Genomic DNA, 56,637 nt, shown 5'->3' with positions numbered 1-56,637 from the left:
CAAGGTGGCCGTCTACGGCATCGGGGCGCTCGGCACGGCCGACTACCTCGGGCAGACCACCTGGTACCAGTTCGCCGCCTCGTCGGACTGGACCATGCGCGAGCCGGCGGCCTGGCCCACGTCCTTCGCCTTCGACGACCCGGCGTTCACCGAGACCATGGACTACCTGCGCGGCCTGTCCGACCGGGGCCTCGCCCCGGAGTTCGGCCAGTTCACCGTCGGTGACACCGAGCAGCTCGGCTCGGGCTCGGTCGCGATGATCTCCGGCGGCTCGTGGTCGGCCACGACGTTCGCCAAGCTGCCCGACATGTCGGTCGGCATCGCGCCCAACGTGCTCGGCCCGGACGGCGAGACCCGCGTGGTGATGAGCAACTCCAACGGCAACATGCTCTGGTCGGGCAGCAAGGTCAAGCAGGCGGCCTGGGACTGGATGTCGTTCATGGGCACGGCCGAGTGCCAGGAGAGCGCCGCGCTGACGTCGGGCTCGTTCTTCCCGTCCATCCCGTCGGCCATGGACGCGCTCGCCGCGGACCAGCTCGACAAGGGCATCGACCTGAGCGTCTTCGTGGACTACGCGAAGAACGAGGAGCTCGAGCCGTCGCTGGCCTACCGCAACGGCGCCGAGCTCAAGTCGGAGCTGCAGCCGCTGTTCGAGGCGTACTACAGCCACCAGCGTGACGACGACGTGTGGCAGGAGGCCGCGGACAAGGCCCAGGAGATTCTTTCCAAGTAGTGCCGGCCGGCCTGGGCGCGGCGCCTCGCGCGCCGCGCCCAGGCCGAGGACGAGGTTTCCCATGAGTGCCACGCCGCCCCCGACGCCGCCCCGCCGCCCCAAGCTGCGCACGCCGACGTCGGCGGAGATCTTCACGCGCATCATCACGCACGGCCCGGTGAGCAGGATCGAGATCGGCCGGCTGACCGGTCTGTCCCAGGCGAAGGTGACCAAGACGGTCAGCCCGCTGATCCGCGACGGGTTCGTGACGGTCGGCGAGCACGCCGAGAGCTCGTCCCCCGGCCGCCCCGTCTACCCGCTGAGCGTGGTGCCCCGCTCCATGCTGGCCATCGGCGTCAAGGTCAACGCCGACGAGATCGTGGCCGTCGCGGTGAGCATCGGCAACGAGCTGCTGACCTCCACCCGACGCGCGCTCGACCAGCACGACCCCGGGACGGTGACGCGCGAGATCGTCCGCTGCGCGCGGCGGCTGATCGACAAGCTCGGCGACAGCGCCGACCGGCTCGTCGGCCTCGGCGTCTCGGTGTCGGGCGACATCGACACCGGCTCCGGCGTCGTCCGCCACTCCCCGCTGCTCGGATGGGCCAACGTGCCCCTGGGCGAGCAGGTCGCGCGGCAGGTCGACCTGCCGGTGATCGTCGACAACGACGTGCGCGCGCTCGCCCGCTCCGAGCAGTGGTTCGGGCTCGGCGCGGAGGCGGAGAGCTTCGCCATCGTCACGATCGGCGCGGGCATCGGCTGCGGCATCTACGTCAACAGCGACGTCGTGGTCGGGGCCCACGGCGTGGTCGGCGAGATCGGCCACCTGCCCCTGGCCCCGCCCGACGCCGTGTGCGTGTGCGGCCGCCGGGGCTGCGTGGAGGCGGTGGCCTCCTCGGGCGCCATCCGCGACGCCGTGCGGGCGGGCCACGACGACCCCACGCTCACGCTCGCGGACGCCGTGGCCCTCGCGCACGCGGGCGACCGCACCGCCGTCGACGCGTTCGACCGCGCGGGCACCGCCATCGGCGCGGCCCTCGCCGTCACCGCGAACCTGGTGGACCCGGAGGTGGTGGTCATCGCGGGCGAGGGTGTCATGGAGTACGACCTGTACGAGCGTCGGATCCGCGAGGAGTTCGCGGCGCACGCCTTCGGCGCCGCGGCCAGCTGCCGCCTGGTGGTGCGGCGGCACACGTTCATCGACTGGGCGTGCGGCGCGGCGGTCGCGGCGTTCCGGGACGCGCTGCTGCCCACGAGTGCCTGAGCGTGCGCTACTCGGGGAAGACGCAGAACTCGTTGCCCTCGGGATCGGCCAGGACCACCCAGTCCTCGTGCCGGCCGACCTCGGACGCGCCCGCCGCGACCAGGCGCGCCACCTCGGCGTCCCGGTCGGGGGCGCGGACGTCGAGGTGCACGCGGTTCTTCACGGTCTTGGGCTCGGGCACCCGGTTGAAGAACAGCCGCGGCGCCCCGGCGGGTCCCTCGACCAGCACGGACGGGTCGTCCTCCGGGTCGTGGACGCCGAGGGTGCGCAGTCGCGCCAGCTCCTCGTCGTCGTAGGGGGCCACCGCGTAGCCGTCGAGGACGACGGCCCAGTAGCGGGCAAGGGACGCGGGATGCCGGCAGTCGAACACGACGTCGTGAATTCTCGCCATGCGCCCCACCGTAGGCGCCCCGGCCCGCCCTGCCCAGGACGGGCGGGGAGATCCGGGGCGTTGGCCGCCGAAGGTTTCCCATGACGAGCGGTCGATTCTGCTGTCAGCAGATGGGGGTCGGTTCGGCGAGCGGTGCGAACGGGTGTGTCATATGTTGATGGCATGACGCGAACGGGTGGAGTGCCAGGACGGGCGGGCGAGCAGCCTGCTCGGTCGGTGCTGCCCGGGAACGGGTCGTCTGGTGCGCCCGGGGTTGTTGACGTGGTGGGTGTGCGGGCGGTGCGGGAGCTGCTGGCGGGCATGATCCTGCCCGGTGCCACTGACACGCCCGCACCGGTGCCAGGACAGGTGCAGGCCGAATGGGTCGACCTGCTCGGTGAGCTGGAGGCCGTGAAGAACGCGATCACCGCGACCCAGGCCCGGCTCACGGTCGCCCTGGACGAGGCCACCCGTGCCGATGAGGCGCGGCAGAGCATCCGGGCCGAGCGGCGCGGACGCGGTGTCCCGAACCAGGTCGGTGCGGCGCTGCGGGTCAGCCCGCACGCCGGTGCGGGGTTCGTGTCCACGTCCCGGGTCTGGGTCACGCAGATGCCGCACACCTTCGCCGCCCTGCAGGCCGGGGTGCTGTCCTCGTGGCGGGCCACCCTCCTGGTCCGTGAGACGTCCCACCTGTCCGTGGAGCATCGTGGCCTGATCGACGAGGAGATCTGCGGCCCGGCACACCTGGCCGGGATGGGCACCCGCCGGCTGATCGCCCGGATCAAGGAACTGGCTGCCCGGCTGGACGTGCACGCGTGCGTGAACCGCAACGCCCGTGCCGTGTCCGAGCGGCGGGTCTCGATCCGTCCGGCACCCGACCTGATGGTCTACCTGACCGCGCTGGTGCCCATGGCACAGGGTGTGCAGGCCTACGCCCAGCTCAAGACCCACGCCGAGACCACCAAAGCCGGCGGGGACGGGCGTGGGGTAGGGCAGATCATGGCCGACACCCTGATCGAACGCGCCACCGGACGCGATCCCGGCCGAGCGAAGGATGTGCCGGTCACGATCAACCTGCTGGTCGCCGACGACACCCTTCTCGCCGGTGGCAACCAACCCGCCGTCGTGGTCGAGGGTGCCCCGGCAGGTGCGGGCGTGATCCCGGCGCCGGTCGCCCGCAACCTTGCCGCGCACGCGATCGAGACCGACACCGCGTGGCTGCGCTCGATCTACGTGAACCCGCATGGCCGGCTGCTGGCCACGTCGTCGACATCAAGGTTCCATCCGGCGGGTCTGGCTGCTCTGTTGCGTGCCCGGGAGCAGGGCATCTGCGCCAGCCCGTGGTGCGACGCCCCGATCCGGCACACCGACCACGTCACCCCGTATGCGGAGGGCGGCCCGACCAGCCTGGACAACGGGCAGGGCCTGTGCGCCCGCTGCAACCACGCCAAGCAGGCACCAGGCTGGCGACAGAAAACCACCCAGCTGAACGGGCGGCACACCGTCGAGACGACCACCCCGACCGGGCACACCTACGCCTCCGTCGCGCCCACACCACCGGCACCGGTCAGGGCAGGCGTCACGGCACTGGTTCGCGTTGTCGACTCCAACGGAGCGGCACCCGACGACTCGCTGGTCACCGGGGCCCACGACCGCGCCACGACACCGGCCTGGACTCCCGCGGTCGGCATGACCGGCCCCGCACCCGGCCGCATCCCACGAAGCCGCTACTCGATCGGCTGCCACACCACCCCCGCCCACGGCGCGATCGCCTACCGACCGAGCCCACCACCTCAGCAGCCACGCCCGGCGCACGCGCCACCTGGTCGAGCCCGCGCCCGGTCACGCCGACCTGACCTCTCCTGGACCCACCCCACCTGACGCAACCGCTAGGACGCGCGAGCCGTCCCCGCCGGCGGAGTGACGGCGCGGGCAAAGCAGGCCGAGACCGCGACCAGCACCATGACCAGCAGGATCGCGAGCCGCAGGGTCAGGTGCTCGCCGATGAACCCGAGCAGGGGCGGCCCCACCAGGAACGCCGTGTACCCGGCGGTGGCGACGGCGCTGACCCGGCGCGCGGCGTTCAGCGGGTCGTCGCCGGCCGCCGACAGCGCCACCGGGAAGCCGAGCGAGGCGCCGATCCCCCAGAACAGCACGCCCGCCGCGCCCAGCGCCGCCGACGGCGCGAACGCCACCAGGGCGATACCGGCGATCGCGAGCAGCGCGCTGACCACCATGACGGGCGCCCGTCCGAACCGGTCCAGGAAGAAGCCGCCGCCGAACCGCCCGATCGCCATGGACAGGCCGAAGAACGCGTAGACCAGCGACGCCGTGGCGGCGGACAGGTCGAAACCGTCGACCATGATCAGCGGCAGCCAGTCGTTCGCCGACCCCTCGGCCAGTGCCATGCCCAGCACGATCACCCCGATGGCCAGGGTGCGCCGCTCGCGCCACACCGCGAGGAAGGCGCCGACGGTCTCGCCGAGCGGGCGACGGCGCTGGCCCACGGCGGCGTCCTCGCGGCCGATCGCGGGCGCCAGATTGGCCACCAGCGCCACCGAGGCGACGGCCGTCAGCGCGGCCACCGCCACCAGGTGCCCGAGCACCGGGACGCCCGCGGCGCTCGCGCCCAGGCCGACGAGCCCGCCCACGCAGACGCCGAGGCTGTAGCTGCCGTGCAGGCTCGGCACCACGGTGCGCCGCAACGCCCGCTCGACGTCGACCCCCTCGACGTTCTGGCCGATCTCGCCCGAGCCCATGCCGTACCCGAACGACGCGAGGCCCACGGCCACGAGCCAGCCCTGCGCCGTCGCGGTGCCGACCGCCACCACGGCGACGCCGGTCACGATCGCGACCATGCCCCACAGCACGACGAACCGGGCGCCGCGCCGGGCCACCAGCGTGCCGGCCACGGCGATGCCCACCATGGAGCCCGCGGACAGCCCCGCGATAATGAGTCCCATCTCGGCCGTGGTCGAGCCGGTCGCGTCGCGGATGGCGGGCGTGCGCGAGACCCAGGTGGCCATGGAGACGCCGGTCATGAAGAAGGACACGAACAGCGCGGCCCGCCGGCGCTGCGCCGACGGCACGAGGTGCGCGCTCACAGCACCCGGGCCAGCGCGTCGAGCGCCACCAGCGGGTCGGGGCCGGCGGGGATGAACACGCTGGAGGTCACACCGGCGCGCCCGAGCTCGTCGATCCGCGCCCGCACCTGGGCGGGCGTGCCGGCCAGCGCGAGGCGGGCGACCCACTCGTCCGGCAGACGCTCGACGAACTCCGCCCGCGACGCCGAGCCCGCCCGCAGCGCCGCGAACTGGTCGGCGAACGGGAGCGGCGCGACATGCGGCGCCCAGTCGGGCTCGCCGATCCACTCCAGGCCGGGGCGGGCGGTCCGCAGGGCGGCGGCCGGGTCGTCGTCGACGGCGCCGATGTTGTAGGCCACCAGCCGGTGCCCGCCGCGCGGGGCGATCGCGTCCAGCGCCGCGGCCGCGTACTGCGGCGCGACGGGCTCCGCGAGCACGGTGCCGTCGGCCACCCTGCCGGACGCCGCCAGGGACCGCGGCCCGCGCACGCCGAGCAGCAGGGGCGGCACGGCGTCGGGCACCGCTGAGGGGTCGAGCCGCAGGTCGCCGGCCTCCCCGCCGCCCAGCAGGGTCCGGAGCGTGGTCACGTACTCCGCGAGGAAGGTGAGGGGCCGCTCGGGCCAGACGCCCGCCTGCCGCATCCAGCCCGGCATCCCGTGCCCGACGCCGACGTCGGTGCGGCCGGGGTGGAGCTGCTCCAGCGTGGCGATCTCCATCGCCGCGAAGGCCGGGTTGCGCACCGCCGCGGGAAGGATCCCGATGCCGACGCGGATGCGCTCGGTCGCGCCCAGCACGGCGGCGGCCTGCACCAGCCCGCCGCGGAAGCCCAGGTCCTCCACGACCCAGAGCTCGTCGAAGCCGAGGCGCTCGGCGGTGCGCGCGTACGGGAGCACCTGGGCGGCGGGCAGGTCACGCGGGAGCACGACACCGATCCGGGGAGAGGTCATGGCGCACGTTCTATCAGATCGATTCGAGGCGTGCCGAACCGCCCACGCCGGACGGCGTCGGTAGGCCTCAGGTCGCCGGAGCGGGCAGCGCGACGTCGAGCCGGAAACCCTGCGGCACGTGCGCGGCCCGCACGTCCCCGCCGTGCGCCTCGACGATGCCGCGGACGATCGCCAGCCCGAGCCCCGCGCCGGGCGACCCGGCGGCGGGCGACCCCGCGTCGGGCGTCCGGGCAGCGCTGGCCCGCCAGCCGATCTCGAACATCCGCGTGAGGTCCTCGCTGTCCACGCCGCTGCCCTGGTCGAGCACGGAGAGCACGAGCCGGTCGCCGCGCTGGTCGGCGGAGACCAGGACCTCGGATGCGGGCGGGGCGTGGCGGATGCTGTTGGTCAGCAGGTTCACCACCACCCGCGTCAGCTCGTGCGGGTCGGCACGCACCGTCCGGCCCTCGACCCCCGCGTGCTCGATGCGGATCCGCTTCGCGACGGCGAGCTGGTGCACGTCGGCCACGGCGTCGGACACGACGTCCAGGAGCGCGACGTCCTCCCGGCGGAGCCGCAGCGCGCCGCTCTGGATCTGCGACAGCTCGAACAGGTCGTCGACCAGCCGGTTCATCGTGGCGACCTGCACCCGGATGCGCCGGACGTAGTCGGCCGGGTCCGCGACGGCGCCGTCGTCCAGCGCCTCCGCGAGGGCGCTGACCCCGGTCAGCGGGGTCCGCAGGTCGTGCGATATCCAGGCGAAGAACTGGCGGCGCGCGGCGTCGAGCTGCTCGATCTCGGCGCGCGCCGCGGCGAGCCGCTCCGAGGCCACGGCGAGCTGCGCGGACAGGTCGGCGAGCTCCCTGCCCGCGTAGGCCTCCGGCCCGACGACGGCGCCGTGGCCCACGCGCTCGACCGCCTCCCCCAGGTGGGCGAACGACCGGCTGACGGCGCGGGCGGTGAGCAGGGTCGCGGTGAGGCTCAGGACCGCGGACAGGCCGACCACCCACAGGAGCACCTGCAGGTCGTGCAGCGAGAGGTACATCAGGGCCGCGATCGCGAGGGTCGAGCAGACGATGGACGCGATCGCCGCGACCACGAGGACCACGAACGGGGCGGTGACCGAGCGCTGCCGACGGCGGCGCAGGACCAGGAGCGCGAGCAGCGTGATCGCCGCCGTGCACACCGCGGCGGTGGCGAGGATGAGCAGCAGGTCGACCAGGGTGAGCATCATGCGGCGGCCCCGACGGTGAAGCGGTAGCCGCGACCCCACTCGGTGAGCAGGTAGCGCGGGAACCGCGGCTCGGGCTCGATCTTCTCGCGCAGGCGCCGCACGTGCACGGTCACGGTGGACACCTCGCCGAAGCTCCACCCCCACACCTCGCGCAGCAGGTCGTCCCGCGTGAGGGTGCGGTCAGGGTTCTGCAGCAGGAAGAGGAACAGCTCGTACTCCCGGGAGGTGAGCGTCATCTCGGCGTCGGCCGCCCAGATGCGGCGGTGCGCGGGGTCGACGCGGAACGGCCCCAGCGTGAACGGTGACGGCGCGACGTGCAGCCCGCGGCTGCGCCGGACCAAGGCGTCGATCCGGAGCTGGAGCTCCCGCAGCGCGAACGGCTTGACCACGTAGTCGTCGGCGCCGTGCTCCAGCCCGTCGATCCGCTGCTCGACGGCGTCCAGGGCGGTGAGCATGATGATCGGCGTGCGCGGCGCGGCCGCGCGGACCTGGCGGCACAGCTCGTCGCCGCTGACGCCGGGCAGCATCCGGTCCAGGACCAGCACGTCGGGCCGCGCCGCGCGCAGCGCGTCCCGGGCCACGAGCCCGTCGCTCAGGCCCGTGACGGTGTACCCGCGGCCGCCCAGGTAGTCGGAGACCACGGCCAGGACGGTCTCGTCGTCCTCGACGACCATCACCTCGACGCGTGCTCCCATGTGCGGCAGCGTAACCGCGCGCGGACCGGTCGAGTTGTTACGCCTCTGCAAGACTCCCGCGTCCGCAGGCCCGCCCTGCCTAGGTTCGACGACGTCGGCGGCACCCGCCGCCGGCGGCTCCGACGAACCCGACAGAGAGGCACTTCTCATGCGCAAGACAGCACTCGCCGGCGCGGCGATCCTGACCGCCACCCTGATGCTCACGGCCTGCGGCACCTCCGGCGACGGGTCGGACGACGCGATGTCCGACCAGACGATGTCGTCCCAGGAGCAGTCCGAGGACATGGCGGACGAGATGTCCGAGGAGCCGACCGACGACATGAGCGAGGACATGTCGGACGACATGGCGGCCGCCCGCACCGGGACCTTCGAGGGGCTCAACGACAAGACCGTCGCCGGCATGGTCGAGGTGAGCGACACCGAGCTGGTCCTGTCGGGCTACTCCTCCGACGAGGGCCCCGACCTGCACGTGTACCTCACCAACGGCACGGACGAGGCCGCGGTCGCCGCGGGCACCGAGATCGACGTCGTCGCGTTCGACGAGGCGTCCCAGACCTTCGCCCTGGACGGCGTGGAGGTGGCGGACTACGACACCGTCGTCATCCACTGCGACAAGGCCAAGGCGGTCTTCGGCGCGGCGCCCCTGGCATGAGCCCGGATGCCACCCGGCGCACGGACGCCGTGCCCCGCGCCGCCGTCGCGCTGACGACGGCGGCGCGGGTCGCCCTCGGCGTGCTCTGGCTCAACGAGGGCCTGATCAAGTACCGGGCGGGCTTCGGGGCCGCCGACATCCGGCTCGTCGTCGACGGCGCCGCCGCGAACAGCCGGGTGCCCGGCTACTTCCAGGTCTTCGCGGAGCACGTGCTGGGCGCGGCTCCGGGGCTGTTCGGCGTGCTGATGCCGCTGCTGGAGACCGGCCTCGGCGTCGCCCTGATCGCCGGCGTGCTCACGCTGCCGGTCGCGTTCGCGAGCGTCGGGACCCTGCTGAGCTACTGGTCGGCCGACCAGCTCACGGAGTCCTACCCGGTCATGGTCGCCCTCGCCGTGGTGCTGGTCGCGTGGCCGCTGCTCGCCTCGCGCGTGTCGGCGACGGCGCTCGTGCGACGCGTCCGGCTCAGCCCAGCGAGCGCAGCGCCTCGATCACCGAGCTGATGTGCCGGTGCATCGCGGCCTCCGCGGCGGCCGGGTCGCGCGCGACGACCGCCTCGATGACGGCCTCGTGCTGAGCCAGCGAGACCGCCGACCGGCCGGGCACGCGCGAGAGCGCGAACTGGTGGCGCACCATCTGGCCGTGGAGCTGCGCCACGATCCGGTTGGCGGTCTCGTGCCGCGCGATCTCGCGCAGCGTGGCGTGCAGCTCGGCGTTGAGGTCGCTGTAGACCGCGGACTCCCCGGCGTCGACGGCCTCGCGCATGCGCCGTCCGATCCCCGAGAGCCGGGTCCCGTCCGCCGCGGTGAGCCGCTCGGCGGCCCGGGCGGCGACCAGACCCTCGACGACGCGGCGGATCTCACTGATCTCGATGGCCTCGTCCAGGCTGATCTCGCGGATCCGCGCGCCCCGGTTCGGCTGGCGCTCGACCAGCCCCTCCGCCACGAGGTCCTGCAGGGCCGCCCGCACCGCGAAGCGCCGCGCCCCGAACTGCTCGCACAGGTCGGCCTCGACCAGCCGCTGACGTGGCGAGAAGTCACCCCGCAGGATCGCCGCTCGCAGCTCGTCCCGCACCTGGGCGTCGTCCACCATCACGTCCCTCTCACGTCGTCGTCCGCCACCCCCGGGCGCGAAGCGATTGTCAACAATATGAGCAGCGTACCCGCCGCACGCCGTGGTCCGCGGCACCCGAGGGGTGCCGCGGACCGTCAGGACCTGCGACGTCGCGTCAGCGCGCGCCGGCGGCGCCCACCTCCGCCGCGGCCTGCGCGGCCAGCCGGGCCTTGCGCGTCGCCGGTCCGAAGACCGCCAGCGCCAGCGCACCCACCGCCCAGGTGCCCGCGATGAAGTAGAAGACGGTCTGGTAGCCGTGCCCGCTGTACAGGCCGGCGATGATCAGCGGCCCGACGGCGTTCGACAGGCGGCCGAGCCCGTACGAGATCGACGTGCCGAGCGAACGGCCCTTGGTGTCGTACAGCTCGGGCGAGTACGCGTAGGCCAGGGCGGTGTAGCCGCGCTCGAACAGGTTGACCAGGAACCCGAACACGACGATCAGCACGGGCGTGAACGTGAGCCCGTACAACAGCCCCGACCCGGCGATGACCAGGGCGAACACGACCAGGCACCACTTGCGCTCGAACCGGTCGGTGACCTGCGCGGCGAGGAACGAGCCCAGCGGCGCGCCCACGGTGGTCAGGGCGACGAAGAAGATGGAGTCCTCGACGCTGATCCCCTCGGCGGCCAGGAGCGTGGGCGCCCAGGAGGAGAAGCCGAAGAACCCGATGGTCTGGGTGATCCACAGGACCGACAGGAGCAGGGTCGGGTAGAGGAACTTCTTGTCCTTGAGCATGGCCAGCCCGGCCCGGGTGGCGGGACCGGTCTCGACGGGCGCCGCGACGTCGGGCAGCGCGCCGTGCTGGGCGATCGCCTGCGCCTCCAGGTCGCGCAGCACCGCGTCCGCCTCGTCGTGCCGGCCGCGGGACTCCAGCCACTGCGGCGACTCGGCGAGCTTGCGCACGAAGAACAGGAAGAGGACCCCGAGCGAGCCCCACAGGTAGACCAGCCGCCAGGACCAGTCGTTGATCGGCACCACGAAGGACGCGATCAGGTTGGTCGCCGGCGTGCCGCAGATGCCGATCATGATCACGTACGCCTGGTACTTGCCCCGCTTCGCGCGGGGGAACAGCTCGTTGATGTACACCACGGCCACGACCGTCATCGCGGACAGGCCCGCGCTGGTCATGACGCGGAACAGCCCCATCGAGAAGATGTCCCAGGCGAAGATCGTGGCGAACGACCACACGCTGAACCACACGGTGGTCGCCACCAGCGTGCGCTTGCGACCGAGGCGGTCGGCGAGCCCGCCGGCCACGATCGAGCCGATGAACATGCCGACGAACGACAGGGACGTCACGTATGCCACGTGGTTGACGCTCGCCCCCCACTGCTCGCGGATGACGGGGGCCGTGATCGCGAACGTGTTGATGTCCGCGAACTCGAAGAAGTAGGTGAAGGCTAGGGCAACCATCGTGGTCTTGTGGAACTTCGAGATCGGCAACCGGTCGATCCGGTTGGCCGCGTTGGTCTGGGTCGTCACTGCGGGAAACTCCTCTGTTTCCGCGGGCGTCGTCGCCCGGGGGTCTCAGGCCTCCGTCGGCCAGTACAGGCGGCGGGGATTGTCCACGAGCAGGGCCTGCTGCAGCTCGGGGGTGGGTGCGATGTGCGGGATGTGGTCCACCAGCAGCCCGTCGTCGGGCATGTGGTGCTTGAGGTTGGGGTGGGGCCAGTCGGTGCCCCACAGCACGCGGTCCGGGAACCGTTCGACGACCGCGCGGGCGAACGGGACCACGTCCGTGTAGGCGTTGCGTTCGCCGTCCAGGGCGGCCGGGCCGGTGACGGTGAGGCGTTCCGGGCAGGAGACCTTGACCCACACGTCGTTCGCGGCCACGAAGTCGAGGAACTCCGCGAACTCCGGCCCGGCGGGGTCCTTGGTCACGTCGGGCCGGCCCATGTGGTCCACCACCAGGGGCACCGGGAGCGCGGCGAAGAAGTCCTTCAGCCCCGGCAGGTCGGCGGCCTCGAAGTAGACGACGGCGTGCCAGCCCAGCGGCGCGATCTTCGCCGCGATGGTCTCCAGCGCGGCGGTGGGCACCGCGTCCACGAGCCGCCTGACGAAGTTGAACCGCACCCCGCGCACCCCGGCGTCGTGCAGGCGGCGCAGCTCGGAGTCGGTGACGTCCGCGCGAACGGTCGCCACGCCGCGGGCCCGGCCGCCGGAGCGTTCCAGGGCGTCGACCAGGGCGCTGTTGTCCGCGCCGTGGCAGGTGGCCTGCACGATGACGTTGCGGTCCACGCCCAGGTGGTCGCGCAGGTCGAAGAGCTGCTGCGCCCAGGCGTCGACGGGCGTGTACTTGCGCTCGGGCGCGAACGGGAACTGCGCGGCGGGGCCGAACACGTGGCAGTGCGCGTCCACGGCGCCGTCGGGCAGCGTGAAGGCGGGCTTGGTGGGCCCCTGGTACCAGTGCAGCCAGCCGGGAGTGACGTCGGTGTCGGTCATGGTGCTTCCTCAGTCCGTGTAGGTCAGGCCGAGCTCGGCCAGCCGGGGGCGCATGTCGTACAGGTCCAGGCCGAGCTCGCCGGCGGCGAACCGCTCGCGCTTGGCGGTCTCGTTCTCCTCGCGCCGGCGGGCGGCCTCGGCCACCTCGGCGGCGCGGGCGGCGGGCACGACGACGACGCCGTCGGCGTCCGCCACGACCACGTCACCGGGGGTGACCAGCGCGTTGGCGCACACGACCGGCACGTTGACCGACCCGAGCGTCGCCTTGACGGTGCCCTTGGCGTTGATCGCGCGGGAGAACACCGGGAAGTCCATGGCGCGCAGCGTGTCGACGTCGCGGCAGCCGCCGTCGATCACCAGGCCGCGAGCGCCGCGCGCCTTCATCGAGGTGGCGAGCAGGTCGCCGAAGAACCCGTCCTCGTTCTCGGTGGTGCAGGCGGCGACGACCACGTCGCCGGGACGCACCTGCTCGGCGGCGACGTGCAGCATCCAGTTGTCACCGGGCTGGAGCAGCACGGTCACCGCGGTGCCGCACATCGCGGCGCCCTCGTAGACGGGTCGCAGGTAGGGGCGCATGAGGCCCAGGCGGCCCAGGGCCTCGTGGACGGTGGCGACGCCGAACCGGGACAGCGCCTCGACGGCGGCGGGGTCGGCGCGGCGGATCTTGGTGTGGACGACTCCGAGCTCAGACACGGGTCAGCCCCCTCTCGGTCAGGCGCCGGTCCAGCAGCGGGTAGACGCGGCGGGCGTTGGTCTCGAACAGGGCGTGCACGGCGGCGTCGTCGAGCCCGCGGGTGGCGGCGTGGGACTCGACGTAGCGCCGGGTGTCGTCGAAGTGGTGTCCGGTGCGCGGGTCGACGCCGCGCACGGCGCCGATCATCTCCGAGGCGAACAGCACGCCGGGGTGCGGGATCACGTCGAGCAGCAGGTCGGCGCCGGGCTGGTGGTAGACGCAGGTGTCGAAGAAGACGTTGGTGCCGAGCATCTCCTCGGGCTCGGGCCTGCCCAGCGCCTGGGCGAGGCCCCGGAACCGGCCCCAGTGGTAGGGCACCGCTCCCCCGCCGTGCGGGATCACGAGCCGCAGGTCCGGGAAGTCGGCGAACAGGTCGCCCTGCAGGAGCTGCATGAACACCGTGGTGTCGGCGTTGAGGTAGTGGGCGCCGGTGGTGTGGAAGGCGGGGTTGCAGCTCGTGGAGACGTGCACCATGGCGGGCACGTCGAGCTCGACCAGCTTCTCGTAGACGGGGTACCAGGACCGGTCGGTCAGGGGCGGCGCGGTCCAGTGCCCGCCGGACGGGTCGGGGTTGAGGTTCACGGTGACGGCGCCCAGCTCGGTCACGGCCCGCTCGAGCTCGGGGACCGAGGTCGCCGGGTCGGCGCCGGGCGACTGCGGCAGCATGGCGCCTGCCGCGAACCGCTCGGGGTAGAGGCCGGCCACGCGGGCGCACAGGTCGTTGCAGATCCGCGCCCAGGCGGTGGAGGTGGCGAGGTCGCCCACGTGATGGGCCATGAACGACGCGCGGGGCGAGAAGACGGTGACGTCGATGCCGCGCTCGTCCATCTGTCGGAGCTGGTGCGCCTGGAGGGTCTCGCGGATCTGGTCGTCGCTGATGCGCGGGCCCGCAGGGTCGGGGGCCAGGCCCGGGTCGGCCAGGGCCGCGACCTGTGCGTCGCGCCAGGCGCCGAGCGGTTCGGGGGCGGTCGTGTAGTGGCCGTGCACGTCGATGATCACGCGGTGGCCTCCTCGTTTGGTTCGGTGTTCTGGTCTTCGGTCGGGTCGGTGCTCGGGTCCCAGACGCCGCGCGGCACGAGCACCTCGCCCGTCATGAGCAGGCGTGCGGTGCGCAGCAGCGCGGAGCGGACGACGGCGGGCGGGTCGCCGCCGTCGAGCCCGAGTGCGACGGAGAACTCGCCCGACGGGTGCTCGACGGAGACGGTGACCTCGCGGGCGCCGTCGCCGCCCTCGCCGCCGGGGCGGCGGCCGCCGCCCGCGACCTCGTGCGCCACGCTGCCGGGCAGCACGCGGGCCGTCGCGACCGTCACGGCCGCGAGCACGCCGATCGACTGGTGCGCCACGTGCGGGATGAGCGAGCGGGTGGCGATGTCGCCGCCCACCCTCGGCGCCGACACGAGGGTCATCTTGGGGTAGTTCTTCGCGGTCACGTCGCCCAGCCCCATGGCCTGGCCGCAGACCAGCCGCATGCGCTCGACCCGGTCCTTGAGGTCGGCGTCGGCGTCGATCTCGGCGGGGGTCTCGTCGCCGCGCGCGCCGAGCCGCTCCGCGCGCACGATCACGAGCGGCTGGCCGTTGTCGATCAGGGTCACCTCCACCTCGCCGAGCCCCGGCACGACGACGGCGTCGCGCACGTTCCCGGTGGGCAGCAGGCTCCCGGCGACCGACCCCGCGGTGTCGAGGAACGCGATCTCCACGGGTGAGGCCGTGCCCGGCACGCCGTCGATCCGGGCGTCGCCCGCGTACTCGACGTACCGCGCGCCGTCGGGACCGGCCGGGGTGCGCACGGTGATCTCCGCGACCGCGCCGGTGTTGCGGGTCAGCACCCGGGCGGTGGTCGTCTCGCCGTCCGGCGTCAGCAGCCCCGTCTCGATCGCGAACGGCAGCACCGCGGCGAGCATGTTGCCGCAGTTGGGCGTGGTGTCCACGGTGTCCGACGCCGGCTGGAGCTGGGCGAACGTCCACTCGACGTCCACGTCGCCGGACCCGGGCGACACGACCCCCACCTTGCTGGTCAGGGGGTGCGCGCCGCCCAGGCCGTCGATCTGGCGGGCGTCGGGCGAGCCCATGGCCGCCAGCAGCACCGCGTCACGCGCGGCGGTGTCGGCGGGCAGCGCCCGGGCGTCGAAGAACAGGCCGCGCGAGGTGCCGCCCCGCATGACGAGACAGGGCACCGCGGTCTGTGCGCCCGCTGCGCGGGCACGGCGGTAGGACGGGCCATCGGTGGCGGTCACTGCGCTCCTCCTCCATGAGGCGTGTCCCGGCACCGTAGTCCATCAACAATCTTGTTGACAATTTTGTCACCGAGAAGCGGCTACCCCTGCGCCCTCCAGGGTCCCCACGGCGTGCCGGGCTTCTCGTTGCGCGTCCACCACTGGGCCACGTAGGTGCGGCCCTCGTGCACGGCCACGGACCCGGCCTCGAAGATGCGCGACGGCGTCCATCCCGCCGCGCCGTCCCGCTCCACGATCTCCTGCCACGGGCCGTACGGGGCGCCGGGCTCCTGGCCCCGCGTCCACCAGGCCGCCCGCCAGGTCGAGCCATCGAAGGAGATCTCGTCGCCCGCGGTGTAGACCGCGGACGCGTCCCAGGCGGGGACGGCCGGCGCGCAGCCGTCGTCGCACACGCTGAACGAGGCCAGCACGGCCTTGTGGTCGGACGGCCAGACGGCGTCCGGGGTGAGGATCTTGTCGGCGCTGTCGTCGTCGACCCGCTCGTTGCGGACGATCGTCGACTGCGGCCCGACCACGGCCGCGTCGTCGATCGTGACCCGCTCGTCGGGCGTGACGAAGACGTAGTCGATCCGGTCGCGCTCGTCGGCCTCCGGCGCCCAGGTGAGGTCCGTCGTCGGGAACAGCGGGTTGTCGGACGGCCACGTGACGCCCGGGTTGGCGACCGGGTCGGGGTGGACCTCGCGGAACGCGTCGACCAGCCCGCCGTCGAGCAGCGTCTTCGTGGACTGCCACGGGATCACGAGGCCGTTGTGGTCCTGCAGGTCGGCGGTCGCCTCGGTCCAGTCCTGCACCGAGGGCTCGTTGAAGTCGCCGCCGACGACGGCGATGCGGCCCGCCGCGCGCTCGGCCGCGACGTCCGCCACCAGGGCGGCGGCCGTGGCCGGTCGGCCGGACTGCCGGTTGGCCTCCAGGATCGCGTCCACGTCGGTGACCGGGCCGCCGGGCAGCTTGTCCCACGTGTCCCAGCCGGCGGGCCAGTCGCCCTGGACGGCGCCGCCGTAGCCGCGCGGCAGGTACGTGGCGTACCAGCGGTACTCCAGGTGGCCGCCGTAGGCCACGACCTCGGTGCCGTTCACGTCGAGCACGGCCTTGGTCCACCAGCGGTCCACCGTGCTGGTCTCCAGGATCGGGTAGCGTGAGACGATGCCGGTGTCGGTCGCGATCACGTGGTCGTAGCCGAGCAGCGCGGCGACCTGGCGCGGGGCGTCGCCCTGCTCCGGCAGGAACGTCACGTCGGCGTCGGTCTCCGTGAGGATGTCGGCGATCTCGCGCGCGCCGTCGTCGACCTGCGTGCCGCCGTGCCACACGTTGAACGTGAGCACGTTCAGCTCGCTCACGCCGTCCACCTCGGGCTTGGGCTCCGCGGGCGGCACGGCCTCACCATCCTCCACGGTGAGGTCCACCGGGCCGGCGAGCACGTCGTAGCCGTCGTCCTCCAGCAGGTAGACGTCGTACTCCCCCGCCCCGACGGACGCGGCGTTGTGCGTCCAGCCGTCGCGGTCCGCCGGGCTCCAGCCGACCGTGCCCGCCGCCTCGGGCACGTACCGCCAGTCGAGCGACGCCGGGCCGCCCGGCGTCGCGCCGTCCCGGTAGATGCCGATCCAGTTGCGCTCGTGCACGGCGTCACCGGCGTCGAACGTGATCGAGACCGACTCGTCGGCCGCGATCGCGGACCGGTCGAGGGTGAGCCCCGGCTCGGCCGCGGCGGCCGCCGGTGCGGTGGCCAGCGCGGCGATCGTCGCGCCGACGGCGACGGTCGCGAGCAGACCTCGAAGGCGTACGGGTGCGGATGACATCAGTTTCTTCTCCCCGGTTCGGAAATCGGTGCGGCCGCGACGCTACGAGGCACGCGTGGCCGGGCCGTGGCCGCGAGGTGAACGCCCCTCCCGCGGGGCCGCGCCGGCGCGGGGTTGATAGGTCGCATGATCACCTTGACCCCCGGACCGCGCACGCAAGAGATTCGACCCCGAACGGCCCGGGCGGCATCCGCGCCGCCGCGCACCGGAGCGCGGCGACCGCCGGGCCTGAGCGGAGTCACCATGGAATCGGAACGAAAGCTCGTGCTCGACCGGCGCAGCCTGCTCGTGGGCTCGGCGGTGCTCGGCTCGGCGGCCGCCCTCGGCATCGCCGCCCCGCCGCACGCGGCAGCCGCGGTGCCGGGCTTCCCCACGTTCAACCGGGTCGGCGCCGCCCTGGACAAGTCGGCCCTGGCCTACAACCCGACGGGCGAGCTCATCTTCCCGTCGATCCGCAACGTCGCGGGCAGGGTCCGGAACCCCCTGGGCGCCTGGTACATATACTACGCCCCGCACGACGCGCCCGGCGGCATCTGCCTGGCCTACGCCGACTCGCTCGACGGCCCGTGGCGGGAGTACTCGGGCAACCCGGTCATCTCCCGCACCTGGTCACCGCACTACTCGGTGAGCCACGTCTCCAGCCCGCACGCGGTCTGGAACGCGGCGGACGGCCGCATCTACCTGTACTTCCACGGGGAGAACACCACCACCCGCGTGGCCTCCTCGGCAGACGGGCGCAACTTCACCTACGAGGGCACGGTGCTGACCACCGCGATGATGCCCTCGAACGTCACCGAGACGTCCTACGCGCGGGTCTTCCCGCACCCCACGAAGTCCGACACGCAGATCATGCTCTTCATGGGCATGCAGGCCGGGACCCGCAAGATCTTCATCGGCTGGTCCAACCAGCTCACCTCGGGCTGGCAGTTCAAGCCCGAAGCGCTGATCTCCCCGGCCGCGGGCGAGGGCGGCCAGCTCTCCGGCGCCCACTACTGGTCGCGCAACGGCGGCGGCCACGTGGTCTATCACGGCGGTTCCGGCAGCATCCACGTCGCCGACGTCGGCACCGGCTTCGACCGGGAGAACCACCTCGGGGTGCTCTACACCGAGCCGGTGGCCACGCGGGCCGCGGCGCCGAGCTTCGCCGAGGAGGGCGGCCGGCTGTACATGTTCTACGAGGCCGGGCAGCGCGGGAACACCAACATCGCGGTGGCCCGCACGAGCTAGGACCGGAGGTGCCCGCCGCCGTGTCGTGCGGCGGGCACCCGGGCCGGCCGAGCCCCGGCGCTCAGCCGGTCCGGGCGGTCTCGCCGGCGACCGCCGCCCACCGTTCGGCACGCAGCAGCAGGAACATCGGCGGGAGCATGAGCAGCACCCACGCCAGCTCCATCCACCCGAAGAGCCACAACCCGAGGTAGAAGACGATCACGCACCAGTACGCGAACCGGGTCAGCCGGCCGCCGCACATCGCCAGCACCCCCACCACCGCCTCGAACGCTGCCAGCAGGCCGATGAACAGGACCTGGTTCGGCTCCACGACCGCGTGCCACGTGTCGCTCACCCAGACGAAGAACGACGGGTCCGCGAAGCCGCCGTAGTCGACGCCGGTGACGAGGTTGACCAGGTGCACGACCGCGCCGCCCAGAAGGAACAGGACGCCCACGGCGCCCCGCCCCACGTACCGCGCCACCGCGCTCCGGTAGGCCAGCAGGCCCGCGACGACCGTCGCGATCCCGCAGGTCACCCACAGGATGATCACGAGCATCTCGTTCTGCACGGTCATCACCTCCGCCGGGTCCGTGCTGAGCCGAGCCCGTGCCGCACGCCTGGGCCCAGTCTCCGCCGGCCGGGACCGGCGGACAGGAGCCGAAGGTCCCGCCGGTCCCGGCATTGGTCCCTGGTCGGGGGTCCAGGGCCCGGCCGCACGGGGCGGGGCCCGGCGCGCTCAGGGCTCGACGACGACCGAGAGCATCGCGGTGACCTGCTCGGCGAGCAGGGCCGGCGGCGCGTCCCGCAGCGCGGGCGTGGTGATGACGGTGCGCATCAGCCAGACGCCGGCCAGGAGTGCGAGGCCGAGCTCGGCCCGTTCGTCGGCGTCCGGCCCCTGGAGCGCGCCGGCGAAGCGGGCGCCGACGTGCCGCTCGATCCCGGCGCGGACGATCTCGGCGGCCCGCGGGTTCGCGGCCGAGCGGAGCATCAGCTCGAACGGGCCGAGGTGCTCGGCCCCGGGTCCGGTCCGCTCGACCAGCGCCTCGGCCGTGGCACGGGCCAGGTCGGCGGGCCGCTCGGGGTCGGCCGGGACCATCGTCGCCGGCTCGAAGGCGGCCTCGACCACCTCCGTGAACAGCCCCTCCTTGGACCCGAAGTAGCGGTTCACCAGCATCGCCGTGACGCCGGCGTCCGCGGCGATCTCCCGGACGCCCACGCCGTCGTACCCGCGGCGGGTGAACGCGACGAGGGCGGACGACAGGATCGCCTGACGGGTGGCGGCAGCGTTGCGGGAGCGTGCGGGGCTCGTGTCCATGCGCCAAGTCTACGTGTGTATACTCGAAGCGTAAGTCTACGACCGTAGACATACAGGGAAAGGAACGAACTCATGGATCTGCACCTCGCAGAACGACGCGCACTGGTCACCGGCTCGACGTCGGGCCTGGGCGAGGCGACCGCCCGGATGCTCGCGGCGGAGGGTGCGGCCGTCGTCGTGCACGGCCGCGACGCCGGGCGGGCCCGCGCGATCGCGGACGACATCATCCGCAGCGGAGGCCGCGCGTCCGTGGCCGTCGGAGACCTGACCACGGACGAGGGGGCCGACGCGGTCGCCGCCGCCGCCCTCGCCGGCGGCCCGGTCGACGTGCTGGTCAACAACGCGGGCGCCTACGAGCACCTGAGCTGGACGGACGCGACGCCGGAGGCCTGGGCGGTCACCTACGACCAGAACGTGATCTCCGGCGTCCGGATGATCCAGCGCCTCGTCCCCGCGATGCGGGAGCGCGGCTGGGGCCGCGTCATCACGATCGGCGGCGGTCTCGGCGGTCAGCCGATGAACAGCCACCCGCAGTACAACGCCACCCTCGCGGCCCGGCACAACCTCGCCGTCTCGCTCGCCCGCGAGCTCAGGGGCACCGGCGTCACCTCGAACGTGGTGGCGCCCGGGGCCATCCTCGTCCCGGCCGTCCGGGAGCTGCTGACCGGCATCGCCGGCGCGCGCGGCTGGGGCGAGACCTGGCCGGAGATCGAGGCCGCCTCGGTGCGCGAGCTCGTGCCGAACGACACCGACCGGTTCGGCCGCCCCGACGAGATCGCCGGCGCCGTCGCCTACCTGTGCGGCCCGCTGGCCGACTACATCAGCGGCGCGTCCCTGCGCGTCGACGGCGGCACCGTCCGCAGCGTGCAGTAGCAGCCGGGCGGCAGACGCGGGGCCCACGGCCGACGGCCGCGGGCCCCGCTCCGGCAGCTACCGAGCCGTCAGCCGGCCCGGCACGAGACGTCCCGCTTCGGCAGGGTGCCGTCCACCAGGAACTTCGTGGTGGTCTCCAGCGCGCAGGCGTTGTCGTGCAGCACGTAGGCGCCGTGCCCGCTCTGGTCGACGGTCACCAGGCGCGACCGGTCGCCGAACTGCTCCCGGGCGAGCTGGCCGCCCCGCAGCGGCGTGGCCGGGTCCCGCTCGTTCTGCACGATCAGGATGTTCCGCTTGCCCTCCTGCGAGATCTCCGCCTGCTCGACGGGCTCGTACGGCCAGTAGGCGCAGGGCGTGATGTTGGCCCCCGCGGCGCCGAACATGGGGAACTCCGCCCGGTCCGCGGCCACGGTGTCCTGGTAGTGCTGCACGTCCTCGGCCCAGTCGGAGTCGTTGCAGCTCACCGAGAGGAACACCGTCAGGGCGTTGTCGAACTCCCAGGGCTCCACGGCATCGGCGGCAAGCCGTTCCGCGACCGCGGCCTCGTCGTCGGCCAGGACGGACTCCCAGAGCTCGGCGATCTTGGGGTATCCCGCCGGGCTGTAGAGGAACCCGAAGGTGCCCATCCGGAAGATCACGCCGTCCACCCCGGCCAGCGGCTGCTCGTCGAGCCGCTCCGCGAGCTCGAAGAAGGTGGCCCGCACCTGGGCCGGCGTGCGGCCGAACCCGTAGGTGCCGTGCCGCTTCGCGGCCCACCTCGCGAAGTCGGGGAACGTCTCCTCCATGCCGGGGCCGAACAGCCGGATGACGTCCTGGTTGAGGTGGGTGTCACCGATGTTGCTGTCCAGCACCACGCGGTCGGCCCGCTCGGGGAACATCGCGTCGTAGGTGGCGCCCAGCCCGCTGCCGTAGGAGTAGCCCAGGTAGCTGGCCTTCTCCTCGCCCAGCGCGGCCCGGATCTGGTCCAGGTCGCGCGCCGTGTTCGGCGTGTTCAGGTGGCGCAGCAGGTCGGCGTCGGACGACGAGGCGCACTGCTCGGCGACGTCCTGGACGATCTTCGCCTGCGCGTCGACGGCGGCCTCGTCCACCGCGAAGGGCGGGAGGTTGCCGAAGTGGGGTGTCTCCGCGGTGAACCCGCAGCGCGCGGCCGTCGAGTGCCCGATGCCGCGGGTGTCCATCGCGATGATGTCGTAGGCGTCCCGCACGCTCTTGGGCAGGCCCTTGGACGCCAGCAGCGTGGACAGGGTGAGGCCGGAGCCCGACGGGCCGCCCGGGTTCAGCAGCAGGATCCCGCGACGCTTCTCCGGGTTGGTGCTGGCCATCCGGGAGATCATGAGGTCGATCTGTTCGCCGTCTGGCTCGGCGTAGTCGAGGGGCACCTGCACGGTCGCGCACTCCAGCACGTACGGGAGGGCCGCCGTGGCGACGTCGGCGGGACAGGCACCCCACTCCGCCGGCGCCGGGGTGGGCGCCTGCGCCGTCGTGGCCGGCCGGTCCTCGGCCATGGCGGGCAGGCCCGCGGCGGCGCTCACCGAGGCGGTCAGGCCCACCGCCAGCATCACGGCGATCCCGCGCCGCGCTCTGCCGCGCGGCGGTCGTCGCCTCAGGCCTCGGGACCCGGACTCGTCCGGTACAGGTGTGACAGGCACGTCATCGGTTCGGGACGGCTTCGCGCGGTCTGGCATCGTGACCTTTCCTCCAGCGGAGCAGTTTCACCTCCGGGGCGGCGGCACTGATGATCGACCAGCCCCCGAGGTCGGTCCAGCCAGTCTCGGCGCGGGCCTGGTACGCGGCACAGTGACAGGGCGTCACCGGCTCCTGGGAAGGTGTCACCCGCGACCCATGACGTGTGTCACGGTGTCCGAGCACGCCCTAGCATGTGCCCACCGACCGTCGTCACCGACAAGGAGCCCTCCGTGGACGTCCCGTTCTTCTGGGTCGACGTGTTCGCGGCCACGCCGCTGACCGGCAACCCGCTCGCCCTCGTCCCCGACGCGGACGCCCTGCCGGAGCACACGATGGGCGCCGTCGCGCGGGAGCTCAACCAGTCGGAGACGACGTTCCTGGTGCGGCCCGACCGCCCCGGCGCGGACCACCGGCTGCGCTCGTTCACGCCCGGCGGCGTCGAGGTCTTCGGCGCGGGGCACAACGCGATGGGCGCCTGGATCTGGCTGGCGCTGTCCGGCCGGCTGGAGGAGGACCGGGACACGTTCGTGCAGCAGATCGGCGACGACCTGCTGAACGTGCGGGTGGCCGGACGACCGCCGTCGGGCGTCGAGGTCTCGATGGAGCAGTCCGCCCCGCGGTTCCTGGGCCGCGTCGAGGACCGCGCGGCGCTGGCCGCCGTGCTGGGCCTGGGTACCGAGGACCTCGATCCCGGGCGCGTCGCCGAGGTGGTCTCCACCGGCGCGGAGCACCTGCTCGTGCCCCTGCGGAGCGCGGCGGCGGTCGACGCAGCCCAGCCGGACACGGCCGGGCTGCGCGCGCTGCTGGCCGACGCCGGCGCCGAGGGCTGCTACCTGTACACGGTGGCCGGCGACACGGCCGGTGTCAGCGCCTACACCCGGTTCTTCAACCCGACCGTGGGCATCGCCGAGGACCCGGCGACGGGCACCGCCGCCGGCCCCCTGGCCGCCGTCCTGGTCCGCGACGGGCTCGCCGCCGACCCCGCGCGGATCGTCGTCGAGCAGGGGCGCAAGCTCGGTCGTCCCAGCCTCATCACGCTCGGCGTCGACGGGCCGCTGGTGACGATCAGCGGCTCCGGGATCGTCGTGGCCGAGGGGACGCTGCACCTCTGAGGCCCGTCAGGGCACCTCGACCACGAGCTTGCCCAGGTTGTCCCCCGCCGCCAGCCGCGCGAACACGGCGGGCGCCTCCTCCAGCGGCCAGACCGCGTCGATCGCGGGGACGACGGCGCCGTCGGCCACCAGCGCGGTGACCTCCTCCAGGTCGGCACGCGACTGGGGCACCATCAGCACGCCCACCCGCTTGCCGGTGGCGCCGCGGAGCACGGGCGCGGCGCCGAACGTCGCCAGCAGCACGCGCGTGCTGCCGCCGACCATGAGATAGGAGCCGCCGGTCCGCAGCGCTCCGTGCACCCGGTACGGCGAGCGGGAGGCGACCAGGTCCACCACCCGGTCGTACCGGTCGCGCTGGTCGGCCCAGTCGCAGCGCTCGTACGCGATGGTGTCGTCGGCGCCGAGCCGGAGCAGGTAGCCGGCCTTGTCGCCGCGGTCCACGGCCGTCACCCGGGCACCGAGATGCTTGGCCAGGCCGATCACGAGCGCGCCGCCCGCACCACCCGCGCCGTTGACCAGCAGCCGGTCGCCCGGGCGCAGGCCCCGCGTGGCCCGCAGCGCGATGCACCCGGCCTGCGGGATCGCCGCGGCCTGGGCGAAGGACAGGGCGGCCGGCTTGGGGGCGAGCAGCCGCGGCGCGGTCGCGACGTACTCCGCGAGCCCGCCCCGGTAGCCCGCCAGCTCCCCCAGCACGTCGTCGCCCGGGGCGTACCCGGTGACGGACCGCCCCACCGCGACGACGGTACCGGCCACGTCCGACCCGGGCACCGGGTTGCGCGGCCGGCGCAGCCCGCCCAGCCGGGCGTACGCGGGCCGGCCGACGAGGTTCTCGCGGTCCGACCCGTTCAGCGAGACGGCCCGGACCCGGACCAGGACCTCGTCGTCCGCCGGGACGGGGTCGGGGAGGTCGCCGACCTCCACCACGTCGGCACTGCCGTACCGGTCCTGGATGACGGCCCGCACGATGCCCTCCTGACACGCTCGCGTGGGCCCCACCGTAGCCGCGCCGGACACCCGGCGGGGGTGGTTCCGGACCGGTTCACCCGGGTGGTCACTCCGCGCTGCCGGACGGGACCGATCCCGGACCCGGCGTCTAGGCCCCGGGTCGCCGCCCCACCCACGCCTTCGCCGGGTCGGGCCGGCGGTACGGCCCCGCCGTGCTCGTCGTCTTGCCGAGCGCGACGAGGGATTCCGCGAGCCGCACCGCGCTGGTCACGCTGTCGAGCACCGGCACGCCGAGACGCCGCTCCAGCTCGACGTCGAGCCCGGCGAAGCCCGCGCAGCCGAGCACCAGGGCGTCGGCGCCCGCGGCGACGAGCCGGGCGCCCGTGGACTCCAGCGCCTCCGCCGTCTGCTCGACGTCGGCCTCGATGTCGAGCACCGGCACGTCGGCGGCGACCACACCCGCGCACCGCCCGAGCACCCCGGCACCACGCAGCGAGTCCTCGATGCCGGGGATCGCGGTGGCGACCGTCGTCACCACGCCGAACCGGTGGGCGACGAGGCACGCGAGGAAGGCCGACGCCTCGGTGATGTCGACGACCGGCACGTCGATCGCCTGCCGCAAGCCCTCCCGGCCGTGCTCGCCGTAGCCGGCCATGATCACGGCGTCGTACGGGCCGCGGTGGGCGAGCACGGCGTCCAGCACCGCGAGCGCCGTCACGTAGCTCTCGAAGTAGCCCTCGGCGGAGGCCGGGCCCCAGGACGGCGTCAGGCCGACGACGGTGGTGCCGGGCGAGGCGGCGCCGGCGGCGACCGCGGCGATCGCCTCGGTCATGGCGCGCGTGGTGTTGCAGTTCACGACCAGGAGCGTCGGGCCCGGCAGGCCCGCCGAGGGCGCGGTCACACGAGCTCGCCGTCGACGGCCACGACGCGGCCGGCGTGGATCACCGTGCGGCCCGGGAGGCGGTCCATGACCGCCGACGTCGGCGTCTCGCCGCGCAGGATCACGAGGTCGGCCGGGTCGCCGACGGCGATCCCGGGGTGGTGGCCGACGCCGGTGAGCCGCGGGGTCCGCCCGTCGATGACGGACGCCCCGCCCCAGGTGGCGACGGCGAGGCCGAGCTCGATGAGGTCGTCGCGCGACCAGCCCTGCGAGTGGGCGAGCAGCCAGGCGCGCTCCAGCATGTCGGCGTTGCCCCAGGGGGACCAGTAGTCGCGCTGGCCGTCCATGCCGAGGCCCACGCGCACGCCTGCGGTGACCATCCGTTCGAGGGGCAGCTCGAGCCGCCCGCCGGGGGCGATCGTGGTGACGGCGACGTCCAGCTCGGCGAGCTCGTCGATCGTCCGCTCCGCGCCTGCGAGCCCGGAGCCCAGCGCGAAGGCGTGCGAGATGGTCACCCGGCCCTGCATGCCGAGCGCGCGCACGCGCTCGGTGACCAGGCTCATCGAGAAGAGGCCGAGCTCGCCCGGCTCGTGCAGGTGGATGTCCACGCCCTTCTGGTGGCGTTCGGCGAGCTCGAACACGGTGTCGAGGTGGCGCCGCGGGTCGCGGTCGATCTCGCAGGGGTCGATACCGCCTACGAGGTCGCCGCCGGAGCTCAGCGCCTCGTCCATGAGCTCCGGCACGCCCGGTTCGAGGTGGATGCCGACCTGCGGGAACACGACGATCTCGACCGACGCCGACGCCGAGTGGGCCGCGCGCGCGGCGAGCACGCCCTCGAACTTCTCGAGCTTGGAGTCGGCGTCGACCTGGGCGTGCGAGCGCACGCGGGTGGCGCCCAGGGCGATCATGCGGCGCAGCGTCTCGGTGGCCCGGTCGGCCACGGGGGCCTCGGCCGTGCGCCAGTGCGCGCGGTCGTTCATGATGCGGTCCCAGCGGGTGGGGCCCGCGCTCAGCGGGCGGAAGGGCAGGCCGAGGCGGGTGGAGTCGAGGTGCACGTGCACGTCGGAGAACGACGGCACGAGGATGCCGTCGTCGCCCGCGATCTCGGCCGCGCCGGCGGCGGCCGTGCCCGCCGGGACGACCTCGCGCACGAGGCCGTCGTCGAGCACGACGTCGGCGGGGGCGCCGCCCCACGGGCGGACGGAACGGATGACGGTGCGGGGCATGGGGTTCCTCCAGGGGCGGTCGGCGAGAGGGGGTGGGGCGTCCGGCTACTGCGCGAAGGTGACGTCCTTGAGCACGTACTCGCCGTCCACGCGGGGCGCCCAGTCGATGTCGGGGCTCACCGCGTAGTCGGCCATCGGGGTGTAGAGCGGGATCAGGTAGCCGTTGTCCCAGTTGGTCTCGGAGAGCTCGGCGAACACGGCCTCGCGCTCGGCGCCGTCGACCGTCCGCTGCTCCTCGACCAGCGCCTGCGTCTCGGGCGACCTGGCGTAGTCGTTCTGGCCGCCGGCGAAGAAGTTCGTGGCGGGCATGTCGGCGTCCATCGTGGTGGGCGCCCACGTGTTGAGGAACAGGCCCTCCATGTTCACGGTGCCGTAGATCTTGTTCGAGAGGCTCGCCTGGTCCATCCCGACGAGCTCGACCTTGATGCCGACGGCGTCGAGGTAGCCGGCGATCGCCTGCGCCACCTCGGAGCTGAGCGGGATGCGGCCGTCGGTCGCGTACTCGAAGGGGATCGCCTCGCCGTCGTACGAGGACTGCGCGAGCAGCTCCTTCGCGGCCTCGGGGTCGAAGCCGGGCGCCTCGGCGTCCGCCACGTAGCCGGTGACGTTGGGCGCGACGGGCTGGTCGTTCACGACGGCACGGCCGCCGAGGGCCTGCGCCACGAGCTCCTCCTTGTCGATCGCGAGGTGGATCGCCCGCCGCACGAGCGGGTCGGTGAGCGCGCCCTTCGTGGAGTTGGTGCCGAGGAAGATCACGCCGTTCGACTCCCGCGACGCGATCTCGGCCCCCGAGCCGTCGACGGCGGAGGCCTGGTTGGGCGAGATGAGCGCGACGTCCAGGCTGCCCGCGATGACGCCGTTCAGGCGCGCCTCCTCGTCGGCGACGGTCTGGAAGGTGAGGGTGTCGACCTCCGGGGCGCCGCCCCAGTAGTCGTCGTTGCCCTCCAGCACGTACTCGACGCCGCGCGTCCAGCTCACGTACGTGAACGGCCCCGAGCCCACCGGTGCCTCGACGAAGCCCTCCGGGCCGAGCTCGGTGTACACGTCCTCCGGCACGATCGACACCGCGGTGGTGATCGAGGGCCACGGCGAGAACGGGGAGCTGAGCGTGAACACGACGGTCGTGTCGTCCGTCGCCTCCGCCGACTCGAGCATGCCCATGTAGCCGCGGATGTCGGAGTCGGGCGTGTTCATCACCTGGTTGTAGCTGAACGCGACGTCGCCGGCGGTGAGGGGTTCGCCGTTGTGGAAGGTGACGTCGTCCCGCAGCGTGAAGGTCCACTCGGTGAAGTCGTCGTTCGGCGTCCACGCGGTCGCCACGGACGGCTCGATCTCGCCGTCGGCGTTGAGCGTGGTGAGCTGGTCGTAGAGGTTGTAGTAGTAGTTGAAGCCGGCCAGCGAGCCCTCCACGAGCGGGTCGGGCTGCCGCTCGGGCTCGGTGACGGCGCCGACGGTGAGGTCGTGCGAGACGGCGGTGGTGCCGCCGGCGGCGGAGCAGCCGCTGAGGGCGAGGGCGGCCACGAGGGCGACGGCGGCGGCAGGTCGGGTGCGGTGTCGGAGCATGCTCTGTTCCTTACGGTTCGGGGTGCTGCTCGGGGTGTTGCCCGGGCGGGTGTCAGGGGCGGGGCGGCGCGCCGGGGCGCAGGTACGGGTCGGGGTGCGGGATCGACGCCAGGAGGGACGCGGTGTACGGGTGCCGCGGCGCGTCGAAGATCTGGTCGCGGTCGCCGGTCTCGACGATGCGGCCCTGCCGCATCACCGCGACCCGGTCGGACAGGTGCCGCACGACGGCGAGGTCGTGGGCGATGAACAGGTACGACAGGCCGAGCCGCTCCTGGAGGTCCATGAGCAGGTTCACCACCTGCGCCTGCACCGAGACGTCGAGCGCGGAGACGGGCTCGTCGAGCACGAGGATCTCGGGGCGCAGCGCGAGCGCCCGGGCGATGCCGATGCGTTGGCGCTGACCGCCGGAGAACTGCGCCGGACGGCGATGCTGCACGTCGGCGTCGAGGCCCACCTCGGCGAGCAGCTCCACGACCCGGTCCGGCGCGTACCGGCCGGCGATGCGCAGCGGTTCCGCGACGATGTCGTGCACGCGCATGCGCGGGTCGAGCGACGAGTACGGGTCCTGGAAGACGAGCTGGACGCTGCTGAGCACCTTGCGGCGCGCCGCCGGCGCGAGCCCCTGCATGCGCTGCCCGAGGATCGAGACCGAGCCGGACGCCGGGGTGTTGAGCCCGAACACCGTGCGCACGAGCGTGGACTTGCCGCAGCCCGACTCCCCCACGAGCCCGAGCGTCTCGCCGCGGCCGAGGGTGAGGCTCACGCCGTCGACGGCGTGCACGACGCTGCGGCCGCGCAGGCCGCGGCGAGAGCTGAACCGCACGTGCAGGTCGTCGATCTCCAGCACGGCGCTCATGCGGTCACCGCCCGGGCGAACTCGCGCGTGCGGTCGGCGTGGTGGCACGCGGACTCGTGCGTGACGCCGTCGGCGTCGACCGCCCCGCCGTCCGTCGCGGGCCGCAGCTCCGGGCGCGTCGTGCCGCACAGCTCGGAGCGCGCCGGGAGCTCGCAGCGGGTCGCGAACGCGCACCCGGGCGGGCGCCGGGTCGGCGCAGGCGGCGACCCGGGGATCGCGTAGGCGCGCGACCCGGCCCGCTCGGCGGACAGCAGGCTGCCGAGCAGCCCGGCGGTGTACGGGTGGCGAGCCTCGTCGAAGACGGTCCACACGGTGCCGCGCTCGACGATCCGGCCGGCGTACATGATGCAGATCTCGTCGGCGACCTGCGCCACGAGGCCCAGGTCGTGCGTGATGAGCACCATCGCGGCGCCCGACGTCGCCCGCGCGTCGGCGAGCACGTCCATGATCTGCGCCTGGATGGTCACGTCGAGCGCCGTGGTGGGCTCGTCGGCGATCAGCAGCGCGGGGCGGTTCGCCATGGCCATCGCGATCACGGCGCGCTGGCGCATGCCGCCGGACCACTGGTGCGGGTAGCTCCGGGCGCGCTCGGCGGGGTCGGGCACGCCCACCTCGGTGAGCAGCTCCTCGACGCGGGCCAGCACCTGGGCGCGCGGCGTGCGGGGATGGTGGGCGCGGACGGCGCGGGCGATCTGCGCGCCGACGCGCTTGACGGGGTTGAGCGCCGTCATCGGGTCCTGGAAGACCATCGCGAGCTCGTTGCCGCGCAGCGCCCGCAGCTCGCGCTCGGGCAGGGTGAGCAGGTCGCGGCCGCGGAACCGCACGGTGCCGGAGAACACCTCGAGCCCCTCGGGCAGCAGGCCGAGCACGGCGGCCATCGTCAGGCTCTTGCCCGAGCCGGACTCCCCGACCAGGCAGAGCACCCGCCCCTCGTGCACGGTGAAGCCGACGCCGTCGACGAGGCGCACCTCGGCGCCGTCGGCGTCGCGGTAGCCGACCGACAGGTCGGCGACGCGGAGCAGCACTGGCGTGGTCATGTGGTCCTCACTTCCGTCGCCGCGCCGAGCGCAGGTCGCGCTCGGCCGTGAATCGCTGGCTGATCAGGTTGGTGCCGATCACGACCAGGAAGATCGCGATGCCGGGCACCACCGAGAGGTACGGCGCCTGCCGGATGTACTTCTGGCCCTCGCTGATGAGCAGGCCCCAGCTCGGCACGGGCGGCTGCACCCCGAGGCCGAGGTAGTCGAACGAGCTGGTGAGCAGCAGCACCGCCCCGATGTCGCTGGACGCGAGAATCAGCATCTGCACCGCGACGCCCGGGGCGATGTGGCGGCTGATGGTCCAGGTGGCGGAGGCGCCCTGGATGCGCGGGACGAGCACGAAGTCGCGGTCGCGCAGGGTCATGGCCGTGCCGCGCGCCACACGGGCGTAGCCCACCCAGTAGGTGGCCGCGAGCGTGCCGACCATGAGCCACACGCTCGGACCCACGGCCGCCGACAGCGCGATGAGCACGAGGATCACGGGCATCGCGAGCTGCACGTCGGCCCAGCCCATGAGCACGTTGTCGAGGCGGCCGCCGTGATAGCCGGCGAGCAGGCCGACGACCATGCCGATGATCGCGTTCACGACCACCACCAGCAGCACGATGCCGAGCGAGACGAGCCCGCCCAGGGCCAGGCGGCTCGCCAGGTCGCGGCCGAGCATGTCGGTGCCGAGCGGGTGGGCGGCGTCGGTCAGCGGCGGCACGAACGCGCGCGACAGGTCCTGCGCGTACGGCGCGTAGAGCGGCAGGAACGGGGTGACCACGCAGAAGAGCACGACGGCGGTCACGAGCGCGACGCCCGTCCGCTCCAGCGGGGTGAGGCCGGCGGCCGCGGCGACGACGCGCGCCGCCGCCGGCTTCCTGACCAGGTCGGTGTCGGTCATCAGGCGCGCCTCACTCTCGGGTCGATGAGCGCGCTCGCGGCGTCGACCAGCAGGTTGGACAGGATGAACAGGGCGGCGACGACGATCAGCCCCGACTGCACGACCGGGAAGTCGCGCGAGTAGACGGCGCTGAGCATGAGCTGGCCCATGCCCGGCCAGGCGAAGACGTTCTCGACGATCACCAGGCCGCCGAGGAACGAGCCGAGGTTGATGGCGGCGATGGTGAGCACCGGCAGGGACGCGTTGGGCAGCAGCTCGCCCACCACCACGCGGAACCGGTTCTCGCCGCGGGCCACCGCCGTGCGCGCGTAGTCGAGCCGCCCCTGCTCGGACAGGGCGTTGTCGAGCAGCCGGGTGTAGACCACGAACTGGGCGGTGGCGATCGTCAGCGCAGGCATGACGATCGCGAGCGGGTCCCGGTTGCCGAGCGAGGGCAGCCAGCCCAGCGTCACCGAGAACACGAGCACGAGCAGCAGCCCGAAGAAGAAGTCGGGGATCGCCTGCCGCGCCGAGCCGAGGCCGAGGAACGTGGTGCGCAGCGTGCGACTGCGCGCGAGGTGCGTGGTGATGGTCGCGGCGAACGCCAGCACGAGCCCGAGCGCGAGGCCGATCGCGCCCAGGCCGAGAGACGCGGGCAGCCGCTCCAGCACGAGGTCCATCGACGAGACGCCGGCCTGCCGGTACGAGTCGCCGAAGTCGCCGCCGAGGATGCCGCGCAGGTACTCGACGTACTGCACCGGCAGCGGCTGGTCGAAGCCGAGCCGCGTGTTCAGCTCGTCGATCTGCTCCCGGGTCGCGTTCTCGGTCAGGAGCAGCGCGGCGGGGCTGCCGCTCAGGCGGCCGAGCAGGAAGGCCACGGTGACGACCACGAAGATCGTCGCGAGCGCCTGCAGCGTTCGGGTGACGAGAAATCTCGCCATGGAGCACTCACCCCCTTCGAGGTTGTTCGAAGTGATCTGTATACAGATTGGGCTGGATTTGTTTCATCTGCGTATCGGTCGGTTTCGGGTGAGTGAAACCTCCGAAGTGGGCTCGAAGGGCTTGTGACCTCGGAGAATCCCTGGAATTATGCGAGAGTTTCCGGCCCTTCGGTGTGCGGAACACCGGCTGTTCAGGCGCGCGAACCGGGCCGGCAGAGATCGGGTTCAACCGAGGGTTCGGCCATCTGGGATACAGAAACGAGTTCAGGAGGTCGCATGACCACACGCGTGCTCACGTCGGAGCAAGTGGAAGGACTGGTGGAGCCGGCAGGTCTCCTCGCCTCGCTCGACCAGGCGCACCGCTGGCTCGCGGCCGGGCTGGCGGTCCAGCCCGCCCCGCATGCCCTGCGGGCACCGGGCGACCGCACCGCGGACGGGCCGGCGGTGGTGCCCATGACCTCGTTCGCCCCGGAGCTGGGGCTGTTCGCGATCAAGGTGCTCGCCGACCGGCCCCGCAACCGGTCCGCCGGGCTGCCGGCGCAGCGCTCCACGATCTCGGTCTACTCGGCCGAGACGGGCGAGTGCGTCGGCCTCCTCGACGGGCGCGCCGTCACCCGGCTGCGCACCGCCGCCGTGACCGCGCTCGCCTCCCGCACGCTGGCCCGTCCCGGCGCCGGCACCGTCGCCCTGCTCGGGGCGGGCGCGCTCGCCCGCGAGCACGCCCTCGCGCTCGCCCACGTGCTCGACCTCGACGAGGTGCGCGTGTGGTCCCGCTCGGCGGTCCGCGGCGCCGAGCTCGCCGACTCGCTCCAAGCGGCCGGCCTGCCCGCGGTCTCGACCGCCGACGCGCGCGCCGCCGTCGACGGGGCCGACGTCGTCTGCACGCTCACCCCGGCCGAGACGCCGATCCTGCGGGCCGGCTGGCTCTCCCCCGGCACGCACGTGAACGCCGTCGGCTCGCCGCCGCGCCCCGAGTTCTCGGAGGTGCCCCCCGAGGTCTTCGCCCGCGCCGCCGTCACCGTCGTCGACGCGCGGGCCGTGGCGCTGGCCGACTCGGGCAACGTCCGCAACGCGATCGCGGCGGGCGTGCTGCGGGAGGGCGACCTCGTGGAGCTCGGCGAGGTGCTCGTGGGCCACGGCCCGGGGCGCACGGACGCGTCCGGCGTCACGGTGTTCAACTCCGTCGGGATCGGGCTGCAGGACCTCGCCGCCGCCGACCACGTGCTGCGTCGGGCAGCACAGGCCGAGGCTGGGACGATGGTGCGCACCCGGGCATGAGCCCGGCGCGCCCGTCCACCACCGCACTCCCCGAGGAGCCGCCCCGATGACCGAACCGCAGCCCGGGCTCGGCGAGCCGTTGTCGGCGCAGATGTACCAGACCCTGCGCCGCGGCATCATCCTGGGCGACTACCCGCAGGGCTCCGCGCTCAAGGAGGCCCGCCTCGCCGACGAGCTCGACGTGTCGCGCATCCCCATCCGCGCGGCGATCCCGCACCTGGAGAACGAGGGCTTCCTGACGACGGCGCCGCGGCGCAGCGCCCGCGTCACGACCTGGACGGGGCGCGCCGTCAACGAGCTGTTCGACGTGCGCCTCTCGATCGAGTCGCTGGCCGCCCGCCAGGCGGCCGGCGCGGTGCGCGAGGGCGCGAGCACGGCCGCGCTCACCGCGTCCCTCGACCTCGCGCACGCGGCGGTGGAGAGCGGCGACCGCCTGGAGATCGCCGAGGCGCACACGACCTACCACGAGCGGGTCGTGGAGCTGGCCGGCAACGAGCTGCTGGCCTCGATCATGCGCGGCGTGCTGGGCCGCATGACGTGGCTGTTCTACCTCACCGCGGAGCGGGACCCCGCCGGGCAGTCGCACGAGCACGACGAGCTGCTGGAGGTCATCGCGTCCGGCAACGACCGGCTCGCCGAGTCGATCGCGTTCGCGCACATCGAGAAGGGGCGGGCGCCGTCGCTCGGGATACTGCTGCGCGACGAGTGAGGCCCGGGCGTTCGGGAGCCGCCGAACCGGATTGAGAGTCGGGCCGTGCGGTGCAACAGTGGCAACGAGGAGGGATCGTATGACCGACTCGCTCGCTGTCGAGGCCCGAGGCCTCGTCAAGCACTTCACCAGCCGCAAGTCCGTCACCAAGGCCGTCGACGGGATCGACCTCTCGATCGCCGAGGGCAGCGTCTTCGGCCTGCTGGGCCCCAACGGCGCGGGCAAGACCACCGTGGTCCGGATGCTCGCCACCCTGCTGCGGCCCGACGCCGGCACCGCGACCGTGCTGGGCCACGACGTGGTGCGCGACGCCGACGCCGTCCGCTCCGCCGTCGGGCTGACCGGGCAGTACGCGTCCGTGGACGAGGACCTGACCGGCACCGAGAACCTGCTCATGCTCGCCCGGCTCTACGGCTTCGCCCCGGCCGCCGCCCGGCGGCGCGTGGAGGGCCTGCTGGAGGCGTTCGACCTCGACGACGCCGGGTCCCGGCAGGTCAAGACCTACTCCGGCGGCATGCACCGGCGCATCGACCTCGCCGCGTCGCTCGTGCTCGCCCCGCGCGTGCTGTTCCTCGACGAGCCGACCACCGGCCTGGACCCGCGCAGCCGCAACCAGGTGTGGGACATCGTGCGGGTGCTCGTGGACGACGGCGCCACCGTGCTGCTCACCACCCAGTACCTCGACGAGGCAGACCAGCTCGCGGACCGCATCGCCGTCGTCGACCACGGCGTCACCGTCGCCGAGGGCACCGCGAGCGACCTCAAGCGGTCGGTCGGCGAGGGGGCCGTGCACCTGCGCGTCGCCGAGGTGTCCGAGCGCGGCCGGGCCGCGGAGATCACCGAGCGCGTCCTGCGAACCGAGGCCACCTTCGGCTCCGACCCGCACACCATCTCCGCGCGCGTGCCCGACGACGGCGCCGACGCCGTCCCCCGGCTGCTGCCGGCGCTGGCCGAGGCCGGGATCAGCGTCCCCGAGTTCACGCTGGGCCAGCCGAGCCTGGACGAGGTGTTCCTCGCCCTGACGGGCCAGCCCCTGCCCGACGAGGAGGAGGCGGCCGCCGACGGGACCTCCACCGAGCCGGGCGCGCGCCGGACCACGGAGGTGCCCCGATGACCACGACCACCCTGCGCGACGCCGTCGCCCTGACGGAGCGCCCGTCCCGCCCGTCGGCCGTGTCGACCACGCTGACGTTCGGCTGGCGCGCGCTGCTGAAGATCAAGCACGTGCCCGAGCAGCTCTTCGACGTGCTGGTCTCCCCCATCATCTTCACGCTGATGTTCACGTACCTGTTCGGCGGGGCGCTCGCCGGCTCCACGCAGGCGTACGTCCAGTTCCTGCTGCCCGGCATCCTGGTGCAGACCATCCTGTTCGTGACGATCTACACCGGCTACACGCTCAACAACGACATCTCCAAGGGCGTCTTCGACCGGTTCCGGTCGCTGCCCATCTGGCGGCCGTCGCCCGTCGTCGGCGCCCTGCTGGGCGACACCGTGCGCTACACGATCGCCTCGGTCATCACCATCGCGCTGGGCCTGGTGCTCGGCTTCCGGCCCGACGGCGGGTTCCTGGGCGTGGTGCTCGGGGTGCTGCTCCTGCTGGTGTTCGCGTTCGCGCTGAGCTGGACCTTCATCATCCTCGGGCTGCTGGTGCGCTCGCCCAACGCGGTGATGGGCATCTCGATGCTCGTGCTCATGCCGCTCACGTTCGCCTCCAACGTCTTCGTGGACCCCGCCACCATGCCGTCGGGCCTGCGCGCGTTCGTGGAGGTCAACCCCGTGAGCCACCTGGTCACCGCCGTGCGCGGCCTGATGGCGGGCAGCGCCGACACCTCCGAGATCCTCTGGGTGCTGATCGCGTCCGCCGCGCTCACGGCGGTGCTGGGTCCGATCGCGATGCACATCTACCGCACCAAGTCCTGACCGCACCGGTCACGCGCTGCCTCGGCGGCGACTCGTTGACGTGCGCCGACACCGGTCACTAGCCTCCGGGGTGGCCGGTGGTGCGCTCCACGGCGACTGCCGGCTCCTTGGCCCCGAACAAAGGAGTTCCGCCATGAGCACCCCGATCTCCCGCCGCACCGTGCTCGTCTCCGGCGCCGCCGTCGGCGCCTCGGCCCTGCTGGGCGCACCCGCCGCCGCCGCGAGCGCCCCGGTCGCCGCCGGGCGCGAGCGCGCGGACGCCCTGGTGACGCCCGTCGCCGAGGTGCTCGACGGCGGTGAGCAGGTGACCTCGCTCGTCGTGTCGGCCCACCGGCTGGGCCGCGTGGAACGGTCCTCGCTGACGGCGTCGACGTTCGCGGTGCACGTCACCGCCACCAACCCGCTCACCGGGCTGGTCGCCTACGAGCAGGACCGGGTGGTGACCGCCGCGCGGTGGACGCGCCGCGGCGAGATCCTCCTGGAGCTGGAGCACGGGTGGGGGGTCGACGGCGGCAGCACGCTGCAGTACCTCGGCGCGTACGGCCGCAACGTGGTGCTGGACCTCGACCACGCCGTCACGCAGGTCGAGCCGCTGCGCGCCCGGGGCGGGGGCGGCGCGGTCGTCCTGGACTCGTTCCGCCAGGGCCGCGTGTCCGACCCGGAGGTCGACGCGTTCGGCTACCACGCGACCACGTCGGGCCTGAACTACCGCCTCTTCTCCCCGTCGCGCCGGCGGGGCGGGGACCGCGCGGCGCTCGTCGTCTGGCTGCACGGCGGCGGCGAGGGCGGCCTCATCAACGACCGGTACGACTACTACGACAACGAGACGCAGCTGCGGGCCAACCGGGGCGCGCTCGGTTTCGCCACGCCGGAGGCCCAGGAGATCTTCGGCGGCGCCTACGTGCTCGCCCCGCAGGCGACGTCGGCCTGGATGCAGGACGGCGACGGCTTCGCGCCGCTCGTCCTGGAGGCGATCGAGGAGGTCGCCGCGGCGCACCGGATCGACCCGAGCCGGGTCCACGTGGTCGGCTGCTCGAACGGCGGGTACATGTCGCTGAAGATGGTCGCCGAGTACGCGGACGTGTTCGCGACCTCCGCGCCGATCTGCTGCGGCATCGGCCCCCGCGACGGCTCGGGCACCTACTTCATCTCCGACGCCGAGCTCGCCGCGACGACCACGCCGACGTGGCTCGTGGCCTCGGCCGACGACACCACGCTGAACGCCCAGGCGAACACCGTCTACGCCCACGAGCGGATCGACGGCTCGATCATGAGCCTGTACGAGAACGTCACGTGGGACGGGAACACCTACCCCGGGCACTGGTCGTGGATCTACGTCGCCCGGAACGACCCGCGCCACGACGGCACGAGCATCTGGGAGTGGATGGCGTCCACGCGGCGCTGAGCCCGGCCGGGACCCCGGGGGACGGCGGCGAGCCCCGGGGTCAGCGTCCGGCGCCGTCGGCGGGCACGGTGACGACCACCGTGAAGGTCTCGCCCTCGCGCCGCACGTCGAGGTGGCCGCCCACCTCCGCGGCCCGGCGCGCGATCCCGTCCAGCCCCGCGCCGCCCCCGTCCTCCGCGACGGCCACGGCCGCGACGTCGTTCGAGATCTCGTAGCGCCACACCCCGTCCGCCCGCGTGAGGCTGAGGCGGGCCCGGCGCCCGCCGCCGTGGCGCAGCACGTTCGTCGTCGTCTCCCGGATCACCGGCCCCAGGGCCGAGGCCGGGGCCGACGACGCGTCCGGGTCCACCGTCGCCTCGGCGTCCGTGCCCGCGGCCCGGAGCAGGTCCACGGCGTTGGCGAGCTCGTCGGGCAGCGGGACGGAGCGGAAGCGGGTGGCCAGGTCGCGCGTGCCCTGCCGGGCGGCGTCCACGCTGACGCGTGCGGCGCGCAGCTGCTCCATGCCCGCCTCGGGGTCGTGCGGCGCGAGCCGCTCGGCGAGCTCGAGCTGGAGGGCGATCACCTGGAGGTGGTGCCCCTGCAGGTCGTGCACGTCGGTGGCGACCCGCAGCCGCTCCTGGGTCGCGGCGAGCCGCGCCTCCGAGGCGCGGGCGCGGTCGAGCGTGACGAGCACGTCCCACCACCACAGCGACGAGACGGTGATGGCCGGCAGCGTCGCGGACAGGAAGACCAGCCGGGCCCAGCCCGCGCCACCGGTCTCCTCGAGGACCAGGGCGGAGTCGATCAGGGACAGGGCCACGAGCAGCGCGGTCGCGGCCAGCACCACGCGGAACCGCACGCCCGGCGGCCAGTTCAGCAGCATCGCCGACTGGATCACGGGCAGGGCACCCAGCACCCACAGGTCGGTGACGACGCCGGCGGCGAGCCCGTAGGCCAGGCCGATCAGCAGCGCCGGGCCGTGGCGGCGCCAGACCAGCAGCGGCGCCGCCTCCGTCCGATGGCGGTAGTCGGCCAGGGGTACGAGCGTGGCCAGCCACCACAGCAGGCCGGCGACCGCGACGACAGTGACCTCGACGGCGCCGACGCCGCTCCGCACGAGGGTGTCCACCGAGACGACGGCGAGGGCGAGCTCGAAGACCACGATCGCGACGGCCATGTACCACCACGTCGCGGACACGCTCCGGGTGAGCCGCACCTCGGCGGCCGCGGACGCCGCCGACGCGGCACCCGCCGACGCCGCCGCGTACCCGGGCTGGATGCTCATCCGGCCAGGTTACGGGCATGACACATGTCATGGACCGGGTCGGGGGCCCGCGCCACCGGCGGGTCAGGCGACGGGCGCTCCGAGCACCTGGTGCACCGACGCGACGGCGCTGGACCCCTCGCCGACGGCGGCGGCCACGCGCTTCATCGAGCCCCGGCGTACGTCGCCGACCGCGAAGACCCGCGGCACGGAGGTCTCGAACGGGAGCGGGCCGCGCCCGAGCGGCTGCCAGTGCGCGAGCGCCTCCGGCGTGACGTCGACCCCGGTGCGGATGAACCCCGCCGGGTCCCGGTCGAGCGTCGGGAGCCACGACGTCGCGGGCTCGGCGCCGATGAAGCAGAACAGGCCCCGCGCCTCGACCTGGCCGGCGGTGTCGATCGCGACGGACTCCAGGTGCCCGTTGCCGTCCAGCCCCACGATGTTCGACTCGCGGTGGACCTGGATGCGCGGGTCCTCGACGAGCCGGTCGACCAGGTAGGAGGACATCCGGGCGCCCAGGTCGCTGCCCCGGACGACCAGGTGCACCGGGCAGCCGTTCGCGGCGAGGTACAGGGCGGCCTGGCCCGCGGAGTTCGCCCCGCCCACGACGACGACGGGCGACTCCGTGACCTGCTTGAGCTCCAGGGGCGTGGCCGCGTAGTGGATGCCGGCGCCCTCGAAGTCCGCCCAGCGCTCCAGGCGCAGCCGGCGGTAGGCCGCCCCCGACGCGACGATCGCGGCACGGGCACGGATGACCCGGCCGTCGGTGAGCGTCACCGCGAGCTCGTCACCGGCGGAGGAGAGCGCGGCCGTCTCGCACGGGGCGCAGACGCGCACCCCGAACTTGATGGCCTGCAGCGTCGCCTGCCCGATCAGGGCGCCCCCGCTGACCCCGAAGGGGAAGCCGAGGAAGTTCTCGATGCGGGAGGTCGACGCCGCCTGCCCGCCGGGGGCGATCGCCTCCAGCAGCAGCGTGCTCAGCCCCTCCGACGCGGCGTAGATGGACGCCGCGAGCCCGGCTGGACCGCCGCCGATCACCACGAGGTCCACGACGTCCTCGTCGGTGGCCTCGTAGCTCAGCCCCAGCTGCTCGGCGATGATGCCGGGCGTCGCCCGCACGATCGGCTCGCCCTGGACGAAGGCGATGGGCAGGTCCTCGACGGCGTAGTCGTGCAGCGGGTGCGTCAGGGCGCCGTCCGGGTCGAGAGGGACGGCGGTGTGGACCAGGTCGAGGCGTTCCGCGAAGCGGCGCAGCGCGAGGAACTCCCCCGAGGCCTCCAGCCCGACGAACTTGAGGGTCAGTGCCGCCGGGCCGCGCCGCAGCAGCTCCCGCCGGGCCCACAGGGCGTGCAGCACGGCGTCGCCGAGCTCGTCCTCCTGGGCCAGGATCCGGCGCAGGTCCGGACGCGCGAGGAACCAGACCCGGCCCGGACCGGTCGCCCGCGCCGAGAGGAAGGCGCTCTGGCCGTTGAGCAGCCCCAGCTCGCCGGCGAAGGACCTCGGCCCCATGGTGGCGACGACCTCCTCGCCGACCCAGCGCAGCGCGTCGCGCACCACCTCGATCTCGCCGGACTCGACCAGGACCATCGGGTAGTCGCGCTCGCCGGTCCGGAAGACGTAGTCGCCCCGCTCGACGTCGCGCGGCGTGGCGTGGGCGATGAGCTTCTGCCACTGGGCGTCGGTGAGCCGCAGGTCGAGCGCCGGATCGGTGAACTGCTGGTCGGTCGTCGTCATCTCAGCCTTCCTCCGCGGGGCCCTCGACCCGGCGCCCGGAGCTCGCGCGCAGGTGCCCGGAGGGGTCCGATGGGCAGGGGGCCAGGATATCGCCGGCCCCCCGCCCACGGTGGGGCGGACGCGAGGGCCGGCGTCAGGCCCGCTGCTCGTCGAGCGCCGTCGCCAGCGCGGCGAGCGACCGCCCGGCGACGGCCGGCACCGTCACGCCCTGCAGCACGTCCAGGTCCGCCGCCTCCGGGGCGCTCCCCGCGGCGCCGCACAGCGCGCCGACCAGCGCGGGCAGGCTGTCCTGGTGCCGGGTGACCGACAGCGCCAGGGGCAGCGCCGTCTCGTGGTCGCCCTCGGCGAGCACGAGGATCGCCACGGCGAGCGGCAGGGTCTCCGCGACCGTGCCCGGGTGGCTGTAGGTGCGCGGGGCGAACCGGGCCACGAGCGGCGGGACCGCCGCGAAGGGCGAGCGTGCGTCGCCCGCGATCCGCAGCGCGTCGCGCACGCCGTCGGCGAGCCAGTCGTCGGCGGCGAGGTCCTCGTCGGCCGCGCTCAGGGCGTCCCCGACCGGCGCACCCTGGAGCAGGTGGCCCACGAGGCGGGCGAACACGGCGGCCGCGTGGACCCCGATGCCGTCGTGCGTGATCGTCGCGTAGGTGCGCGCCAGCCCGGCCGCCGACGCCGGGTCGGCGGTGGCGATCGCCGCCGCCAGCGCCCCGGGCAGCGCCGTGTCGTCGTAGAACGCCGGGTTGTCGGCCCCGGTGTGGGGCGGGCGCAGCCCGGCCGCCGCGTTGAGCAGCGCCGAGCGCTGCGCGGCGCCGGTCCACGTGTCGGGCGTGTCGAGCAGGGCGCGCCAGGTGTCGAACAGGCCGTCCTGGTCCCACCCCGGAGCCTCCAGCAGCACCCGGGCGGCGACCGCGAACGTCTCGGCGTCGTCCGTCGCCACGAGCGACGGTGAGTCCACGGCGGTCAGGACGAACGGCACCACCGGGCGCAGCACCCTGGACTCGTCCAGCTCCAGCGCCCCCTTGCGGAGCATCTGCCGCACCCACGGGTCACGGACGGTCCGGTGCTCGCCGGCCGGCGCCCCGAGGGCGTCGCCCAGCGCCAGCCCGTGCACGGCGCCGACGGCGCGGTCGAGACGGTGGGTCATGCTCGGTCCTCCTTGCCACGGCCCGCGTCGCCGCGGACGTCGTCGGTGGTCGCGCGGTTGGTCGTCGCACGGTCCGCGGCCGCACGCTCGGCCAGCGCGTCGGCCAGGTCCACCAGGTCGGTGCCGGCCGTCGCGGCGATGCACTGGCCCGTCACGGACCGCACCTGGGCGACGTGCGCCGGGTCGAACGCGCTCTGACCGTGCAGGGCGCCGGCGACCGCGCCGGCCATCGCCGCGATGGTGTCGGAGTCGCGGCCGATGTTGACGCCCGACTCGATGACGCTCGTCGCACCGTCGTTGGCGCGCAGCAGGCCGATGGTCAGCGCGACGGCCTCGGGGGCGACGTCGGCCCACATGTAGTGCCGCAGCGGGATCGTCTCGAACAGGGCCTCCTCGGCCTCCTCCGGCGAGCCGGCGCGGGCCGCGACGTCGAGCGCGCGGCGGGCCGTGCGGGCCGACCAGGAGTCGGCGGGCATGGCGGCGAGCATGGCGTCCAGCACGGGGTCGACGTCGTCCTCGACCATGGCGACGGCCACGCCGGCGGCGATCGCCTGGGCGCACCAGATGCCGTCCCGCGAGTGGCTGACCTGCGCGTCGGCGCGGGCCATCCGGATCGCGAGCGCGGGGTCGCCGGCGGCGTAGACGCCGATCGGGGCGACCCGCATGGCGGCGCCGTCGCTCCAGGTCTCCGCGTTGCGCTGCCCGCTGGCGGGCGGCGCCATGCCCGCGTGGAGGTTGGCGATCGCGATCATCTCGCTGAAGCCCGCGCGGTTGAACCCGGTGCGCTGCGCCTCCAGCGCCTCCAGCCACGTGTCGGCCACCACCTCGGACGTCAGGTCCGCGCCGGCCCGCAGCACGCCGCGGGCGCACAGGACGGCGTACTCGGTGTCGTCGGTACCGGCGGCGTCGGGGTCGACGAAGCCGCGCACCCGGCCCCACTTCTCGCGGATCGCGGGAAGGGTCATGCCCTCGGTCGGTGCGCCCATCGCGTCGCCGATCGCCAGGCCGAGCAGCGCTCCGCGCGCACGGTCGTTGTTCATGCTCCTCCGGTCCTCGGCTGTCATTTCTCCGGCTTCGTTGCCGCAGAACGCAACGTTTTGCATGCAGCAAGCAGGCTGAGCATGCGTGGCGCCGAGGTGTTTGCGCACCTATTTGCGCTTGTGTCTTGCATCACAGGGTGACTTTGCAGGATGCTACTCCAAAACCTTTTGCGCATGCTGAGGCGAACGACGGGTCGACGAGGAGCGGGTGATGGTCGGAATACGCGAGGTGGCCGAGGTCGCGGGCGTGAGCATGTCGACGGTCTCTCAGGTCGTCTCCGGGAACCGGCCCGTCTCGGCGGCGACCCGGGCCCGGGTGGAGGCCGCGATCACCCACCTCGGGTACCGCGCCCACCCTGGCGCGTCCCAGCTCCGCGGCGGGCGCACCGGCACGATCGCCCTGATCGTCCCGACCCTGGAGAACCCCTTCTACCCGCTCGTCGCCGCAGGTATGCAGGACGTGCTCGTGCCCCGCGACATCCTGCTGACCGTCACCGACGCCAGCGGCATGGACCGGTCGGCCAGCGCCATCCACCGCCTCCTGTCGCGCCGCGTCGACGCGATGGTCGCCGCGCCGTTCGGCATCCCCGCGGCCGGCCTGGCCGAGCTGCACGACGCCGGGATCCCGTTCGTCACCCTCGGCGAGGAGCCGCCGGGCGGCGGCGACTACGTGCACAGCGACGACGTCCGCGGCGCCCGCGAGGTCACCGCGCACCTGGTCGCGCGCGGCCGGCGGCGCATCGCCTTCCTCGGCGGCGAGGAGTCGGTGATCCCCACCCAGCAGCGCCTGGAGGGGTACCGGGCCGCCCTGCGCGAGGCGGGCCTGCCGCTGCGCGACGACGACGTGGTCTTCACGCGATACACGCGCCAGGGCGGCCGCGACGGCGCCGCCGCGCTGCTGGACCGCGACGAGAAGCCCGACGCGATCGTCGCGGCCAACGACCTGATCGCCATCGGCGTGCTCGACGCGGCCCGGTCCCGCGGGCTGCGCGTGCCCGAGGACGTGGCACTGACCGGTTACGACGACATCGACGCGGCGTCCCTGGTCAACCCGCCGCTGACGACCATCGAGAACCCCGCCCGCGAGATCGGGCGCGCGTGCGCGCGCCTGCTCCTGGAGCGGCTCGACGGCGAGGTCACCGAGGTGACGCGCGCCGTGGGCCTGTCCAACCGCCTGATCGTGCGCGACTCGACCTGACCGCACCTCCGCAGTTCGTTCCACCTGCTCTATCCGCCTGGCTCCATCCACCCTCGCGAGAGAGACACGAGAACCTTGAGAATCACCAAGCACGTACTGGCCCCGGTCGGCTTCGCCGCCGCGGTATCGGTCGCCCTGGCCGGCTGCGTGAGCGGCGGCGGCAGCAGCGGCAGCGGCGGCGAGGTCACCTACTGGGGCGCGTTCTACGCGCCGACCACCGAGGAGGCCTTCCAGGAGATCTTCGTCGACTCGTTCAACGCGGAGAGCGACGTGCAGGTCGACATGGAGGTCAAGGAGCTGACCACCATCGGCCAGCTCACCGACACCGCGGTCTCGGCCGGCCAGGCCCCCGACATCGTGTACTCGGACGGCCCGTCGTCGGCCTCCGACTTCGCCCGCGCGGACCGGACGATCCCGCTGGACGAGTACGCGGAGGAGTACGGCTGGAAGGACACGTTCCTGCCCTGGGCCTACGAGCTCAGCACCGTCGACGACAAGGTCTCGTCGGTCCCGGCCAGCTACGGGTCGATGGTCCTGTACTACAACACCGAGGTCTTCGAGGAGCACGGCTGGACCCCGCCGACCACGCTGGCGGAGTTCGAGAAGGTCGCCCAGGAGGCCGACGAGGCGGGCATGGTGCCGCTCGGCGGCGGCAACGCCGGCTACCAGGGCATGAGCGAGTGGCTGGTGACGGCCGTCCTCAACGCGGCGGTCGGGCCCGAGAAGATCCACGACGTGCTGACGGGCGAGGCCTCGTTCACCGACCCGGAGTTCGTCGCGGCGATCGAGCTGATCCAGGACTGGATCGACAAGGGCTGGCTGGCCGGCGGCGCGGAGTCCTACTTCACCACCGACGACACCGCGAACGTGACCGGCCTGGCCAACGGGACCACCGCCATGTACCTGAGCGGCACCTGGTCGTTCAACTCGCTCTCCGAGGTGTTCGAGGACCCGTCGACGTGGGGCTGGGCGCCGCTGCCGTCGCTGAGCGACTCGGTCGAGCCCGGCGTGTTCCCCCTGGCGATCGGCACCGCGCTGTCGGTCAGCGCCGACTCCGCCGACCCCGACGCCGCGGCGTCGTTCATCGACCACGTGGCCGGCGACGTCGACCGGGCGCTGTCGTACACGGCGGCCACGGGCGAGAACCCGCCCCCGCTGGCCGTGAGCGCCGACCAGTTCCCCGAGGAGGTCGACGAGCGCACGGTCCAGCTCTACAGCCAGATCCCCGAGTCGACCAACGTGGGCTACGCGACCTGGACGTTCTTCCCGCCCAAGACCGACTCCTACCTGATCACCGAGTTCGACAAGGTCGTGACCGGTGACAGCACCGCCGAGCAGTACCTGTCCGGGATGCAGGACGTGTTCGACGAGGAGTTCGAGGCCGGTGCCACCCTGACCCCGTTCACCCCCCAGAACGGGGACTGACGGGTGACCACCGAGACGGCGACCACCGGGACCGCGCTGGCGGCGGCCCCGGTGCGTCGCGGACCGCGGCCGGCCCTCCGGGGCCGGCCGCTGGGGGCCAGGCGGCAGCGCCGGCTGCTCGCCTGGGTGTTCGTGGCGCCGCTGCTCGTGGTCAACCTCCTCGTGATCACGGGGCCGGGACTGGCCTCCGTGTACTACTCGTTCACCGACTGGGACGGGCTGAGCACGCCCCGGTTCGTGGGTCTGGCGAACTACGCCGAGATGCTCCGGTCCGGCGCGGTCGGCGGCGCGCTGGTGCACAACGTCGTGTGGACGCTGTTCTTCCTGGTGGTCCCGATGACGATGGCGCTGGTCGGCGCGTTCCTGCTGTCCCGGCTGCGCCGGCACCAGGCGTTCTTCCGCGTCCTGTACTTCATCCCGTACGTGCTGGCCACCGTGGTCTCGGCCGCCGTCTGGCGCCAGATCATGGACCCGGACGGCGGGATCGGCGCCGCCCTGGCGACCCTCGGCATCCCGTTCCTGGAGGACGTGAACTTCCTCGGCAACCCGTCGCTCGCCCTCGGCTCGGTGGCCTTCGTGAACACGTGGCAGTGGTGGGGCTTCCTGCTGGTGATCTTCCTGGCCTCGATGCAGTCGGTGGACCCGGCCCTCTACGAGGCCGTGCGGCTCGACGGCGCCGGGCCGGTGCGCGAGTTCTGGCACATCACGCTGCCGATGATCCGGCCGACCCTCGTCTTCCTGGGCCTGATGACCGTGATCTGGTCGTTCCTCGTCTTCGACTACGTCTACGTGCTGACGCAGGGCGGCCCGGCCGGCTCCACCGACGTGCTCAGCACGGTGCTCTACCGCGAGGCCTTCCAGAACCAGCGCCACGGGTACGCCTCGGCCGTCGCGATGCTGCTCTCGGCCATCAGCGCCGCGACCGTGCTCGGCTACCTCGCGCTGCGCCGACGACTGCGATGGGACATCTGATGGCCGGCACCGCCCGCAGCGCGCAGCCCGTCACGTGGATCGTCCTCGGGCTGCTCGGCGTCTACGCGCTCGGTCCGCTGCTCGTGTTCGCCTCGAACTCGCTCAAGTCCGCCCGCGAGATCGACAGCAACCCGCTGGGCCTCCCGCAGTCCTGGAGCTGGAGCAACTTCGCCGTGGCCTGGGAGCGGGCCCACATGGGCGGCGCGCTCCTGAACAGCCTGGTCATCGCGGTGGCCACCGCGGCGGGCGTCGCGCTGATCGCCACCATGGCCGCCTACGCAATGACCCGCCTGGACCTGCCCGGCGGGGGCGGGTGGATCCTGTGGCTGCTGGTGTCCTCGTCGCTGCCGATCCAGCTCTTCCTGGTCCCGCTCGTGAGCTGGTGGTCCACGCTGGGCCTCTACAACCAGCCCATCGGCCTGATCATCATCTACTGGGCCGTGTACAGCCCGTTCGCCACCCTGCTCGTGCGGGCGTTCCTGATCGGCATGCCCCGGGAGTACGAGGAGGCGGCCCGGCTGGACGGCGCCGGCGAGCTGGGCGTGTTCGCCCGCATCGTGCTCCCCATGATCCGGCCCGCGGTCCTGACGGCCGCCCTCGTGTCCGGGCTGCAGGCCTACAACGAGTTCATGCTCGCCGTCACCTTCATCCAGGACCGCGACTTCCAGCCCGTCGCACTGTCGCTCTACTCGTTCCAGCAGGGGTTCACGACCGACTGGTCCCTGGTCAGCGCGGCCGGCCTGATCATGGCCCTGCCCGTCGTCGTGCTCTTCCTGACCATGCAACGCACCTTCATCGACGGCTACGTCTCCCGCGGGATCGCCGTATGAGCCGCCCGTCAACGCCTCAAGAGCCCCGACCAGCCCAAGGAGTGTCCGTGCCTTCCGCGAAGGAAATCCTGCGCACCACCGCGGCCGACCAGATCGACCTCGGCCTGGTGGACCTCGTCACCGTCGAGAACTACAACCGCCTGGTCGGCGCCATGCTGGTGGCCAGCGACAACCACCGCCTCATGATGGAGGACCTCGGCGACGACCGGATCCACCTGTGGTCGTGGACCCCGTGGGTCGACGGCCGGTTCGGCGAGACCGGGATCACCCGGGACGAGGTGGTCGCCCGGTTCGCCGTCCAGCAGTGGCTCACCGACGCCCCACCCATCCAGCGCGAGCAGGAGTACGACATCTCGTCCGTGCTGTCGGCGGACGAGGACTGGCGCTAGCGAGCCCGGCCGACGAGGTCCTGGACGAGCAGCTCCGTCTCGTACGGGATCTCGCGCGCGTAGGCCGTGCCGGCCGCGTTCGCGCGCAGCTCCGCAGCGGACCGCTCGGCCGCCCTGGCGTTCGTACCCTCGCCCAGCCGGTCCAGGACGGGCGCGCTCCGGTCGAGCGTCTCGGCCAGGGTGCGCTGTGGCTCCACGTCATCCTTGTCCGCGAGGCAGGCGTGGTACGCGAGGCCGACGGCGCGGCGCAGCAGGTGGAACGCGGCCGATCGGTCGCCCGTGCCGGCCTTCAGCCCTGCGATGGTCAGCAACGTCTCGCACAGCGGGTCCGTGAAGGACGGATCGTCGTCGCTCATCACCTCGCCGACGATCATCGAGGCGCCGTGGCAGAACAGGGCCCAGTTCGACGCACCGCCGCCGGCGAGCTCGCGACCTGCCTCGTCGCACCAGTGCATCAGCTCGCGGAGCAGACCGCGCTCGGAGGGGTCGATCTCCTCGCGGACCCTGGCGAGGTCGCCGGACCGGAACCAGGTGCCGTACGGCGAGTCGATCCCGACCGTGGCGGCGACGAGCGCGCTCGCGACCTCGTCCGGCGGGACGATCAGCCGGACGCCGTCCCGCTCCGCCCGCACCGAGGTCACGAGTGCCTCGGCGAGGTACCGGGCGGCGGCGAACGGTAGCCCGGCCGCCCGGCACAGGTCGCCGAGGGACGCGAGCGCCAGTGCCAGGTTCGGCACGCCGGCCGGGTCCTGCGCCGCGCCGACGCGAGCGACCGCCAGGGCCTCCTCGGCCGGGCCTCGGGCCGCACGCGGTCCCTCACGGTCGAGCAGACGTCTCGACTCGGCCTGGAGGGCCACGAGCCGTCGCGTCATCCGCTCGACGTCCGCGTCGAGCGCGGCCGACCAGGCGTGGTCGGCGAGGTCGCCCTCCACCGCCCGGGGCGCGACCTCCGCGGCGGTCAGCAACGCCCGGGCCCCGTCGACGTGCCCGAGCGCGGACCAGCAGGTGGCCAGGTCGCGGACGGCCGCCCGGGTGTCCGGCGCCGCCGTACCGTCGAGGTTGGTCCTGAGGCCCACGGCGAGCCGCCACAGCGGCTCGGCGTCGCGGTGGCGTCCGGCGCGCTCTGCCGACCTGGCGAGCTCGGCCAGCGCCGACAGCTCCTCCCCCACGCGGCGCCGGAACTGCGACAGCTGCTCCCGCTCCCCGGCCGTCAGCCCGGAGTCGGGGAGGTCGAGCAGGGCGACCGCTCGGGCGAGTGCCGCGGCGTCGGACGACGCGTCGCTCCCGGTGCCCGGGTCGGCACCGCGAACGACCGTCCGGTGGACCTGCCGGCGCAGCTCCCGGCGGGCGAGCTCGGCGTCGAGCAGCCGCAGCCACGGTGCCCAGGCGTCCTCGGCCCCGTCGCCCACCTCCAGGTCGGCGCGGCCGGTCCCGGCCTGCGCGGTGCTCTCCGGTGTGTCGGGGTCGACGGGCGCGCCCTCGGCGGGGAGCTCCAGCTCCCAGTCCAGCACCCAGTCCCGGAGCCTCCCCGAGGTGTCGGCGACGGTCAGCGCGGCGCCGTCGGGGGCGAGCACGAGGTCCGCCACCAGACCTGGCGCCAGATCGAGGGACCGGACCAGCTCTCCCGTGGCCAGGTCCCACAGGTCGACCAGGGAGGTCCGGGCGACGGCGGCCAGGTCGAAGCCGGGTGTGACCGCCAGGTCGGTCACACCGACCGCCCCCTCCGACAGCGTCGTGGTGCACCGCCCGCTGTCGAGGTCCCAGGTGCGCAGCGCGCCCGCCCGGTCGACCGTCAGCGCCCAGCGCCCGTCGAGGCTGATCGCCACGCGACCGCCCTGCCGGTCGAGGTCCCACATCTCGGCGTGGCCGGGCTCGCGGGTGGTGACGTACCCGGAGTGCGTGCCCGAGCTCGTGGGACGGCCCCCGCGCGGTGCGCTCAGCACGGCGAGCTTCGCGCCGTTGCGCGGGCTCCACAGGCGCAGCTCGTCGTCGGTCGTCCAGAGCACGGCGCGGTGCCCGGTCCGGCTGAGGGCGGCCCGGTGCGCCCACGCGTCCTCGAACCGCAGGGTCCGCAGCAGCATCCCGGACCTGAGGTCCCAGGAGCAGACGCTGCCGTCCTCGGCGGTGGAGAGACCGATCTCGGCGCCCGGGGCGATGGCCAGCGCACGCACCGAGCCGGCGTGCGCGTCGGCGAGAGCGAGCAGCCCGCGGTCGACGTCGACGATGCCCACCTCGCCGGCGAGGGAACCGGTCATGGCCACCCCCCGGCCGGCCGCGACGACCAGCGGGGGGCTCGTGTGGGCCTCGACGAGGTGGCGCACGGAGCCGTGCGCGGCGTCCCACACGATCACGCGCGCGTCCGACGCCGCGGACACGGCGACGCCGCCGTCCGCGCTGAGGGCGGCGGCGGTGACGGGTCCGGCGTGGAGGCGCAGCGGCCGAACCGCCTCGGGCGCGGTCCGGTCGACTATCCACGGGATGCGGTGCCGGGGGCTGTGCGCGAGCACCAGCGGTCCCTCGGACGCGGCGCCCAGCCGCCAGTCCTGGTCCGGCGGCGGCCGCAGCTCCCGGACGGGCCAGGCGTCCTGGAGGTACAGCCGCCGGGCGCGGGCCCCGAGGCGCCGCCACCGTTCGGTGAGCCGCGGGTCGCGGCGCAGGCCGGGGAGATCGCGCGCCTCCCGGACGACCCGGGCGGCTTCCTGGAGGCGCCCGGCGGCGGCGAGGCTCGCGGAGCGCGCGAGGGCGCGGCTCGCCGCGTCGGACTCGGTGGAGAGCAGGACCGCGTCCCGCGGGCGGGTGTAGCTCCAGGGGACCTGGACCGACTCCGGCCGGCGTTCCACCGTCGCGCTGCTCCCGGACGCGCTGAGCGCCACCCGCCCGGCATGGTCGACCGCCGACAGGTCGCCCCGGTGCGTCCCGGTGTGCAGGCACCGCCCGACGACGAGGTCCCACCACGCGCCGGCCCCGTACGCGTACCGGCCGTCGCCGCTCGGAGCGAGCGGCCAGCGCGCGCCCCGGAGCTCGGCCGTCGGCCTCCGGGGCGTGGCGCGATCGGCCTCGCCCGCGCGGGGCAGCCCGTCCCCGGCCGGCGCGAACACCCGGACGGACCCGTCGTCGGCGACGGCGAGCGCCGTGTTCCCCGCCGCGGTGAACCGGACGTCGCCGTTCCAGCCGTGCAGCACCTGGCGGTCGGCCGGGTCGCCGATCGTCGAGAGGACGACGCGGGCGCCGTCGCGGAGGTCGGCGCGCCGGGTGCCGGTCGGGTCCAGGGCGAGCGGACGGCCGTCGCCGGTGGGACCGGGCGGCTCCCACGTGTCCACGAGCGAGCCGGTGGCCGGGTGCCACGCGCTGACCCGGCCGTCGACCCCGAGCGTGACGACCCGCGCCCCGCCGGGCGCGACGGCGACGTCGCGGACGCGCTCGAGCCGCGACCCGAGGCGCACGGGCGCCGTCGGCGCCGAGAGGTTCCAGACCCTGGCGTACCCGATGCCGTCGAGCACGACCGCGAAGGAGCCGTCGGGCGCCAGCACGACGGTCCCGCCGCCGTTCTCGGCCGCCGGGACCGCGGTACGGCGGGCGCCCGTGCCGAGATCCCAGACGCGCAGCACGCCGCCCTCGTCCAGGCTCGCGCCGACCGCGCCGTCCGCGCTGACCGCGACCGACACGATGGAGGACGAGTGTCCCTCCAGGGTCAGCGCGGAGGGCGGGTCGCCACGTTCCCGGCGCAGCAGGCCGAGCAGGTGCTCGTGCGTCCCGTCGTCGTCGCCCGGGCCGGCCGCCAGCAGCTCCTGGACGACCTCGACGTCGTCGGCCCGGCCGGTTCGCCAGCGGTGGAGCCCGCGGTTGTACACCGTGTGCAGGTGCCGCGGCTCCACGTCGAGCGCCCGCTCCCAGAGGCGTTCCGACTGGTCGGGGCGCCCGAGGTCGAGCAGGGACAGCGCCCGGTTCGAGAGCCCGTCGGCCAGCAGCCGCGCCTGGGACGGGAGCCGCCGCGGGTAGGCGCGGCCCGTCAGCTCGGCGTACAGGGCGACCAGCCGCTCGGCCAGGGCCCCGAGGTCGGCCGGCCGTGCGGCGGGATCCGGGTGGAGGCACTCGGCGAGCAGGTCGTCCACCTGACCGGGCAGCGCCGGCAGCCCGTCGACGACGCCGCGGCGGCGGAGACCGGCCAGGAGCGCACCCGCCTCCTCGCCGTTCCGGTCCGGGCGCTCGCCCCGGAACATCTCGACGACGGTCACCGCCCAGGACCACACGTCGGTCGCCGTGGTCAGTGCGGTACCGGCGTCGGACGTGGCCTGCTCGGGTGAGCGGTACGGCATGCTGAACCCGACCGGGCGGACGGCCGCACCGGCCGAGCCGTCCGGGGTCTCACCGGCGAGGCGACGCATCCTGGCGAGGCCGAAGTCGGTCACCTTGACCGTCCCGTCCGCGGTGAGCATCAGGTTGGCGGGCTTGACGTCCTGGTGGACCATGCCCTGGCCGTGTGCGAACGCCAGGCCCCAGGCGGACTGGATCGCGACGTCGAGCACGGATCCGACCGGGTCGTCCGCGTAGAGCCTGCCGGAGCGGACGGCCTCCGCGAGGCTGCCGCCGGAGGCCCACTCCGCGAAGACGGCGGGGGTGTTCTCGATGCGGCGGACGTAGGCGCAGTTCACGACATGGGGATGGACCCCCAGGCCGGCCCAGGTCTCCGCCTCGTTCTCGAACTCGCGCACCGCGTCCGGCGAGTGCAGCAGGGCCCCGCGCGGCACCTTGACGGCCAGGTCGATCCCCCAGACCGGGTGGTGCACCCGGTAGACCACGCCCATGGCGCCCTTGGCCTTCCCGCGCACCACCTCGTAGAGGTCGAGGAGGACGTCGCCGGGCCGCCAGTCGGACGAGCCGTCGGCACCCGGCACGTCGGCTCAGTCCACCAGCGCGACGTACACGGGCGTGCCGAGCAGCACCGACCGCGCGGCGCCGGGGCCGCCGGCGTCGCCGTGCAGCAGGCGCTTGGCGACGAACTCGACGTTCTGCGTGGGGCCGGTCAGGCCCGAGACCGCCTTCCTGACGGTCTCCAGCGCGTCGAGGTCACCGTCGAGCTCGTCCTGCACGGCGTCCACGACGAGCTCGTCCTCCAGCTCCGACGAGGCGATGCCGCCGAGGATCGTCGGGGTCATCGAACCGGAGAAGAACCCGGCGTCCGCGGTGCCCGCACCGAGCACGTGGCGGCTCGACCCGCCCAGCCCGACCGACATGCCGTTCCAGGTGCCGCCGAAGAAGGCCAGCGGACCGCTGAGCTCGGTCGGGATGACGTTCCAGCGCATCGGCATCATCCCCCAGAAGAAGCTCTCCGGGGCGTCCAGCGATCCGATCGACCGGGTGTCGCTCAGGTAGCGCAGGACCCGTTCGAGCCGGGCGATCCGGTCGGCCCCCGCCTCGGCCACGACCGTCCGCCGGGCGCCGAACACCTTGAGGCCGATGGAGAACTCGGTCTGGTGCCCCTGGGTCGAGCCCGGATCGATCTGCTGCAGCATCATGTCGATCTTCGCGTCCGAGACGTACAGGTAGTAGCTCAGCGACACCGTGGCTCCTCGATCGGGGTTCGGTCATGCTATCGGCCCGCCGTGCCGCGGGACCTGCGAGAACGGGCTGACAAGAGCGCGATCTACGGGATGATGGGACGCATGCCCTTCGGGACGCGAGGACGCGACGCCGACGCAAGCCGCCCCACTGTCCGGACCGACTACCGTCCCGCGGCCTTCGGGCCGCCCGGCGGGGACGGCGCCCCGCACGACGAGGTCTCCCCCTTCGTGGACCACGCGCTCGCCGCGGGCAGCGACCTCCTCCTGGCGTCGGACGCCGCGCTGGCAGAGCATCTCGGGGCGCGCGCCAGCGCTCCGATGCACCTGGCCGCCGACCTCTGCGACGGCCCGGGTCGCGAGGGGATCGTCCGGGGCCTGGCGGCGCACGGGACTCCCGAGGCCCGGGCGGTCCTGTACGCGATAACGGCCGCCAACGACGGCGAGATCGAGGAGCTGGCCGGGGCGGCGGCCCGGTCGATGGCCGCTCCTCCCGCGGACCCGCCCTGGCTGGGTGAGGCCCGGGCGCCGATCGAGCTGCTGCGCGTCGTCGGCCTGGTCGGCCGCCGGGACCCGGCCGAGCAGGCCGTGCTGTACGTCTTCCGGCGCGCACGCCGCACCCACGGCTTCCTGGCCGAGGTCGAGGAGGGCGTCGAGCTGCCCCGGGAGATCACGTGGTCCTCGGACAGGGGCGCGTCGGACTGGCTCCGGGAGCTCAGGAAAGGGACGTGGACCAACAAGATCCCCTACCGGGTCAGCTTCGACGACGTCGGCCGGGGCGCCGACCTGCTCGAAGGCATGATGCACAACACCGTCCTCGCGCAGCTGCGCGAGCTGGACGACTGGCCGCTCGCCGCCGACCTGGTGCGCTCCGGGACGTTGCCGAGCCTTCCGTCGCTCCTCGTGCTCCTGCGGAAGTCGCTGACCTCGGCGCTCGGGCTGGACGAGTGGGCCTACCTCCCCGGGACACCGTGGGCGCCGTGGCGGCCCGTGGGCCCGGTCCGGTCCCGGCCGGCCGCCCATACCGCCGAGGGTCGCGTGCTCACCGCCGTCTCCACCGAGCGGGGCCTCGGTCCGGTCCGGGAGCTCGCCAGGTCCTCCGCGCCGCTCCGGCGCGCCGTGGACGACCTGTACGCGGCCGAGGCGCTGGCCCTGGCGGGAGGTGACGGTCCGGCGGCCGCCGGCGCGGCGCTCCGGGTGGTGCGGTTCGAGACGCTCGACCGGCCCGACCTCGTCCCGGTGCTGGCCTGGGCGCTGGCGTCGGCCGGGCAGACGGCGCTGGTCCGGTCGTCGTCCGTCGAGGCCGCCGCGTGGTTCACCGAGGCCGAGGAGCTGATCGCCGGCGACGAGGACCCGGTGGTCGACAGGACCGAGCTGCGACGAGGGGTCAGCATCGCCGCCCAGCTCCTGCACTTCCGGCTGCAGGGATCGCTGTCGCAGGTCGAGGCGGCCGAGGTGCTGTCACGCCTGCCCGACCCGGAGGTGGAACAGGCGCCTCGGCTCATGGACCGGCTCCGGAAGATCGGCAGCGCATACGTGGAGTCCCGCCAGTGGGAGCCGGCGACCCTCTGCCTGGACGCCGCGGGCCTGCTCGGCTTCGTCACCCACGACGTCAGCCCCCTGCACCGCCTCGCCTACGTCCGGGTGATCGGCGCGATCGCCGACTCGAAGGCCCGCCAGGGGGACCTCCTGCTGGGGCTGCGGGCGACGTCGGACGGGCTCGGCGAGGCGATCGAGGCGCTGACGATCGAGCCGCGCCCGGAGAGCATCAGGATCCTGCGTGCCGCGCTGGGCATGGAGGCCCTGATGCCGCTGATCCTCGCCGCCCCGACCCGGCTGCCGATCGTCGCGGAGTGCGAGGACCTCCGGCACCGCGCGGACCTCGCCGCCTTCGAGACCGGCCCCGGTCTCGACGAGTCGGCGCGCCGCCTGCTCCACGACGCCAGGGCCCTCAGGGCGACCTTCGACCAGATCATCGCGAACAACGAGCGGCGCTGACCGGACCTCACCGGCGGCCCCGGTCCAGCCGGTCCTGGGCGGCGAGCAGCACCGAGGTGTTGTCCCCCGCGTAGACGTCGTACCTGCCCGTCCGCTGGAGCACCTCGAAGCACACGCTGCCGACCCGCGGCGTGTAGAAGTGCCAGAACTCGCCCGCCGCGGAGCGGTCGTACATGAGCTGGTGGTCGCGCAGGCGGCCAAGCGTCGCGTCGTCGAGCCCGAACCGGGCCCGCAGGTCGTCGTAGTAGTTGTCCGGCACGGGCACGCGCGGCAGCCCGCGGTCCTCCGCCCGGCGGGCGACCGCGAAGATGTCGGTGCAGGCCAGCGCGATGTGCTGGGGGTGGGAGACATCGAGCGGCGCGACGTTGAGCGAGATCCGCACGGCGCCGTTCCCCGTGCGCATGACCTGGCTCCGCACCAGCCCCTGCGGCCCGGCGGCCTCGGTCGCCGTCGGCTTCTCCAGGCCCAGCACGCTGGTGTAGAAGAGCACGGCCTCGTCGTGCGCGTCCCAGCCGTGGGAGACGTTGACGTGATCGACGCCGACGATCTCCCGGGCGGGACCGGGACGTCCGTGGTCGAACTCGGCGGCCCAGGCCGGTTCGACGCCGCTCCGTGTCTCGGTGCGCCGGTCGTTGAGGAACACCTCGAGCCCGCTGGGTGCGACGAACCCGGCCAGGTCCTGCTCCCCGGCCTGGGTCCGGCGCGGCGCCGCCCGCACGGCCAGGGCGCGGGCCCGGTCGCTCGCCGCCGCAGCGTCGGCCACGCCCAGGCCGATCCCCGCCAGGTGCGGCTCCAGGTCCCGGGCGTGCTGCTCGTTGAGCACGACGCGCGCCTGGCCGGACGACCACAGCCGCACCGGCTTGGTGCGGTGCTGACCCCGGAAGGACAGGCCGAGCTGGTCGAGCATGACCTCGACCGCACCGGTGTCCTCGGCCTTGATCTCCACGTAGTCGTAGCCGGTGGGCACGTCCACGTCCGCGATCCGGTCGAGCGCGGCTCCGGCGTCCGCGCCGTCACCCTCCTGGGCGAGGAGCCGGGCCGCCCGGTCCTCGAGCCAGACCAGGGAGCGCAGGGCGTGCTGGGCGGTCCGGCCGGTGTCGGTCTGCCGGAAGACGTCGTTGAAGACCTCCAGCGACAGCGGCCCCGTGTACCCCGCCCGCACGAGGTGGGTGACGAACCGGCCGAGGTCCCAGGCCCCCTCACCGGGGAACAGCCGGTGGTGGCGGCTCCAGGAGAGCACGTCCATGGTGAGCGCCGGGGCGTCCGCGAGCTGGACGAAGAAGATCTTCTCCCCCGGGATCTCCTCGATCGCGGCCGGGTCGTGCCCGCGGGACAGGATGTGAAAGCTGTCCAGGCACACCCCGACGGCCTCGTGGTCGGCGAGCTGCGCGATCCGCCAGGAGTGCCGGTAGTCGTCGACGTACCGGCCCCAGGCCAGCGCCTCGTAGGCCACGCGGACGCCGTAGGACGCCGCGACGTCGCCCAGCCGGCGCAGCTGCTCTGCCGCCACCCGGTCGGAGCCGACGGTCGCGGTCGCGACGTTGCTGCAGACCAGCACGGTGTCGATGCCGAGCCGCCGCATGGTCTCGAGGCGCGCCCGGGCGCGGCGCAGGTTCTCCTCCAGCACGTCGGGCGTGACGCCCTCGAAGTCCCGGAACGGCTGGTACAGGTCCAGGCTCAGGCCGAGCCGGTCCGCGAGCGCCCGGATCTCCTCGGGGCTGCGGTCGCTGACCACGAGGTCCGGCTCGAAGATCTCGACGCCGTCGAAGCCGGCGTCGGCACAGGCGTAGAGCTTGTCCTCCAGGCTGCCGCTGAGGCAGACGGTCGCGATGGACTTGCGCATGTCAGGCCTCCGGCGGGGCGTCGGGTCCGCCGACGAGCCGGCGGAAGTGGGCGTGCATCCGGCCGACGTCGGGTTCGAGGCCGGTGATCAGCCGCATGCTCTCCACGGCCTGCCCCACCGCCATCCCGCCGCCGTCGAGGGTCGCGAGGCCGCGGGCGCGGGCGCGCCGCACCAGCTCCGTCTCCAGGGGC

At 73.7% G+C, this 56,637-nt stretch carries 50 protein-coding genes (2 of these 50 running past the window's edge); 19 read left to right on the top strand and 31 right to left on the bottom strand.

Annotation, left to right across the window (positions count from 1 at the left end):
• Both ACIPN7_RS17630 and ACIPN7_RS17625 read left to right on the top strand, forming a co-directional pair.
• Positions 1–733, top strand: the 3' portion of a protein-coding gene (locus ACIPN7_RS17630) for an ABC transporter substrate-binding protein (protein ID WP_400544871.1). 626 nt of this gene lie to the left of the window's left edge; 733 of the gene's 1,359 nt are visible here — the last part of the coding sequence; the start codon falls outside the window, past its left edge; its stop codon occupies positions 731–733.
• Positions 734–794: 61 nt separating this feature from the next.
• Positions 795–1,976 carry an ROK family protein gene (locus ACIPN7_RS17625; protein WP_400544868.1) on the top strand — a complete coding sequence of 394 codons (1,182 nt, stop codon included), beginning with the start codon at positions 795–797 and terminating at the stop codon, positions 1,974–1,976.
• 7 nt (positions 1,977–1,983) lie between these two features.
• On the opposite strand, the gene ACIPN7_RS17620 is transcribed toward ACIPN7_RS17625, so the two are convergent.
• Complete coding sequence (locus tag ACIPN7_RS17620) at positions 1,984–2,367, bottom strand: VOC family protein (RefSeq protein ID WP_400544865.1); 384 nt, start codon at positions 2,365–2,367, stop codon at positions 1,984–1,986.
• A 300-nt stretch (positions 2,368–2,667) separates the two neighbouring features.
• Between ACIPN7_RS17620 and ACIPN7_RS17615 the strand changes: the two genes are divergently transcribed.
• Positions 2,668–4,227: a DUF222 domain-containing protein gene (locus ACIPN7_RS17615; RefSeq protein WP_400545548.1), complete on the top strand. Its 1,560-nt coding sequence runs from the start codon at positions 2,668–2,670 to the stop codon at positions 4,225–4,227.
• Between the two features lie 8 nt (positions 4,228–4,235).
• On the opposite strand, the gene ACIPN7_RS17610 is transcribed toward ACIPN7_RS17615, so the two are convergent.
• From ACIPN7_RS17610 to ACIPN7_RS17595, 4 genes are all read right to left on the bottom strand, one after another.
• Positions 4,236–5,450, bottom strand: coding sequence for an MFS transporter (locus tag ACIPN7_RS17610; protein ID WP_400544862.1), 1,215 nt, complete (start codon positions 5,448–5,450; stop codon positions 4,236–4,238).
• Entirely contained in the window at positions 5,447–6,376 is a 930-nt protein-coding gene (locus tag ACIPN7_RS17605) for an LLM class flavin-dependent oxidoreductase (protein ID WP_400544859.1), read from the bottom strand. The genes ACIPN7_RS17610 and ACIPN7_RS17605 overlap by 4 nt, the downstream gene beginning before the upstream one ends.
• Before the next feature lie 67 nt (positions 6,377–6,443).
• A complete protein-coding gene (locus ACIPN7_RS17600; RefSeq protein ID WP_400544856.1) occupies positions 6,444–7,589 on the bottom strand; it encodes a sensor histidine kinase in 1,146 nt (381 codons plus the stop codon).
• A complete protein-coding gene (locus tag ACIPN7_RS17595) occupies positions 7,586–8,284 on the bottom strand; it encodes a response regulator transcription factor (RefSeq protein ID WP_400544853.1) in 699 nt (232 codons plus the stop codon). The genes ACIPN7_RS17600 and ACIPN7_RS17595 overlap by 4 nt, the downstream gene beginning before the upstream one ends.
• A gap of 148 nt (positions 8,285–8,432) precedes the next feature.
• Between ACIPN7_RS17595 and ACIPN7_RS17590 the strand changes: the two genes are divergently transcribed.
• Together ACIPN7_RS17590 and ACIPN7_RS17585 are read left to right on the top strand one after the other, a co-directional pair.
• The gene (locus tag ACIPN7_RS17590; RefSeq protein ID WP_400544850.1) at positions 8,433–8,936 is read left to right on the top strand and encodes a DM13 domain-containing protein; all 504 of its coding nucleotides are present in this window, start codon (positions 8,433–8,435) and stop codon (positions 8,934–8,936) included.
• Positions 8,933–9,436 carry a hypothetical protein gene (locus ACIPN7_RS17585; RefSeq protein WP_400544847.1) on the top strand — a complete coding sequence of 168 codons (504 nt, stop codon included), beginning with the start codon at positions 8,933–8,935 and terminating at the stop codon, positions 9,434–9,436. Before ACIPN7_RS17590 ends, ACIPN7_RS17585 begins: the two co-directional genes overlap by 4 nt.
• On the opposite strand, the gene ACIPN7_RS17580 is transcribed toward ACIPN7_RS17585, so the two are convergent.
• The 7 genes from ACIPN7_RS17580 to ACIPN7_RS17550 form a co-directional block, all read right to left on the bottom strand.
• Complete coding sequence (locus tag ACIPN7_RS17580; RefSeq protein WP_400544845.1) at positions 9,399–10,025, bottom strand: GntR family transcriptional regulator; 627 nt, start codon at positions 10,023–10,025, stop codon at positions 9,399–9,401. The two genes, ACIPN7_RS17585 and ACIPN7_RS17580, sit on opposite strands and share 38 nt — an antisense overlap.
• Before the next feature lie 136 nt (positions 10,026–10,161).
• Entirely contained in the window at positions 10,162–11,529 is a 1,368-nt protein-coding gene (locus tag ACIPN7_RS17575; RefSeq protein ID WP_400544842.1) for an MFS transporter, read from the bottom strand.
• 45 nt (positions 11,530–11,574) lie between these two features.
• Positions 11,575–12,489, bottom strand: coding sequence for an amidohydrolase family protein (locus ACIPN7_RS17570; RefSeq protein ID WP_400544839.1), 915 nt, complete (start codon positions 12,487–12,489; stop codon positions 11,575–11,577).
• 9 nt (positions 12,490–12,498) lie between these two features.
• Positions 12,499–13,182: a 4-carboxy-4-hydroxy-2-oxoadipate aldolase/oxaloacetate decarboxylase gene (gene ligK, locus ACIPN7_RS17565; protein ID WP_400544836.1), complete on the bottom strand. Its 684-nt coding sequence runs from the start codon at positions 13,180–13,182 to the stop codon at positions 12,499–12,501.
• Entirely contained in the window at positions 13,175–14,221 is a 1,047-nt protein-coding gene (locus ACIPN7_RS17560; RefSeq protein WP_400544833.1) for an amidohydrolase family protein, read from the bottom strand. Before ACIPN7_RS17560 ends, ligK begins: the two co-directional genes overlap by 8 nt.
• The gene (locus tag ACIPN7_RS17555) at positions 14,218–15,456 is read right to left on the bottom strand and encodes a 4-oxalomesaconate tautomerase (RefSeq protein ID WP_400544830.1); all 1,239 of its coding nucleotides are present in this window, start codon (positions 15,454–15,456) and stop codon (positions 14,218–14,220) included. The genes ACIPN7_RS17560 and ACIPN7_RS17555 overlap by 4 nt, the downstream gene beginning before the upstream one ends.
• 80 nt (positions 15,457–15,536) lie before the next feature.
• On the bottom strand, positions 15,537–17,252 hold the full coding sequence (locus tag ACIPN7_RS17550) for an endonuclease/exonuclease/phosphatase family protein (RefSeq protein WP_400544827.1): 1,716 nt from the start codon (positions 17,250–17,252) through the stop codon (positions 15,537–15,539).
• A gap of 243 nt (positions 17,253–17,495) precedes the next feature.
• Between ACIPN7_RS17550 and ACIPN7_RS17545 the strand changes: the two genes are divergently transcribed.
• Complete coding sequence (locus ACIPN7_RS17545; protein ID WP_400544824.1) at positions 17,496–18,479, top strand: hypothetical protein; 984 nt, start codon at positions 17,496–17,498, stop codon at positions 18,477–18,479.
• Positions 18,480–18,540: 61 nt separating this feature from the next.
• Here the strand turns inward: ACIPN7_RS17545 and ACIPN7_RS17540 are convergent, their stop codons facing one another.
• Both ACIPN7_RS17540 and ACIPN7_RS17535 read right to left on the bottom strand, forming a co-directional pair.
• A complete protein-coding gene (locus tag ACIPN7_RS17540; RefSeq protein ID WP_400544821.1) occupies positions 18,541–19,029 on the bottom strand; it encodes a hypothetical protein in 489 nt (162 codons plus the stop codon).
• Between the two features lie 168 nt (positions 19,030–19,197).
• Entirely contained in the window at positions 19,198–19,776 is a 579-nt protein-coding gene (locus ACIPN7_RS17535) for a TetR/AcrR family transcriptional regulator (protein WP_400544818.1), read from the bottom strand.
• A 72-nt stretch (positions 19,777–19,848) separates the two neighbouring features.
• Between ACIPN7_RS17535 and ACIPN7_RS17530 the strand changes: the two genes are divergently transcribed.
• On the top strand, positions 19,849–20,649 hold the full coding sequence (locus ACIPN7_RS17530; protein WP_400544815.1) for an SDR family NAD(P)-dependent oxidoreductase: 801 nt from the start codon (positions 19,849–19,851) through the stop codon (positions 20,647–20,649).
• Between the two features lie 68 nt (positions 20,650–20,717).
• Here ACIPN7_RS17530 and ACIPN7_RS17525 read toward each other — a convergent pair whose 3' ends face one another.
• Entirely contained in the window at positions 20,718–22,208 is a 1,491-nt protein-coding gene (locus tag ACIPN7_RS17525; RefSeq protein WP_400544812.1) for an alpha/beta hydrolase, read from the bottom strand.
• A gap of 357 nt (positions 22,209–22,565) precedes the next feature.
• Between ACIPN7_RS17525 and ACIPN7_RS17520 the strand changes: the two genes are divergently transcribed.
• Positions 22,566–23,447, top strand: a complete 882-nt coding sequence (locus ACIPN7_RS17520) for a PhzF family phenazine biosynthesis protein (RefSeq protein WP_400544809.1) — start codon at positions 22,566–22,568, stop codon at positions 23,445–23,447.
• A gap of 6 nt (positions 23,448–23,453) precedes the next feature.
• Here ACIPN7_RS17520 and ACIPN7_RS17515 read toward each other — a convergent pair whose 3' ends face one another.
• The 8 genes from ACIPN7_RS17515 to ACIPN7_RS17480 all read right to left on the bottom strand — a co-directional run bounded on the left by ACIPN7_RS17515 (position 23,454) and on the right by ACIPN7_RS17480 (position 31,763).
• The gene (locus tag ACIPN7_RS17515; RefSeq protein ID WP_400544806.1) at positions 23,454–24,410 is read right to left on the bottom strand and encodes an NAD(P)-dependent alcohol dehydrogenase; all 957 of its coding nucleotides are present in this window, start codon (positions 24,408–24,410) and stop codon (positions 23,454–23,456) included.
• Between the two features lie 130 nt (positions 24,411–24,540).
• Positions 24,541–25,293 carry an aspartate/glutamate racemase family protein gene (locus ACIPN7_RS17510; protein ID WP_400544803.1) on the bottom strand — a complete coding sequence of 251 codons (753 nt, stop codon included), beginning with the start codon at positions 25,291–25,293 and terminating at the stop codon, positions 24,541–24,543.
• A complete protein-coding gene (locus ACIPN7_RS17505; RefSeq protein ID WP_400544800.1) occupies positions 25,290–26,498 on the bottom strand; it encodes an amidohydrolase family protein in 1,209 nt (402 codons plus the stop codon). Before ACIPN7_RS17505 ends, ACIPN7_RS17510 begins: the two co-directional genes overlap by 4 nt.
• 45 nt (positions 26,499–26,543) lie before the next feature.
• Positions 26,544–28,061, bottom strand: coding sequence for an ABC transporter substrate-binding protein (locus ACIPN7_RS17500; RefSeq protein WP_400544797.1), 1,518 nt, complete (start codon positions 28,059–28,061; stop codon positions 26,544–26,546).
• A gap of 52 nt (positions 28,062–28,113) precedes the next feature.
• On the bottom strand, positions 28,114–28,917 hold the full coding sequence (locus ACIPN7_RS17495; RefSeq protein WP_400544794.1) for an ATP-binding cassette domain-containing protein: 804 nt from the start codon (positions 28,915–28,917) through the stop codon (positions 28,114–28,116).
• Positions 28,914–29,954: an ABC transporter ATP-binding protein gene (locus tag ACIPN7_RS17490; RefSeq protein ID WP_400544792.1), complete on the bottom strand. Its 1,041-nt coding sequence runs from the start codon at positions 29,952–29,954 to the stop codon at positions 28,914–28,916. Before ACIPN7_RS17490 ends, ACIPN7_RS17495 begins: the two co-directional genes overlap by 4 nt.
• A gap of 7 nt (positions 29,955–29,961) precedes the next feature.
• Complete coding sequence (locus ACIPN7_RS17485; RefSeq protein ID WP_400544789.1) at positions 29,962–30,843, bottom strand: ABC transporter permease; 882 nt, start codon at positions 30,841–30,843, stop codon at positions 29,962–29,964.
• A complete protein-coding gene (locus tag ACIPN7_RS17480; protein WP_400544786.1) occupies positions 30,843–31,763 on the bottom strand; it encodes an ABC transporter permease in 921 nt (306 codons plus the stop codon). Before ACIPN7_RS17480 ends, ACIPN7_RS17485 begins: the two co-directional genes overlap by 1 nt.
• Positions 31,764–32,039: 276 nt before the next feature.
• Between ACIPN7_RS17480 and ACIPN7_RS17475 the strand changes: the two genes are divergently transcribed.
• The 5 genes from ACIPN7_RS17475 to ACIPN7_RS17455 all read left to right on the top strand — a co-directional run bounded on the left by ACIPN7_RS17475 (position 32,040) and on the right by ACIPN7_RS17455 (position 37,075).
• On the top strand, positions 32,040–33,041 hold the full coding sequence (locus ACIPN7_RS17475) for an ornithine cyclodeaminase family protein (RefSeq protein ID WP_400544783.1): 1,002 nt from the start codon (positions 32,040–32,042) through the stop codon (positions 33,039–33,041).
• A gap of 46 nt (positions 33,042–33,087) precedes the next feature.
• The gene (locus tag ACIPN7_RS17470) at positions 33,088–33,750 is read left to right on the top strand and encodes a GntR family transcriptional regulator (RefSeq protein WP_400544780.1); all 663 of its coding nucleotides are present in this window, start codon (positions 33,088–33,090) and stop codon (positions 33,748–33,750) included.
• Positions 33,751–33,829: 79 nt separating this feature from the next.
• Entirely contained in the window at positions 33,830–34,864 is a 1,035-nt protein-coding gene (locus tag ACIPN7_RS17465; RefSeq protein WP_400544777.1) for an ATP-binding cassette domain-containing protein, read from the top strand.
• Positions 34,861–35,670: an ABC transporter permease gene (locus ACIPN7_RS17460; RefSeq protein ID WP_400544774.1), complete on the top strand. Its 810-nt coding sequence runs from the start codon at positions 34,861–34,863 to the stop codon at positions 35,668–35,670. The genes ACIPN7_RS17465 and ACIPN7_RS17460 overlap by 4 nt, the downstream gene beginning before the upstream one ends.
• A 133-nt stretch (positions 35,671–35,803) precedes the next feature.
• On the top strand, positions 35,804–37,075 hold the full coding sequence (locus ACIPN7_RS17455; protein ID WP_400544771.1) for a prolyl oligopeptidase family serine peptidase: 1,272 nt from the start codon (positions 35,804–35,806) through the stop codon (positions 37,073–37,075).
• Positions 37,076–37,115: 40 nt separating this feature from the next.
• Here ACIPN7_RS17455 and ACIPN7_RS17450 read toward each other — a convergent pair whose 3' ends face one another.
• From ACIPN7_RS17450 to ACIPN7_RS17435, 4 genes are all read right to left on the bottom strand, one after another.
• Positions 37,116–38,339 carry a sensor histidine kinase gene (locus tag ACIPN7_RS17450; protein WP_400544768.1) on the bottom strand — a complete coding sequence of 408 codons (1,224 nt, stop codon included), beginning with the start codon at positions 38,337–38,339 and terminating at the stop codon, positions 37,116–37,118.
• A 63-nt stretch (positions 38,340–38,402) separates the two neighbouring features.
• Positions 38,403–40,052, bottom strand: coding sequence for an FAD-dependent oxidoreductase (locus ACIPN7_RS17445; RefSeq protein ID WP_400544765.1), 1,650 nt, complete (start codon positions 40,050–40,052; stop codon positions 38,403–38,405).
• Positions 40,053–40,185: 133 nt separating this feature from the next.
• The gene (locus ACIPN7_RS17440; RefSeq protein WP_400544762.1) at positions 40,186–41,193 is read right to left on the bottom strand and encodes an ADP-ribosylglycohydrolase family protein; all 1,008 of its coding nucleotides are present in this window, start codon (positions 41,191–41,193) and stop codon (positions 40,186–40,188) included.
• The gene (locus ACIPN7_RS17435; protein ID WP_400544759.1) at positions 41,190–42,233 is read right to left on the bottom strand and encodes an ADP-ribosylglycohydrolase family protein; all 1,044 of its coding nucleotides are present in this window, start codon (positions 42,231–42,233) and stop codon (positions 41,190–41,192) included. Before ACIPN7_RS17435 ends, ACIPN7_RS17440 begins: the two co-directional genes overlap by 4 nt.
• Positions 42,234–42,444: 211 nt before the next feature.
• Here ACIPN7_RS17435 and ACIPN7_RS17430 point away from each other — a divergent pair, with 211 nt between their 5' ends.
• The 5 genes from ACIPN7_RS17430 (at position 42,445) to ACIPN7_RS17410 (ending at position 47,047) form a co-directional block, all read left to right on the top strand.
• The gene (locus tag ACIPN7_RS17430; RefSeq protein WP_400544756.1) at positions 42,445–43,431 is read left to right on the top strand and encodes a LacI family DNA-binding transcriptional regulator; all 987 of its coding nucleotides are present in this window, start codon (positions 42,445–42,447) and stop codon (positions 43,429–43,431) included.
• A gap of 75 nt (positions 43,432–43,506) precedes the next feature.
• Positions 43,507–44,856, top strand: a complete 1,350-nt coding sequence (locus tag ACIPN7_RS17425; protein WP_400544753.1) for an ABC transporter substrate-binding protein — start codon at positions 43,507–43,509, stop codon at positions 44,854–44,856.
• A gap of 3 nt (positions 44,857–44,859) precedes the next feature.
• The gene (locus ACIPN7_RS17420) at positions 44,860–45,828 is read left to right on the top strand and encodes a carbohydrate ABC transporter permease (RefSeq protein WP_400544750.1); all 969 of its coding nucleotides are present in this window, start codon (positions 44,860–44,862) and stop codon (positions 45,826–45,828) included.
• Positions 45,828–46,658 carry a carbohydrate ABC transporter permease gene (locus ACIPN7_RS17415; protein ID WP_400544748.1) on the top strand — a complete coding sequence of 277 codons (831 nt, stop codon included), beginning with the start codon at positions 45,828–45,830 and terminating at the stop codon, positions 46,656–46,658. The genes ACIPN7_RS17420 and ACIPN7_RS17415 overlap by 1 nt, the downstream gene beginning before the upstream one ends.
• Positions 46,659–46,705: 47 nt before the next feature.
• On the top strand, positions 46,706–47,047 hold the full coding sequence (locus ACIPN7_RS17410) for a hypothetical protein (RefSeq protein WP_400544745.1): 342 nt from the start codon (positions 46,706–46,708) through the stop codon (positions 47,045–47,047).
• Here ACIPN7_RS17410 and ACIPN7_RS17405 read toward each other — a convergent pair.
• Together ACIPN7_RS17405 and ACIPN7_RS17400 are read right to left on the bottom strand one after the other, a co-directional pair.
• Positions 47,044–51,942 (bottom strand): protein kinase, encoded by a 4,899-nt coding sequence (locus ACIPN7_RS17405; RefSeq protein WP_400544742.1) that lies wholly within the window; start codon positions 51,940–51,942, stop codon positions 47,044–47,046. The two genes, ACIPN7_RS17410 and ACIPN7_RS17405, sit on opposite strands and share 4 nt — an antisense overlap.
• 6 nt (positions 51,943–51,948) lie before the next feature.
• Positions 51,949–52,608, bottom strand: a complete 660-nt coding sequence (locus ACIPN7_RS17400; RefSeq protein WP_400544739.1) for a DUF7019 family protein — start codon at positions 52,606–52,608, stop codon at positions 51,949–51,951.
• Positions 52,609–52,710: 102 nt separating this feature from the next.
• On the opposite strand from ACIPN7_RS17400, the gene ACIPN7_RS17395 reads away from it, so the two are divergent.
• Positions 52,711–54,603 carry a hypothetical protein gene (locus ACIPN7_RS17395; protein WP_400544736.1) on the top strand — a complete coding sequence of 631 codons (1,893 nt, stop codon included), beginning with the start codon at positions 52,711–52,713 and terminating at the stop codon, positions 54,601–54,603.
• A 7-nt stretch (positions 54,604–54,610) separates the two neighbouring features.
• Here the strand turns inward: ACIPN7_RS17395 and ACIPN7_RS17390 are convergent, their stop codons facing one another.
• Both ACIPN7_RS17390 and ACIPN7_RS17385 read right to left on the bottom strand, forming a co-directional pair.
• Complete coding sequence (locus tag ACIPN7_RS17390; RefSeq protein WP_400544733.1) at positions 54,611–56,446, bottom strand: TIM barrel protein; 1,836 nt, start codon at positions 56,444–56,446, stop codon at positions 54,611–54,613.
• A 1-nt stretch (position 56,447) separates the two neighbouring features.
• On the bottom strand, positions 56,448–56,637 hold the end of the coding sequence (locus tag ACIPN7_RS17385) for a shikimate dehydrogenase (RefSeq protein ID WP_400544730.1). 719 nt of this gene lie beyond the right edge of the window; 190 of the gene's 909 nt are visible here — the last part of the coding sequence; the start codon falls outside the window, past its right edge — the gene reads right to left on this strand; it ends in the stop codon at positions 56,448–56,450.

Source organism: Promicromonospora sp. NPDC090134 (assembly GCF_044746965.1).
Classification (GTDB): Bacteria; Actinomycetota; Actinomycetes; order Actinomycetales; family Cellulomonadaceae; genus Promicromonospora.
This window is presented reverse-complemented; position numbering and strand designations above follow the sequence as displayed.

Bases quoted from the DNA above. Each gene is read 5' to 3' on its own strand.
- ACIPN7_RS17535 (WP_400544818.1), bottom strand. From the start codon at position 19,776: ATGGACACGAGCCCCGCACGCTCCCGCAACGCTGCCGCCACCCGTCAG.
- ACIPN7_RS17490 (WP_400544792.1), bottom strand. From the start codon at position 29,954: ATGACCACGCCAGTGCTGCTCCGCGTCGCCGACCTGTCGGTCGGCTAC.
- ACIPN7_RS17460 (WP_400544774.1), top strand. From the start codon at position 34,861: ATGACCACGACCACCCTGCGCGACGCCGTCGCCCTGACGGAGCGCCCG.
- ACIPN7_RS17485 (WP_400544789.1), bottom strand. From the start codon at position 30,843: ATGACCGACACCGACCTGGTCAGGAAGCCGGCGGCGGCGCGCGTCGTC.
- ACIPN7_RS17435 (WP_400544759.1), bottom strand. From the start codon at position 42,233: ATGAACAACGACCGTGCGCGCGGAGCGCTGCTCGGCCTGGCGATCGGC.
- ACIPN7_RS17585 (WP_400544847.1), top strand. From the start codon at position 8,933: ATGAGCCCGGATGCCACCCGGCGCACGGACGCCGTGCCCCGCGCCGCC.
- ACIPN7_RS17625 (WP_400544868.1), top strand. From the start codon at position 795: ATGAGTGCCACGCCGCCCCCGACGCCGCCCCGCCGCCCCAAGCTGCGC.
- ACIPN7_RS17550 (WP_400544827.1), bottom strand. From the start codon at position 17,252: ATGTCATCCGCACCCGTACGCCTTCGAGGTCTGCTCGCGACCGTCGCC.
- ACIPN7_RS17545 (WP_400544824.1), top strand. From the start codon at position 17,496: ATGGAATCGGAACGAAAGCTCGTGCTCGACCGGCGCAGCCTGCTCGTG.
- ACIPN7_RS17620 (WP_400544865.1), bottom strand. From the start codon at position 2,367: ATGGCGAGAATTCACGACGTCGTGTTCGACTGCCGGCATCCCGCGTCC.
- ACIPN7_RS17525 (WP_400544812.1), bottom strand. From the start codon at position 22,208: ATGCTGGCGGTGGGCCTGACCGCCTCGGTGAGCGCCGCCGCGGGCCTG.
- ACIPN7_RS17415 (WP_400544748.1), top strand. From the start codon at position 45,828: ATGGCCGGCACCGCCCGCAGCGCGCAGCCCGTCACGTGGATCGTCCTC.
- ACIPN7_RS17465 (WP_400544777.1), top strand. From the start codon at position 33,830: ATGACCGACTCGCTCGCTGTCGAGGCCCGAGGCCTCGTCAAGCACTTC.
- ACIPN7_RS17450 (WP_400544768.1), bottom strand. From the start codon at position 38,339: ATGAGCATCCAGCCCGGGTACGCGGCGGCGTCGGCGGGTGCCGCGTCG.
- ACIPN7_RS17440 (WP_400544762.1), bottom strand. From the start codon at position 41,193: ATGACCCACCGTCTCGACCGCGCCGTCGGCGCCGTGCACGGGCTGGCG.
- ACIPN7_RS17530 (WP_400544815.1), top strand. From the start codon at position 19,849: ATGGATCTGCACCTCGCAGAACGACGCGCACTGGTCACCGGCTCGACG.
- ACIPN7_RS17605 (WP_400544859.1), bottom strand. From the start codon at position 6,376: ATGACCTCTCCCCGGATCGGTGTCGTGCTCCCGCGTGACCTGCCCGCC.
- ACIPN7_RS17580 (WP_400544845.1), bottom strand. From the start codon at position 10,025: ATGGTGGACGACGCCCAGGTGCGGGACGAGCTGCGAGCGGCGATCCTG.
- ACIPN7_RS17615 (WP_400545548.1), top strand. From the start codon at position 2,668: ATGATCCTGCCCGGTGCCACTGACACGCCCGCACCGGTGCCAGGACAG.
- ACIPN7_RS17445 (WP_400544765.1), bottom strand. From the start codon at position 40,052: ATGACGACGACCGACCAGCAGTTCACCGATCCGGCGCTCGACCTGCGG.
- ACIPN7_RS17570 (WP_400544839.1), bottom strand. From the start codon at position 12,489: ATGACCGACACCGACGTCACTCCCGGCTGGCTGCACTGGTACCAGGGG.
- ACIPN7_RS17395 (WP_400544736.1), top strand. From the start codon at position 52,711: ATGCCCTTCGGGACGCGAGGACGCGACGCCGACGCAAGCCGCCCCACT.
- ACIPN7_RS17590 (WP_400544850.1), top strand. From the start codon at position 8,433: ATGCGCAAGACAGCACTCGCCGGCGCGGCGATCCTGACCGCCACCCTG.
- ACIPN7_RS17430 (WP_400544756.1), top strand. From the start codon at position 42,445: ATGGTCGGAATACGCGAGGTGGCCGAGGTCGCGGGCGTGAGCATGTCG.
- ACIPN7_RS17500 (WP_400544797.1), bottom strand. From the start codon at position 28,061: ATGCTCCGACACCGCACCCGACCTGCCGCCGCCGTCGCCCTCGTGGCC.
- ACIPN7_RS17600 (WP_400544856.1), bottom strand. From the start codon at position 7,589: ATGATGCTCACCCTGGTCGACCTGCTGCTCATCCTCGCCACCGCCGCG.
- ACIPN7_RS17475 (WP_400544783.1), top strand. From the start codon at position 32,040: ATGACCACACGCGTGCTCACGTCGGAGCAAGTGGAAGGACTGGTGGAG.
- ACIPN7_RS17505 (WP_400544800.1), bottom strand. From the start codon at position 26,498: ATGCCCCGCACCGTCATCCGTTCCGTCCGCCCGTGGGGCGGCGCCCCC.
- ACIPN7_RS17480 (WP_400544786.1), bottom strand. From the start codon at position 31,763: ATGGCGAGATTTCTCGTCACCCGAACGCTGCAGGCGCTCGCGACGATC.
- ACIPN7_RS17470 (WP_400544780.1), top strand. From the start codon at position 33,088: ATGACCGAACCGCAGCCCGGGCTCGGCGAGCCGTTGTCGGCGCAGATG.
- ACIPN7_RS17455 (WP_400544771.1), top strand. From the start codon at position 35,804: ATGAGCACCCCGATCTCCCGCCGCACCGTGCTCGTCTCCGGCGCCGCC.
- ACIPN7_RS17595 (WP_400544853.1), bottom strand. From the start codon at position 8,284: ATGGGAGCACGCGTCGAGGTGATGGTCGTCGAGGACGACGAGACCGTC.
- ACIPN7_RS17495 (WP_400544794.1), bottom strand. From the start codon at position 28,917: ATGAGCGCCGTGCTGGAGATCGACGACCTGCACGTGCGGTTCAGCTCT.
- ACIPN7_RS17390 (WP_400544733.1), bottom strand. From the start codon at position 56,446: ATGCGCAAGTCCATCGCGACCGTCTGCCTCAGCGGCAGCCTGGAGGAC.